This window comes from Bradyrhizobium yuanmingense, from assembly GCF_025200905.1.
Lineage (GTDB): Bacteria > Pseudomonadota > Alphaproteobacteria > Rhizobiales > Xanthobacteraceae > Bradyrhizobium > Bradyrhizobium yuanmingense.
This window is the reverse complement of record NZ_CP104173.1, coordinates 6,987,113-7,043,096: the sequence shown is the minus strand read 5'-3', so window position 1 is coordinate 7,043,096 and position 55,984 is coordinate 6,987,113. Positions and strand designations below refer to the sequence as shown.

55 protein-coding genes, 1 tRNA gene and 1 riboswitch (2 of these 57 cut by a window edge) are annotated in these 55,984 nt (G+C 65.2%); of the genes, 38 read left to right on the top strand and 18 right to left on the bottom strand.

Features of this window, described 5'->3' with window-relative positions:
- From N2605_RS32700 to N2605_RS32675, 6 genes are all read left to right on the top strand, one after another.
- A protein-coding gene (locus N2605_RS32700; RefSeq protein ID WP_036001780.1) for a branched-chain amino acid ABC transporter permease crosses the window boundary here: on the top strand, positions 1–566 show its 3' portion. The gene continues 352 nt to the left of window position 1, outside the view; the window shows 566 of its 918 coding nt (coding positions 353–918); the start codon falls outside the window, past its left edge; its stop codon occupies positions 564–566.
- Positions 563–1,507, top strand: a complete 945-nt coding sequence (locus tag N2605_RS32695; protein ID WP_260345025.1) for a branched-chain amino acid ABC transporter permease — start codon at positions 563–565, stop codon at positions 1,505–1,507. Before N2605_RS32700 ends, N2605_RS32695 begins: the two co-directional genes overlap by 4 nt.
- Positions 1,500–2,267: an ABC transporter ATP-binding protein gene (locus tag N2605_RS32690; protein WP_036001772.1), complete on the top strand. Its 768-nt coding sequence runs from the start codon at positions 1,500–1,502 to the stop codon at positions 2,265–2,267. Before N2605_RS32695 ends, N2605_RS32690 begins: the two co-directional genes overlap by 8 nt.
- Positions 2,260–2,973 (top strand): ABC transporter ATP-binding protein, encoded by a 714-nt coding sequence (locus tag N2605_RS32685; RefSeq protein ID WP_036001768.1) that lies wholly within the window; start codon positions 2,260–2,262, stop codon positions 2,971–2,973. The genes N2605_RS32690 and N2605_RS32685 overlap by 8 nt, the downstream gene beginning before the upstream one ends.
- Positions 2,974–3,205: 232 nt before the next feature.
- Entirely contained in the window at positions 3,206–3,973 is a 768-nt protein-coding gene (locus N2605_RS32680; protein WP_225128460.1) for a helix-turn-helix transcriptional regulator, read from the top strand.
- Between the two features lie 185 nt (positions 3,974–4,158).
- Positions 4,159–6,408, top strand: a complete 2,250-nt coding sequence (locus N2605_RS32675) for a TonB-dependent siderophore receptor (RefSeq protein ID WP_260345024.1) — start codon at positions 4,159–4,161, stop codon at positions 6,406–6,408.
- Positions 6,409–6,439: 31 nt separating this feature from the next.
- On the opposite strand, the gene N2605_RS32670 is transcribed toward N2605_RS32675, so the two are convergent.
- Positions 6,440–6,778 carry a hypothetical protein gene (locus N2605_RS32670; protein WP_036001763.1) on the bottom strand — a complete coding sequence of 113 codons (339 nt, stop codon included), beginning with the start codon at positions 6,776–6,778 and terminating at the stop codon, positions 6,440–6,442.
- Positions 6,779–7,446: 668 nt separating this feature from the next.
- Here N2605_RS32670 and N2605_RS32665 point away from each other — a divergent pair.
- The gene (locus tag N2605_RS32665) at positions 7,447–7,779 is read left to right on the top strand and encodes a PRC-barrel domain-containing protein (RefSeq protein WP_036001758.1); all 333 of its coding nucleotides are present in this window, start codon (positions 7,447–7,449) and stop codon (positions 7,777–7,779) included.
- A gap of 47 nt (positions 7,780–7,826) precedes the next feature.
- Here N2605_RS32665 and N2605_RS32660 read toward each other — a convergent pair whose 3' ends face one another.
- The 4 genes from N2605_RS32660 to N2605_RS32645 form a co-directional block, all read right to left on the bottom strand.
- Positions 7,827–8,261, bottom strand: a complete 435-nt coding sequence (locus N2605_RS32660) for a VOC family protein (protein WP_036042786.1) — start codon at positions 8,259–8,261, stop codon at positions 7,827–7,829.
- Positions 8,262–8,380: 119 nt separating this feature from the next.
- Positions 8,381–9,112 (bottom strand): AraC family transcriptional regulator, encoded by a 732-nt coding sequence (locus N2605_RS32655; protein WP_225113437.1) that lies wholly within the window; start codon positions 9,110–9,112, stop codon positions 8,381–8,383.
- A 243-nt stretch (positions 9,113–9,355) separates the two neighbouring features.
- The gene (locus tag N2605_RS32650) at positions 9,356–9,751 is read right to left on the bottom strand and encodes a group II truncated hemoglobin (RefSeq protein WP_057028463.1); all 396 of its coding nucleotides are present in this window, start codon (positions 9,749–9,751) and stop codon (positions 9,356–9,358) included.
- A 2-nt stretch (positions 9,752–9,753) separates the two neighbouring features.
- Entirely contained in the window at positions 9,754–10,662 is a 909-nt protein-coding gene (locus N2605_RS32645) for a helix-turn-helix transcriptional regulator (protein WP_260345023.1), read from the bottom strand.
- A 121-nt stretch (positions 10,663–10,783) separates the two neighbouring features.
- Here N2605_RS32645 and N2605_RS32640 point away from each other — a divergent pair, with 121 nt between their 5' ends.
- The 4 genes from N2605_RS32640 to boxB all read left to right on the top strand — a co-directional run bounded on the left by N2605_RS32640 (position 10,784) and on the right by boxB (position 16,758).
- Complete coding sequence (locus N2605_RS32640; RefSeq protein ID WP_225147460.1) at positions 10,784–12,325, top strand: benzoate-CoA ligase family protein; 1,542 nt, start codon at positions 10,784–10,786, stop codon at positions 12,323–12,325.
- Between the two features lie 255 nt (positions 12,326–12,580).
- On the top strand, positions 12,581–13,393 hold the full coding sequence (locus N2605_RS32635; protein WP_260345022.1) for an alpha/beta fold hydrolase: 813 nt from the start codon (positions 12,581–12,583) through the stop codon (positions 13,391–13,393).
- A 124-nt stretch (positions 13,394–13,517) separates the two neighbouring features.
- Positions 13,518–15,206: a 2,3-epoxybenzoyl-CoA dihydrolase gene (gene boxC, locus N2605_RS32630; RefSeq protein WP_260345021.1), complete on the top strand. Its 1,689-nt coding sequence runs from the start codon at positions 13,518–13,520 to the stop codon at positions 15,204–15,206.
- Positions 15,207–15,306: 100 nt separating this feature from the next.
- Positions 15,307–16,758 carry a benzoyl-CoA 2,3-epoxidase subunit BoxB gene (gene boxB / locus N2605_RS32625; protein WP_260345020.1) on the top strand — a complete coding sequence of 484 codons (1,452 nt, stop codon included), beginning with the start codon at positions 15,307–15,309 and terminating at the stop codon, positions 16,756–16,758.
- 158 nt (positions 16,759–16,916) lie between these two features.
- On the opposite strand, the gene N2605_RS32620 is transcribed toward boxB, so the two are convergent.
- A complete protein-coding gene (locus tag N2605_RS32620; RefSeq protein WP_260345019.1) occupies positions 16,917–18,488 on the bottom strand; it encodes a winged helix-turn-helix domain-containing protein in 1,572 nt (523 codons plus the stop codon).
- Positions 18,489–18,652: 164 nt separating this feature from the next.
- On the opposite strand from N2605_RS32620, the gene N2605_RS32615 reads away from it, so the two are divergent.
- On the top strand, positions 18,653–19,534 hold the full coding sequence (locus N2605_RS32615; protein ID WP_260345018.1) for an alpha/beta fold hydrolase: 882 nt from the start codon (positions 18,653–18,655) through the stop codon (positions 19,532–19,534).
- 120 nt (positions 19,535–19,654) lie between these two features.
- A complete protein-coding gene (locus N2605_RS32610) occupies positions 19,655–20,509 on the top strand; it encodes an SDR family NAD(P)-dependent oxidoreductase (RefSeq protein WP_260345017.1) in 855 nt (284 codons plus the stop codon).
- Positions 20,510–20,708: 199 nt separating this feature from the next.
- On the opposite strand, the gene N2605_RS32605 is transcribed toward N2605_RS32610, so the two are convergent.
- Both N2605_RS32605 and N2605_RS32600 read right to left on the bottom strand, forming a co-directional pair.
- A complete protein-coding gene (locus tag N2605_RS32605) occupies positions 20,709–21,521 on the bottom strand; it encodes an SDR family oxidoreductase (RefSeq protein ID WP_260345016.1) in 813 nt (270 codons plus the stop codon).
- Between the two features lie 91 nt (positions 21,522–21,612).
- Entirely contained in the window at positions 21,613–22,671 is a 1,059-nt protein-coding gene (locus N2605_RS32600) for a polysaccharide deacetylase family protein (protein ID WP_260345015.1), read from the bottom strand.
- Between the two features lie 164 nt (positions 22,672–22,835).
- Here N2605_RS32600 and N2605_RS32595 point away from each other — a divergent pair, with 164 nt between their 5' ends.
- The 10 genes from N2605_RS32595 to phoB all read left to right on the top strand — a co-directional run bounded on the left by N2605_RS32595 (position 22,836) and on the right by phoB (position 32,792).
- Positions 22,836–24,230: an OmpA family protein gene (locus N2605_RS32595; RefSeq protein WP_260345014.1), complete on the top strand. Its 1,395-nt coding sequence runs from the start codon at positions 22,836–22,838 to the stop codon at positions 24,228–24,230.
- Between the two features lie 2 nt (positions 24,231–24,232).
- Entirely contained in the window at positions 24,233–24,535 is a 303-nt protein-coding gene (locus N2605_RS32590; RefSeq protein WP_036001688.1) for a hypothetical protein, read from the top strand.
- Positions 24,536–24,983: 448 nt separating this feature from the next.
- Positions 24,984–26,039: a lysylphosphatidylglycerol synthase domain-containing protein gene (locus N2605_RS32585; RefSeq protein WP_036001683.1), complete on the top strand. Its 1,056-nt coding sequence runs from the start codon at positions 24,984–24,986 to the stop codon at positions 26,037–26,039.
- A 46-nt stretch (positions 26,040–26,085) separates the two neighbouring features.
- Positions 26,086–27,378 carry an ATP-binding protein gene (locus N2605_RS32580; protein WP_260345013.1) on the top strand — a complete coding sequence of 431 codons (1,293 nt, stop codon included), beginning with the start codon at positions 26,086–26,088 and terminating at the stop codon, positions 27,376–27,378.
- A gap of 149 nt (positions 27,379–27,527) precedes the next feature.
- Entirely contained in the window at positions 27,528–28,541 is a 1,014-nt protein-coding gene (gene pstS / locus N2605_RS32575; RefSeq protein ID WP_260345012.1) for a phosphate ABC transporter substrate-binding protein PstS, read from the top strand.
- A 135-nt stretch (positions 28,542–28,676) separates the two neighbouring features.
- A complete protein-coding gene (gene pstC, locus N2605_RS32570; RefSeq protein ID WP_036001678.1) occupies positions 28,677–29,666 on the top strand; it encodes a phosphate ABC transporter permease subunit PstC in 990 nt (329 codons plus the stop codon).
- A gap of 4 nt (positions 29,667–29,670) precedes the next feature.
- Positions 29,671–30,516 carry a phosphate ABC transporter permease PstA gene (pstA, locus tag N2605_RS32565; RefSeq protein WP_036001676.1) on the top strand — a complete coding sequence of 282 codons (846 nt, stop codon included), beginning with the start codon at positions 29,671–29,673 and terminating at the stop codon, positions 30,514–30,516.
- Positions 30,513–31,334, top strand: coding sequence for a phosphate ABC transporter ATP-binding protein PstB (gene pstB, locus N2605_RS32560; RefSeq protein ID WP_036020413.1), 822 nt, complete (start codon positions 30,513–30,515; stop codon positions 31,332–31,334). The genes pstA and pstB overlap by 4 nt, the downstream gene beginning before the upstream one ends.
- An 11-nt stretch (positions 31,335–31,345) precedes the next feature.
- Positions 31,346–32,062: a phosphate signaling complex protein PhoU gene (phoU, locus tag N2605_RS32555; RefSeq protein WP_036001670.1), complete on the top strand. Its 717-nt coding sequence runs from the start codon at positions 31,346–31,348 to the stop codon at positions 32,060–32,062.
- 22 nt (positions 32,063–32,084) lie between these two features.
- Positions 32,085–32,792: a phosphate regulon transcriptional regulator PhoB gene (phoB, locus tag N2605_RS32550; protein ID WP_008143479.1), complete on the top strand. Its 708-nt coding sequence runs from the start codon at positions 32,085–32,087 to the stop codon at positions 32,790–32,792.
- A 299-nt stretch (positions 32,793–33,091) separates the two neighbouring features.
- Here phoB and N2605_RS32545 read toward each other — a convergent pair whose 3' ends face one another.
- On the bottom strand, positions 33,092–33,604 hold the full coding sequence (locus N2605_RS32545) for a GcrA family cell cycle regulator (protein WP_036001664.1): 513 nt from the start codon (positions 33,602–33,604) through the stop codon (positions 33,092–33,094).
- A 459-nt stretch (positions 33,605–34,063) separates the two neighbouring features.
- On the opposite strand from N2605_RS32545, the gene N2605_RS32540 reads away from it, so the two are divergent.
- From N2605_RS32540 to N2605_RS32530, 3 genes are all read left to right on the top strand, one after another.
- Entirely contained in the window at positions 34,064–35,272 is a 1,209-nt protein-coding gene (locus N2605_RS32540; protein ID WP_057028453.1) for an aspartate aminotransferase family protein, read from the top strand.
- Positions 35,272–36,207 (top strand): ornithine carbamoyltransferase, encoded by a 936-nt coding sequence (gene argF / locus N2605_RS32535; RefSeq protein ID WP_036042744.1) that lies wholly within the window; start codon positions 35,272–35,274, stop codon positions 36,205–36,207. Before N2605_RS32540 ends, argF begins: the two co-directional genes overlap by 1 nt.
- A gap of 169 nt (positions 36,208–36,376) precedes the next feature.
- On the top strand, positions 36,377–37,384 hold the full coding sequence (locus tag N2605_RS32530; RefSeq protein WP_260344999.1) for an Hsp33 family molecular chaperone: 1,008 nt from the start codon (positions 36,377–36,379) through the stop codon (positions 37,382–37,384).
- 160 nt (positions 37,385–37,544) lie between these two features.
- Here the strand turns inward: N2605_RS32530 and apaG are convergent, their stop codons facing one another.
- Positions 37,545–37,937: a Co2+/Mg2+ efflux protein ApaG gene (gene apaG / locus N2605_RS32525; RefSeq protein ID WP_024337101.1), complete on the bottom strand. Its 393-nt coding sequence runs from the start codon at positions 37,935–37,937 to the stop codon at positions 37,545–37,547.
- 194 nt (positions 37,938–38,131) lie between these two features.
- Between apaG and N2605_RS32520 the strand changes: the two genes are divergently transcribed.
- Genes N2605_RS32520 through N2605_RS32510 form a run of 3 tightly spaced genes read left to right on the top strand, consistent with a single transcriptional unit; the run spans position 38,132 to position 41,169 of the window.
- Positions 38,132–39,388 carry an OpgC domain-containing protein gene (locus N2605_RS32520; RefSeq protein WP_057028451.1) on the top strand — a complete coding sequence of 419 codons (1,257 nt, stop codon included), beginning with the start codon at positions 38,132–38,134 and terminating at the stop codon, positions 39,386–39,388.
- Complete coding sequence (locus N2605_RS32515; protein ID WP_036020422.1) at positions 39,388–40,167, top strand: SGNH/GDSL hydrolase family protein; 780 nt, start codon at positions 39,388–39,390, stop codon at positions 40,165–40,167. Before N2605_RS32520 ends, N2605_RS32515 begins: the two co-directional genes overlap by 1 nt.
- A gap of 12 nt (positions 40,168–40,179) precedes the next feature.
- Complete coding sequence (locus tag N2605_RS32510; protein WP_260344995.1) at positions 40,180–41,169, top strand: SGNH/GDSL hydrolase family protein; 990 nt, start codon at positions 40,180–40,182, stop codon at positions 41,167–41,169.
- Between the two features lie 114 nt (positions 41,170–41,283).
- Here N2605_RS32510 and N2605_RS32505 read toward each other — a convergent pair whose 3' ends face one another.
- A complete protein-coding gene (locus tag N2605_RS32505; protein ID WP_036020428.1) occupies positions 41,284–42,471 on the bottom strand; it encodes an O-succinylhomoserine sulfhydrylase in 1,188 nt (395 codons plus the stop codon).
- 76 nt (positions 42,472–42,547) lie between these two features.
- A riboswitch (SAM riboswitch) is annotated at positions 42,548–42,627 on the bottom strand.
- A 96-nt stretch (positions 42,628–42,723) separates the two neighbouring features.
- On the opposite strand from N2605_RS32505, the gene N2605_RS32500 reads away from it, so the two are divergent.
- The 3 genes from N2605_RS32500 (at position 42,724) to N2605_RS32490 (ending at position 46,897) form a co-directional block, all read left to right on the top strand.
- Positions 42,724–43,845 carry a 2'-deoxycytidine 5'-triphosphate deaminase gene (locus N2605_RS32500; RefSeq protein ID WP_425248827.1) on the top strand — a complete coding sequence of 374 codons (1,122 nt, stop codon included), beginning with the start codon at positions 42,724–42,726 and terminating at the stop codon, positions 43,843–43,845.
- Positions 43,846–44,039: 194 nt separating this feature from the next.
- Positions 44,040–45,092: a hypothetical protein gene (locus N2605_RS32495; protein WP_260344991.1), complete on the top strand. Its 1,053-nt coding sequence runs from the start codon at positions 44,040–44,042 to the stop codon at positions 45,090–45,092.
- Positions 45,093–45,457: 365 nt separating this feature from the next.
- Positions 45,458–46,897, top strand: coding sequence for an MATE family efflux transporter (locus N2605_RS32490; RefSeq protein WP_260344989.1), 1,440 nt, complete (start codon positions 45,458–45,460; stop codon positions 46,895–46,897).
- On the opposite strand, the gene N2605_RS32485 is transcribed toward N2605_RS32490, so the two are convergent.
- The 5 genes from N2605_RS32485 to N2605_RS32465 form a co-directional block, all read right to left on the bottom strand.
- Positions 46,894–47,373: a hypothetical protein gene (locus N2605_RS32485; protein ID WP_225141122.1), complete on the bottom strand. Its 480-nt coding sequence runs from the start codon at positions 47,371–47,373 to the stop codon at positions 46,894–46,896. The two genes, N2605_RS32490 and N2605_RS32485, sit on opposite strands and share 4 nt — an antisense overlap.
- Positions 47,374–47,487: 114 nt before the next feature.
- Positions 47,488–47,889: an SRPBCC family protein gene (locus N2605_RS32480; RefSeq protein WP_225141120.1), complete on the bottom strand. Its 402-nt coding sequence runs from the start codon at positions 47,887–47,889 to the stop codon at positions 47,488–47,490.
- A gap of 147 nt (positions 47,890–48,036) precedes the next feature.
- Positions 48,037–48,396, bottom strand: a complete 360-nt coding sequence (locus tag N2605_RS32475) for a VOC family protein (RefSeq protein WP_192893047.1) — start codon at positions 48,394–48,396, stop codon at positions 48,037–48,039.
- A gap of 58 nt (positions 48,397–48,454) precedes the next feature.
- A complete protein-coding gene (locus N2605_RS32470; RefSeq protein ID WP_260344986.1) occupies positions 48,455–49,294 on the bottom strand; it encodes a helix-turn-helix domain-containing protein in 840 nt (279 codons plus the stop codon).
- Positions 49,295–49,303: 9 nt separating this feature from the next.
- Positions 49,304–49,882 (bottom strand): methylated-DNA--[protein]-cysteine S-methyltransferase, encoded by a 579-nt coding sequence (locus N2605_RS32465; RefSeq protein WP_260344985.1) that lies wholly within the window; start codon positions 49,880–49,882, stop codon positions 49,304–49,306.
- Between the two features lie 172 nt (positions 49,883–50,054).
- On the opposite strand from N2605_RS32465, the gene N2605_RS32460 reads away from it, so the two are divergent.
- Positions 50,055–50,128, top strand: a tRNA-Gly gene (locus N2605_RS32460).
- Positions 50,129–50,132: 4 nt separating this feature from the next.
- On the opposite strand, the gene N2605_RS32455 is transcribed toward N2605_RS32460, so the two are convergent.
- Positions 50,133–51,125 (bottom strand): alpha/beta fold hydrolase, encoded by a 993-nt coding sequence (locus tag N2605_RS32455; protein WP_260344984.1) that lies wholly within the window; start codon positions 51,123–51,125, stop codon positions 50,133–50,135.
- A 170-nt stretch (positions 51,126–51,295) separates the two neighbouring features.
- Between N2605_RS32455 and N2605_RS32450 the strand changes: the two genes are divergently transcribed.
- Positions 51,296–51,877: a helix-turn-helix domain-containing protein gene (locus N2605_RS32450; protein WP_074447667.1), complete on the top strand. Its 582-nt coding sequence runs from the start codon at positions 51,296–51,298 to the stop codon at positions 51,875–51,877.
- A 24-nt stretch (positions 51,878–51,901) separates the two neighbouring features.
- The gene (locus N2605_RS32445) at positions 51,902–52,375 is read left to right on the top strand and encodes a GNAT family N-acetyltransferase (protein ID WP_225128494.1); all 474 of its coding nucleotides are present in this window, start codon (positions 51,902–51,904) and stop codon (positions 52,373–52,375) included.
- 1 nt (position 52,376) lies between these two features.
- Here N2605_RS32445 and N2605_RS32440 read toward each other — a convergent pair whose 3' ends face one another.
- Entirely contained in the window at positions 52,377–52,904 is a 528-nt protein-coding gene (locus tag N2605_RS32440; RefSeq protein ID WP_109142190.1) for a DUF1003 domain-containing protein, read from the bottom strand.
- A 110-nt stretch (positions 52,905–53,014) separates the two neighbouring features.
- Between N2605_RS32440 and N2605_RS32435 the strand changes: the two genes are divergently transcribed.
- The 3 genes from N2605_RS32435 to xylA all read left to right on the top strand — a co-directional run.
- Complete coding sequence (locus N2605_RS32435) at positions 53,015–54,088, top strand: LacI family DNA-binding transcriptional regulator (RefSeq protein ID WP_260344978.1); 1,074 nt, start codon at positions 53,015–53,017, stop codon at positions 54,086–54,088.
- 85 nt (positions 54,089–54,173) lie between these two features.
- Positions 54,174–55,625, top strand: coding sequence for a xylulokinase (gene xylB / locus N2605_RS32430; RefSeq protein WP_260344976.1), 1,452 nt, complete (start codon positions 54,174–54,176; stop codon positions 55,623–55,625).
- Positions 55,626–55,984: the beginning of a xylose isomerase gene (gene xylA, locus N2605_RS32425; protein ID WP_260344975.1), read on the top strand. Its footprint extends 964 nt past the window's final position; the window shows 359 of its 1,323 coding nt (coding positions 1–359); it begins with the start codon at positions 55,626–55,628; the stop codon falls past the right edge of the window.

Sequence of the window (55,984 nt, the reverse complement as noted above, 5' to 3'; positions counted from 1 at the left end):
TGGCGCTGCCGCTGCCGGCCTGGCTCACCGTGCCGGTGCCGATCCTGCCCGGCATTCACTATCCCGCCTATCGCCTCGCCATCATTGGGGTAGCGCTGCTGGTCGCGCTGCTGCTCTATCTCGGCGTGATGCGCACCCGCATCGGCATGCTGATCCGGGCCGGCGCATCCAACCGCGAGATGATCGGCGCGCTCGGCATCAACATCAAGCTGCTCTACACGCTGGTGTTCGGCCTGGGCGCCGCACTCGCCGGCCTTGCCGGGCTGATGCAGGCGCCGATCCTGACCGTGCAGATCGGCATGGGCGAGAACATCCTGATCCTCGCTTTCGTCATCATCGTGATCGGCGGCATCGGTTCGATCCGCGGCGCTTTCCTCGCTGCGATCTTCGTCGGCATGATCGACACGCTCGGCCGCGCCTTCCTTCCGAACCTGCTCCGCCAGGTGCTGAGCGGCGCCGCCGCATCCACCGCCGCGCCCGCGCTGTCCTCCATGCTGATCTATCTGCTGATGGCGATCGTGCTGGTGGTGCGGCCGGAGGGGCTGTTTCCGGCCAACCGTCGATGAAGAGTTTGAGCGTGAGCAAGGCCGTCACGGCCCTGATGCTGGCGGGCCTCGTGCTGCTGCCGCTCTACTCGCATCTGACCGGCAACATCTTCATCCTGACGCTGTTCACCCGCATCATCATCCTGGCGCTGGCGGCTGCGAGCCTCAACCTCATCATGGGATTTGCGGGCCTGATGAGCTTTGGCCATGCCGCGTATCTCGGCATCGGCGGCTATGCCGTCGGCATGCTCGCGCAGGAAGGCGTTGGGTCCGGCTTCATCCAGTTTCCGGTCGCGATTGCGGCGTCGGCGATCTATGCGCTGGTGATCGGCGCGCTGTCGCTGCGCACCCGTGGCGTCTACTTCATCATGATCACGCTGGCCTTCGCCCAGATGGCCTACTATGTCGCCTCGGGCCTGGCCCGTTACGGCGGCGACGACGGCCTCACCATCTACACGCGCAGCGACTTCTCGGGCCTGATCGATCTCGGCAACCGCACGCAGTTCTATTATCTCTGCCTCGCCTGCCTTTTCGGCGTCATGCTCCTGATATGGCGCATCGTCAACTCGCGCTTCGGTCTTGTCGTGCAGGGCCTGCGTTCCAACGAGCAGCGCATGCAGGCCATCGGCTTCCCGGCCAAGCGTTACCAACTGGTCTGCTTCGCCATATCAGGCACGATGTGCGGCCTTGCCGGCGCGCTGCTCGCCAACAACACCGATTTCGTAAGCCCGGCCGTGATGTACTGGACCCGTTCCGGCGACCTCATGGTGATGGTGATCCTGGGCGGCATGGGCACGCTGTTCGGCCCGGTCATGGGTGCGGTGGTGTTCCTGCTGCTGGAAGAACTGCTGTCGCAGATCACCGAATATTGGGCGCTGATCCTGGGCCCGCTGCTGCTGCTCATCGTCCTGTTCGGCCGCGGCGGCATCATGGGCGCACTCGGGAGGGCTGGCCGTGGCTGAACCCTTGCTCCGCGTCGAAAAGCTGGTGCGCCGCTTCGGCGGAATCATCGCGACCGACAACGTCTCGCTCGACGTCGCATCCGGCGAGCTGCACGCCATCATCGGCCCGAACGGCGCCGGCAAGACCACGCTGATCAGCCAGCTCACCGGGCATCTCGAACCGCATTCCGGCAGCGTCTCGCTGGCGGGGCGCGACATCACCTATCTGCCGGCCTATCGCCGCTGCGCGTTGGGCCTGGCGCGTTCGTTCCAGATCACCTCGCTGCTGCTCGACTTCACCGCCGCGGACAATGTCGCGCTGGCGGCGCAGGCGCATGCCGGCACCTCGTTCCGATTCTTCGCCAATGCGCGGAAAGAGAAGGGTCTGCGCGATGCCGCCCAGGCGGCGCTCGATCGCGTCGGCCTCGGCCATCGCGCCGATATCGTGGTCTCCAGGCTCAGCCACGGCGAACGCCGCGAGCTGGAGCTCGCAGTCGCGCTCGCAAGTAAGCCGAAGCTGTTGCTACTCGACGAGCCGATGGCCGGCCTCGGCGTGACCGAATCCCAGCGCATGGTGAAGCTGCTCCAGGAGCTGCGGAAAGAGGTCTCGATCGTGCTGGTCGAGCACGACATGCCGGCGGTGTTCGCGCTGGCCGACCGCATCACGGTGCTGGTCTATGGCCGCGTCATCGCCTCCGGCGACCCGGCCGCGATCCGGGCCAATGAGGACGTCAAGCGCGCCTATCTCGGCGATCAGCATGTGGTGACGCATCATGGCTGACACGCTGCTCGAGGTCGACGGCATCGAGACCTGCTACGGCCTGTCCCAGGTGCTGTTCGGCCTGTCGCTGTCGATCAAGCCGGGCGAGATGGTCTCGCTGATGGGCCGCAACGGCATGGGCAAGACCACCACCATCCGCTCCATCATGGGCCTGACGCCGGCGCGCGCGGGCACCATTCGCTTCGCGGGCGCGGAGGTGCGGCAGCTTCCGTCCTACCGGATTGCGAAACTCGGTGTTGGTCTCGTGCCCGAGGGCCGGCAGATCTTTCCGAACCTCACCGTGCGCGAAAACCTGGTCGCGGCCGCGGCGGATCGCTTCAACAGCGATAATCCCTGGACGCTCGCCGCGATCTACGTGATGTTTCCGCGCCTCGCCGAACGCGCGTCCAACATGGGCAACCAGCTTTCCGGTGGCGAGCAGCAGATGCTCGCGATCGGCCGCGCGCTGATGACGAATCCGAAGCTCCTGATCCTGGACGAGGCGACCGAAGGCCTCGCGCCGCTGATCCGGCAGGAGATCTGGAATTGCCTGTCGCTACTCAAGAGCCGCGGACAGTCGATCCTGGTCGTCGACAAGAACGTCGACCATCTCGCCCGCATCTGCGATCGACACTACATCATCGAGCGCGGCAAGACGGTGTGGAGCGGCACCTCCGACGAGCTGATGGCCGCGCCGGACCTGCAGCACAAATATCTGGGAATTTAAACGCGTTCGTCCCCTTCGCCGCGGCAATGCGAGCTACTCTTCAAGCAAATCCAAATTCGAAATCCTCCAAACAGCGCGCTGAGCTCTTGAGCGTGCCGCCGTCAGCCGTCAAAGAAGACGCGGCGTTGTGGATTCGATGCGGGACTTTTACGAGCAAATTGTCGGGTTGCCTGAGGACGACGTCGGTTCCGCACAGCGAGGGGCAGCCCAATGGCTGGATTATCCGGGCTGCGTGGTCGTCCAAGGTGAGTTCCGAGCCGACGCCGAGGGGCCTGCAATCGCAGCGCCGGGCTTGTTCATCTCGGTGGCGTTCGATGAAGCCGGTGCTGGCCCCGGCACTCTGACGCGCTCGATCGGCGAGAGGCGGATGGGGGTGATCGCGGTGCGCGAGTCCCTCGCCGTGAAGCGCTCAATGCGGTGCGCCATCGGCCTTGCGTTGCCCGGAGCATCCATCGATCAGCTCGGACTTGGCGCCGCGTTTCGGGCGCTGTTCAAGGACGAAGGATCTGGCGCCGTCGTCCTCTCGCTGGCCGCATCAGCGCGCGTGCGGGCCGTCGCGGCGGAAATGTTCTCGCCGCCGGTCGCCGGAAACGCGGCGCGATTGCTGATGTCGGCGCATGCCGCCGAGATCGTCGTCCATGCCTTGTTCGGCGAGTGCAGCCGGATCGCGGTCGATCCGGCAACAGACCTCCAGCGCATGCGCCTGCAATCGGTCAAGGAGCGGATGGATGCCGACCTCGGCTATCCCTGGAGCATCGACGAGCTGGCGCGGAACGCAGGCCTGAGCCGGCGATCTTTCAATCAGAAATTCCAGATCGCCTATGGCGAGAGCGCCATCGACTATCTGAGGGCGCGCCGGCTCGATACTGCACGAGCCCTTCTGATTCACCAGCGCCTGTCGGTCACCGAGGCGGCCTATCGGGTCGGCTATACTCATCCGGCGAACTTCGCGACGGCCTTTCGCAGGCGCTTCGGTCATTCGCCCAGTCGCTGCGAGTAACGGCAGCAGGCGATGCGCCGCCTCACGCCTCAGTCTTGAAAGCCTCCACGTGGACTCAAAGGCGATTTGCGCAGTCGCAAAGGCGTCGTGCGTCTCGATCTGATTACTCCCGGGTGGTCCAAAGACGGAGCTTGGGGAAGACAATGAGGCGTGGCGACGGACAGACGTTCGGTTGGGAACGGTTGATGAAGGCTGGTCTGGGGGCGGCCGGTTTGGGCGTGGTTTTGCAGGTGACACCGACCCTTGCACAGGTCTCCGGGACCAATTCGGGATCGACGGCCGCGTCATTGCCGCCCGTCACCGTGGAGGCGCCGAATCAGGTGCGCCCGCGCGCCGTGTCTGCCCAGCGCAATTCACCGTCGCAACGCGGCCGTGTCGCGGCGCAACGCAATGCCGCCTCCAGGCAAGCCGCAAGCCAGGATGCGCGCGAGGCAGGTGGCGGTCGCGCCACGATATCGAGCGAGAACAGCTACGTTGCCAGCAGCAGCTCCGCCGGCACCAAGACGAACACGCCCCTGCTGGAGACGCCGCAGTCGATCTCGGTCGTGACGCGCAAGGAGCTCAACGACCGCGCCGTGCAGACGCTGACGCAGGCAGTCGGCTATGAGCCGGGCGTGCGCATCGATGCCTCGGGCTACGATCCGCGCTTCGACGCCATCTCGATCCGCGGCTTCGACATCACCTATAACGGCATCTATCTCGACGGCCTGCGTCTCGTCGGCGCTGGCCTTGGCGTGTTCAAGACGGAGCCCTATGGGGTCGACAGCATCACCGTGGTCCGCGGCCCGAGCTCGGCGCTCTACGGCCTCGGCTCGCCAGGCGGACTGATCGATCTGCAAAGCAAGCTGCCGACCAGCCAGCCTTTCCACGAGGTGCAGACGCTGTTCGGCGATCGCGAACGCGTTCAGGGCAATTTCGATTTTTCGGGGCCGATCGATCCCAACGGCCAATTCTCCTATCGGCTGACCGGCATGGTGCGAGACGCCGACGTGTTCGTACCGGGCGGCAAGGACAACCGCACCTATGTCGCTCCCGCCGTCACCTGGAGACCCGACCAATCGACAACCCTCACGCTTCTCGGCGCCTATCAGAAATCGAAGACGCCGGGCTCGATGTTCACCTATTCTTCGGGCATCGGGACGACGACGGACATCTTCACGGGCAGCCCGTCCTACAATTCGCTCGACCAGGAGCAGGGGCGCATCGGCTATCTGTTCGAGCACGCGTTCGACAACGCCGTGACCGTCCGCCAGAAATTCCGCTACGTCGATCTCGACGCTGTCACGCGCTATGTCGGCTTTCTCGGTGCTCCCGTCGGCAACGTCGTGTCGCGTTATACCGGCTACGTCCACGACACGCTGCAATCGGCCATCATGGACAACCAGGTCGAGGCGAAGCTCTCCACCGGCCCGGTGCAGCACACGCTTCTGGTCGGCACCGACTACACATCGTCGAAGTTCACCGACAAGCAGGGGTTCGGCTTCGGCGTGTCCGATCTCAATCTGGCTGCGCCGGTCTATGCGCCGGAATCCATTCCGGATCCCGCGATCTCCTCGTCCACGGCGCAGCGGCAAACCCAGTCCGGCGTCTACATTCAGGACCAGACCAAACTCGACCACTGGATCCTGACGCTGAGCGGCCGCAGCGACTGGGTCCGCACCACCGGCGAGGACCGGTTCGCGCTGACAAGACAGACGCAATCTGATCAGGCCTATAGTGGGCGGGCAGGCCTGACCTATGTGTTCGATTCCGGTGTGGCGCCCTACATCGCCTATTCGACGTCGTTTTTTCCCAATCTCGGCGTCGATCCCTCAGGCGCCTTCTTCAAGCCGACCACCGGCAAGCAGACCGAGATCGGCGTGAAGTATCAGCCGCCGGGGACGCGAAGCCTCATTACCGCTGCCGTGTTCGACCTGACGCAGGATGGCGGCCTGGTGACGACGGGCACCGGCGTGACGGTCCAGCGCGGCGAAATTCAAAGCCGCGGCTTCGAATTGCAGGGGCTTGCAAGCCTCGGCAATGGTTTCGACATCACCTCGTCCTACACCTATCTCGACATGGTCACCAAGCAGGCCGGCGACAGCGCGCTGGTCGGCAAGTTTCCGTCGGGCAATCCTCCGCACACCGTGACGCTGTGGGGCAATTACGCCCTGCCGCTGGCTGGTCCCTTCGCGGGCCTGAGCGTCGGTGCCGGCGCGCGCTACATGTCTTGGAGCTATGGCGACGACGCGAACACGTTCAAGAACAGCTCGGTGACCCTGGTCGATGCCGCGCTGAAATACGATTTCAGCCAGGCCGCAAAGGAGCTGAAGGGCCTCACGTTCCAGGTCAACGCCAAGAACCTGTTCAATGTGCACTACACGACGTGTCAGGTCGGTTACTGCTACCGGGGCGCGCCGCTGACCGTCATCGCCACGCTCGGCTATCGCTGGTGAGCGGAGCTGCCGGGCGGACGTCGCCGGACAATTACCAATAGATCCCGTGGCGGTGCAGTTCGCGGATCACGCGGGCTTCGACAGATGGCTGCCGGCGTTTCGGCTTTGGCGCTTCGGTCGTCTTTGCCGGCGTCGTGCTTGATTGCACCGGAGCTGCGGCGGTCGGTGCCGTTGCGGCGGGTGCGGTCGGCGTCTGGACGTTTGCCGGTGACGCTTGCGTCGCCTGCGGCGGCACGGCGGCCGGCGCGGCCGGCTGCTCGGTGGCCGGTTGCTTCGAATCGGCCGCCGCCAGGCTGAGGCTCCGCGAGCCTCCGGCATTGGCCTGGCTTGCGAGCAGCGACATCGCGGCGATCAGGATCAGCTTGCTCATGGCAATCCCCGTCATCTGGTCAATCGATCTTACCCAATTCCCTTGGGCTTCATGGACCTAACGCGCGAGGCGGTGCGTGCCGATCTCGATCAGGGTGGTCCGGCAGGACAGGCGATAGATCAGGCTGAAAAGTTGACCCCACATGACCGAACTCCGTTGTTGATCAATGCAGACAATTCTAGACCGCCTGCCTTTCCGGCGTTTTTCGCCGGGTGAGGAAAATGGCTTCGTCCGGGGGCCGCGCGATGTCGTCGCAACAGTCCGGAAGAAGTCGCCTCACGCGGGCGTGAAGCAGCGCGCCGAGCGGGGCCGATCGGATTCCGATCAAGGCCGGTAGTTCTCCCGGGATGAAGCGCCCGCAGCGCGGCAGTAACGTGCGGGCGCCTCAGCCCCGGTTATTGTATGAGTTCCGATCGCCAAGACGATCCGCCGATCCTCATCTGCTCAAAATGCAGGCGGCCAATGAAGTTCCTGGCGACACTACCTGGAATAGTCACGCTGCCTGCGGAGCACGTTTATCATTGCGTCCAGTGCCGTCGCGTCGACACGATTCGGCTGAAGTGACGCTCTGGTGGCCGGGGCGGGCCGCTTACAGCAGTTGTAGCTGCTCCCGCCGCCGCGAAACCGGTGCTATAATATCGTGAACAGACGAGAACAGGGAGGACACCATGAACCACACCATGGTTCCCAGTGATCGCGTGGAGCACGTCGCCGTCTACGGACGCGACGGCACGAAGCTCGGCACGATCGAGCGGTTGATGCTCGACAAGATGAGCGGAACGGTTGCCTATGCTGTGATCAAGACCGGCGGGCTGCTCGGTACGCGTCACCATTATCCGCTGCAGTGGAGCGCGCTGAAATACGATCCAGCACGGCAGGCGTTTCAGACCGAGCAGACGCTGGACGAACTCAGCAGCGGCCCGTGCGAGTTCGATGGCGACGCGTTCGACTGGGGCGACCGCTCGCGGCCCTACCCGCATCCGCATTACTGGTCGGTCTAGCGAGCAAGACGGTTCGGCCGCGGAGCAGTATTTGACGCGAGCGCCCGCTATCCCGCGAGCGGCTGCTCGCCGACCTTGGGCCAATAGGTGCCGAAGCTCCAGAGCCCGCCCTCCGGATCGCGTGCGGCGAAATCGCGGCTGCCATAATCGGTCGTGTAGGGCTCCATCTCGATCTGCGCCCCGGCGGCTTTCACCTTTTGAAAGAGCGCGTCGGGATCCTCCACGGCCAGATAGACGGCATCCGTCCGCCGGCCGCCGATGTCGCCAACCAATTTGCCGTAGGCGTCGTCGCGATGCGCGCCCAGCATGAGGATCGACGATCCGAACGCCAGCTCGGCGTGAACGACCGTGCCCTCCTTGCGGTACACCACCCGTTCGGTGAAGCCGAGAACGTTCTTCAGCCAGGCGATCATCGCCTCGGCATCCTTGCAGCGCATGGTGTGGTAGAGGCGCGGCGCTTCGTAGCCGTTCGGCTGGTTCATGACACTCTCCAGGTTCGGTGCAAGCTTGTTGCGAAGCCGACCCTAGTTCGGATCATGGCGGCCGGCTTGAACAAATGGGACCTGACCGTGCCTCGCGCCGTCTTGCCGCTGTTTTGGCGCTAGCCCCCGCCGTCCCGCATCAGGCGTGAATCGACGACATCGAGCCGCGCGGCCCATCCGGTCGGCGTCTCTCCGCTGAACATCCGGAAATCGCGAGCAAGATGTGCCTGGTCGGCATAGCCGGCGTCCGCGGCAATGGCCGCCCAGCCGCCTGCGCCATCCGTCCGGGCCAGGACGCAAGCGCGATGAAAGCGCAGCATCTGGGCCAGCGTCTTTGGCGGAGCGCCGATCTCGCGGTGGAAGCGGCGTGTGAGATGCTTGCGGCTCCAGCCGATGTCGGAGGCAATGTCGGCGATCCTGACCGCGCCCGCGCCTCGCCACAGCGTCTCCAGCGCGAAGGCGACCTCAGGCGAGGGCTCGTGTACGGCGCGGCGAAGCACGAAGTCTTCGACGATCTCGAATCGTCGCTGCCAGCCGGCCGCCTCGGCCACCCTGGCGCGGAGCTCCCTGCCGTGCCGTCCCAGAATGTCGTCGAGCCCGACGATCCGCGCGGTCAGATCGGGCACGGCGCCTCCGAAGAAGCGATACGCCCCGAGCGGCGTGAAATCGACCTGAACGCATTCGGCGCGCCCGTCGGATTCGATCACGACCGGCCCAGGAAACAGACCCGCTGCGAAACTCGGCCGCGCATCGGCGGTGTCCGGTCGGTGTCCGAGCGCAATGCGGAAGGGCGTTCCCAAATTCACCAGCAGAGGCAGTGCAAGCGGCGCGGCGTGGCGGAAGGCGGCCAAGCCGATCCCGCGCTCGCGGTAGAAGGAAATGCTGGAGATCAGCCGCGCAAGACGCGGCGAGGGCGGTCGACGGATGACATCGGGAGGTGCGTCCATCACGCGCTAACGCTCCGTCACTTCGCGCTCCATGCGTATGGTGTCGCAGAGCATGTCGGTCATGCCTGGAGCTTAGCAGGCGATCGCAGCGGAACTCAAATGACCCGGTGCGTGGCCGTCGAATTGCGCCGAAGCGCTGCCGCCCCGTCACGGCCGGTTGCGCATCCAGTCGGCCAGGCCCGCTATCGCCTTGTCGAGATCCTGGCGCGCGGCGGCGTCGGTGATCGTCTCCTCCAGCGCGCCGCGCATGCAGAGCATCCAGGCGTCGCGCTCGGCGTCCCCAATGGCGAAGCCGAAATGGCGCTGGCGCAGCCGCGGATGACCTTTCTCGGGTGTATAGAGCCGCGGGCCACCGGTCCATTCGGTGAGATAGCGCTTCAGCACGTCCCTGATCAGGCCAAGGTCGTCCGCATGCATGGCGCGGATGATCTTCGCCTCCGGCAGCGTGTCCATGCGGTCGTAGAAGCGGTCGACGAGGGCGTCGATCGTGGCGCTGCCGCCGATCCGCTCGAACATGGAGGTGGCGACGTCGGTGGACGTCATCGCTACAGCGCCACGCTGCGCAGGCCGAAGCTGCGGGCTTGGTTCTGCAGCACCGGCCGCACCGCATCGATCAGGCGTGCGGCGGCGGCATCGACGGAGAGGCCGGCGGTATCCACCACCGCGGTCGCGCGCGAATACAACGGCTCGCGGCTGAGCAGGATGTTGCGCAGCTCCGTCATCGCCGAGCGATCATCAGCCATCGGGCGTAGATCGCCCTGGCGACGCACGCGCGCCATGTGCTCCTCGGGCTCGGCCTTCAGCCAGATCGTGTAGAACGAGGAGAGGACCTGATCGAAGGTCAGGGGCTCGGAGACGATGCCGCCGCCGGTTGCCAGCACCATCAGCTCGTTGCGCGCGAGCAGCTGTTGCAGTGCCGCCTGCTCCATGCGTCGAAAGCCTTCCTGGCCGTACAGCGCGATGATCTCGGCGACCGAGAGCCCGTTCTGCTGCTCGACCTCCTTGTTGAGTTCGACGAAACTCCAGCCGATCTTCTTCGCCAGCATCCGCCCAAGTGTGGACTTGCCCGCGCCGCGAAGGCCGATCAGCGCGATCCCGCAGAACGGCGCGCGGCGGGGCGCGCTTGCGCTGCCGCCGGAGAGCAGATCCTTGGCCTGAGCAATCTGCGCGGGCGTCGCCTTGCGCAGGAGGTCGCGAAACATCTGCCAGTCCGGCGTCGGATCGGCGCTGGGCAGCAAATCTTCGAGATGGGCGCCCATCGCGTCGGAGACGCGGCGCAGCAGCACGATCGAGACATTGCCCTTGCCGCTCTCGAGCTGCGCGATGTAGCGCTCCGAGATCCCCGACACCTTGGCGAGCACTTTGCGCGACATGCCGCGCAGCGCGCGCATGGTGCGCACACGCTGGCCGAGTTGTTCGAGGAAGCGGGATTCGGCGTCGGGACTTTCGGTCATGAGTCTTCTTTACAGGGGTCCTGCGGCGCGTTTTAATGAAACATAGTGCCTGCTGGCATTGACAGCAAGCCGCCGTGGTGTCTTTCTATGAATTATAATTCTAAATTCCGGGGAGATGTCCGTGAGCGAGGGATCCTATAACGCGGTGACCTGGCTGCTCGACCGTAACGTCGACGAAGGCAGGGGCAGCAAGCTCGCCTTCGACGACACCGTCTCGCGGCTCACCTATGGCGAGCTCCAGCAACAGACCCGGCGCGCGGCCAACATGCTGCGCCGGCTCGGCGTCCGCCGCGAGGAGCGCGTGGCGATGATCATGCTGGATACAATCGATTTCCCGATCGTGTTCCTGGGCGCGATCCGCGCCGGCATCGTGCCGGTGCCGCTCAACACGCTGCTGACCGCGGACCAATACGCCTACATCCTCGCCGACTGCCGCGCGCGCGTGCTGTTCGTGTCCGAACCGCTCTATCCCGTCATCAAGGACGTTGTCGGCCGCATGCCGGATCTCGAGCATGTCGTGGTCTCCGGCGCCAAGCAGAACGGCCACAAGCAGCTTGCCGAAGAGCTCGCTGGCGAGAACGATCAGTTCACCACCGCCGTGACGCATCCGGACGAGCCGGCGTTCTGGCTGTACTCGTCGGGCTCGACGGGCATGCCGAAGGGCGTGCGCCATTTGCATTCCAATTTGCAGGCCACTGCCGACACCTATGCCAAGCAGGTGCTCGGCATCCGTGAGAGCGATGTGTGTCTCTCCGCGGCGAAATTGTTTTTCGCCTATGGCCTCGGCAATGCGCTGACCTTCCCGATGTCGGTCGGCGCCAGCGTGATCCTCAACAGCGAGCGGCCGACGCCGGCGCGCATGTTCGACCTGATGAATCGCTACAATCCCTCGATCTTCTATGGCGTGCCGACCTTGTTCGCCGCGATGCTCAACGACGAGACCATGAAGAGCGAGCGCGGCGGCAAGGCTTTGCGCATCTGCACCTCCGCCGGCGAGGCGCTGCCGGAATCCGTCGGCCACAGCTGGAAGGCACGGTTCGGTGTCGACATTCTCGACGGCGTCGGCTCGACCGAGCTGTTGCACATTTTTCTGTCGAACGCGCCCGGCGACATCAAATACGGCTCGTCCGGCAAGCCGGTGCCCGGCTATGCGGTGCGGCTCGTCAACGAGGCCGGGCAGGACGTCGCCGACGGCGAGGTCGGCGAGCTCCTGGTCGATGCGCCCTCGGCCGGCGAGGGCTACTGGAACCAGCGCCACAAGAGCCGCCGCACCTTCGAGGGGCCGTGGACCCGCACCGGCGACAAATACATTCGTGACGCCGAGGGCCGCTATACCTTCTGCGGCCGCGCCGACGACATGTTCAAGGTCTCCGGCATCTGGGTCTCGCCGTTCGAGGTCGAAAGCGCGCTGATCACGCATCCGGCCGTGCTGGAAGCTGCCGTCGTGCCCGAGGCCGATCCAGAAGGACTCCTAAAGCCGAAAGCCTTCGTCGTGCTGCGCCCCGGCGCCAAGACGACGGATTTGCAGGAGATGCTCAAGGAGCACGTCAAGCAGAAGATCGGCCCCTGGAAATATCCGCGCTGGATCGATGTGGTGGAGTCCTTGCCGAAGACGGCGACGGGCAAGATCCAGCGCTTCAAGTTGCGCGAGGGCGCGCATTGATGGTGCAGGCGGCGAACTGGCTTCCTTACCCTCCCCTGGAGGGGTCCGGGACGAGCGTAGCTCGCCCGTGGGTCGGCACGCGATCGAGCGTAGCGAGACGCGTGACGGGTTGGGTGATCTTTCCACGGGCACCGCATCCGTGGAGAACCTGTCACCCCACCCCGCTTCACATCTCGCTGCGCTCGCTGTGAATCGATCCTCCCGCTCCAGGGGAGGGTGGGCATCTCGGCATTGGCTAGGAATGGGAATTCGACCATGACCAACCTCACCCCCAGCGGCTTCCTCAGCATCGATGGCGCCAGCCTCGAATACAGATGGTTCGCGCCGCTAGTCCCCGACGCGCCCACCATCGTGATGCTGCACGAAGGCCTCGGCTCCGTCGGCCTCTGGGGTGATTTCCCAGAGAAGCTGCAGCAGGCCACGGGCGCGGGCATCTTCGCCTATTCGCGCGCAGGCTACGGCCAGTCCAGCCCGGTCGCGCTGCCGCGGCCGCTCGACTACATGCATCGCGAGGCGCTGGACGTGTTGCCGAAGCTGCTCGACATGATCGGCTTCAAGCGCGGCCTCCTGCTCGGCCATTCCGATGGTGCCTCGATCGCCACCATCTATGCCGGGGCGCATCAGGATCATCGCCTCAATGGGCTCGTGCTGATCGCGCCGCATTTCATCGTCGAGGACATCTCGATCAAATCCATCGCCGCGATCAAGACCACGTTCGAGACCACGGACCTCAAGACAAAGCTCGCGCGCTGGCACAAGGACGTCGACAACGCCTTCTACGGCTGGAACGGCGCCTGGCTCGATCCGGATTTCCGCGATTGGGATATCTCCGAATACCTCGCATACATCCGCGTGCCCGTCATGATCGTGCAGGGCACAGATGATCAATACGGCACGCTGCGCCAGGCCGAGATCGCGCAGGAGGAATGTTACTGCCCGGTCGACCTGAAGATCATGGCTGGCGCGGCGCATTCCCCGCATCGCGAGGCCGCGGGGCCGACCCTCGATGCCATCATGCAGTTCGCAAAAGCCGCCTTGCGGGACGATCCGGGGCTTCAGGCTGCATGAAACCCATGCGCGCCGAGATGAAGCAAAGTGCATATGAGGTCGCGATTCGGGCTAGACTAACCCAGTAAGATGCACTATTGTGCATCTAACGCTCCAGATGCATAACCAAGCTTAAGGGTGGCTCATGGCCGGGGAAGATCGGCGCCTCGCAGGCGGCGCGACATTCATCGATTTCCAGACCGAACCGTCCCGCTACAAGCATTGGAAGCTCGCGGTCGATGGCGACGTCGCGACGTTGACGATGGACGTCGACGAGAATGGCGGCCTGTTCGAGGGCTACCAGCTCAAGCTCAATTCCTACGATCTCGGCGTTGACATCGAGCTGGCCGATGCGATCCAGCGCCTGCGCTTCGAGCATCCGCAAGTGAAGGTCGTGGTGCTGCGCTCGGCCAAGAACCGCGTGTTCTGCGCCGGCGCCAACATCCGCATGCTCGCGGGCTCGACCCATGCCCACAAGGTGAACTTCTGCAAGTTCACCAACGAGACCCGCAACGGCATGGAGGATTCGTCGGAGAATTCCGGCCAGCGCTTCATCACGGTCGTGAACGGCTCCGCTGCCGGCGGCGGCTATGAGCTGGCGCTCGCGACCGATCACATCATCCTCGCCGACGACGGCTCGTCCGCCGTCGCGCTGCCCGAAGTGCCGCTGCTCGCGGTGCTGCCGGGCACCGGCGGTCTGACGCGGGTGGTCGACAAGCGCAAGGTGCGGCGCGACCACGCCGATGTCTTCTGCACCATCGAGGAAGGCGTGAAGGGCAAGCGCGCCGTGCAATGGCGCCTCGTCGACGAGATCGCGCCGAACTCCAAGCTCGAGGCCAAGATCGCCGAGCGCGCCAAGGAATTCGCAGGCCAATCGAAGCGCAAGGGCAGCGGCAAGGGCATCGCGCTGACGCCGCTCAGGCGCCTGATCGACGAGAACAGCATCCGCTACGGCTTCGTCACCGTAGATATCGATCGCACAGCGCGCATCGCCACCATCTCGATCAAGGCGCCGGAGACCGCGCCGCCCGCCGACATCGACGGCATGATGGCGCAAGGCGCCTCGTTCTGGCCGCTGCAAGTGGCGCGCGAGCTCGACGACGCCATCCTTCACTTACGCATCAACGAGCTCGAGATCGCGATGCTCGTCTTCAAGAGCCACGGCGACCGCGCCCATGTGCTCGCCAGCGATGCTTTCCTCGAAGCTAACAAGGCGCATTGGCTGGTCAACGAGATCAGGCATTACTGGAAGCGCGTGCTCAAGCGCGTCGACGTCACCTCGCGCACGCTGGTGACGCTGGTCGAGCCCGGCTCCTGCTTTGCCGGCACGCTCGCCGAGTTCGTCTTTGCCGCCGACCGCTCCTACATGCTGATCGGCACCCGCCAGGGCGACAATCGTCCGCCGCCGTCGATCGAGCTGTCCGCCATGAATTTCGGCCCCTATCCGATGAGCCACGGCCTGACGCGGCTGGAATCGCGCTTCCAGGCCGATCCGTCCGATCTGGAGCGCGCGGAAGCAACGCTCGGCACCAGCCTCGATGCGGAGCAGGCCGAAGAGCTCGGCCTCGTTACCTTCGCGCTCGACGACATCGACTGGGACGACGAGGTCCGCGTGTTCCTCGAGGAGCGCGCCAGCTTCTCGCCCGACAGCCTCACCGGCATGGAAGCCAGCCTGCGCTTCGTTGGCCCGGAAACGATGGAATCGAAGATCTTCGCGCGCCTCACCGCCTGGCAGAACTGGATCTTCCAGCGCCCGAACGCCGTCGGCGAAGAAGGCGCACTGCGCCGCTACGGCAGCGGCCAGAAACCGAAATTCGATATGACGAGAGTCTAGCGAGTAGGGAGTGGCGAATGGCGAATAGGGAATGCCCATTCGCTATTCGCCATTCGCCATTCGCCCCTTCAAACGAGCTAGTCCCACACGGGAGGTCCCCATGAACATGAACATCATGAACGTCGACTACTCGACCAAGATTCCCAATAACGTCAACCTCGCCGAAGACCGCCAGGTGCTCAAAGCGCTGGAGGGCTGGCACCCCGGCTACATGGACTGGTGGAGCGACATGGGCCCCGAGGGCTTCCAGGAATCCCTGGTCTATTTGCGCACCGCCTACTCCGTCGATCCGCGCGGCTGGGCCAAGTTCGACTATGTCCGCATGCCCGAGTATCGCTGGGGCATTCTGCTTGCGCCGCAGGAAGAGAACCGCGTCGTGCCGTTCGGCGAGCATTATGGCGAGCCGGCCTGGCAGGAAGTGCCGGGCGAGCACCGCGCCATGCTGCGCCGCCTGATCGTGATCCAGGGCGACACCGAGCCGGCCTCGGTCGAGCAGCAGCGCCATCTCGGCAAGACCGCGCCCTCGCTGTACGACATGCGCAATCTGTTCCAGGTCAACGTCGAGGAAGGCCGTCACCTCTGGGCGATGGTCTACCTGCTGCAGAAATATTTCGGCCGCGACGGCCGTGAGGAGGCCGACGATCTCTTGCGCCGCCGCTCCGGCGATGCCGACGCGCCGCGCATGCTGGGCGCGTTCAACGAGGCGACGCCGGACTGGCTGTCCTTCTTCATGTTCACCTATTTCACCGACCGCGACGGCAAGATGCAGCTGCACTCGCTCGCGCAGTCCGGCTTCGATCCCTTGTCGCGCACCTGCCGCTTCATGCTGACGGAGGAAGCGCACCACATGTTCGTCGGCGAGACCGGCATCACCCGCGTCGTGCAGCGCACCTGCGATGCGATGAAGGCGGCCGGCATCACCGACCCCACCGACATCGCGAAAGTCCGCGCGCTCGGCGTCATCGATCTTCCGACCATCCAGAAGAAGCTGAACCTGCACTACACGCTGTCGCTCGACCTGTTCGGCTCGGAAGTCTCGACCAACGCGGCCAACGCCTTCAACGCCGGCATCAAGGGCCGCTATCACGAGACCCAGATCGAGGACGATCACCAGCTCAAGAACTCCACCTATCCGGTGCTCAAGCTGATCAACGGCGAGATCAAGCTGGTCGACGAACCGGCGCTGACCGCGCTCAACATGCGCCTGCGCGACGATTACAGCCAGGATTGCGTCAAGGGCATGCTGCGCTGGAACAAGGTGATCTCGACCGCCGGCTACGACTTCAAGCTGACGCTGCCCAACGTCGCCTTCCACCGCCACATCGGCGAGTTCAAGGACGTTCACGCGACGCCCGACGGCATCCTGATCGATGATGCCACCTGGGCCAGGCGCAAGGACGAATGGCTGCCGTCGGCCAGCGACGGTGACTTCATCACCTCTTTGATGCAGCCCGTGACCGAAACCGGCAAGTTCGCCTCCTGGATCTCGCCGCCCAAGGTCGGCATCGACAACAAGCCGGGCGATTTCGAGTATGTGAAGATCGAGTCGTGAGGGCGCTTGCGACGCACCACGACCGTTCCACACCCACAGCGTCATCGCCCGGCTTGACCGGGCGATCCAGTATTCCAGAGGCGGCTGTGATAGACGCGAGGCGCCGTGGCGTACTCACACGCCAGCCTGCCCACCGCCTGCTTGCCCCAAGAACAAAGCTATTCGGGTAGTCCTGCCTTGATCATCGCTTCCAAGAGTTCCGCTCTAAGCTTGGGCGAATAGTGCGGGGCAGCCACAGTTGATCGTCGAGAGCCAGAAGATCGGCGGAGAATTTCTGCCATCAGCCTTTGAGCGTCGTCCAATCGTCCAGCGCCCACGTAGCAGAGGATGGCCTGAGCCATTCCTACATTAAACGCCGGGGGGAAGGCTCGAACGGCTTTGTCAGCCCACTCACCCGCTTCGGCATGTCTGCCGGCGTTGTGATGCGCTAGAGCAAGTCCCAGCATTGCGTTGTAGTTGAAAGGATCGCGCGGACTTAGGTGCAGAGCCAGCTCAAGGTCCGCAACGGCGGCATCGGATTCGCCTTGCCAACCTCGAATGAGGCCCCGCGCGTGAAGTGCGGGTCCATAGGTTGGATTGAAATGGATGGCGCGCTCGACCAATTCAACCCCGCGATTGAGGTCGAGCGCGAACCAGAACAGGAGAAAGCCCACAACGGTTAAGGCCATTGCGTCGTCTGCCCCGAGCTCCTTTAAACGTTCGGCAATCTGCAAGACCTGAGCGTTGTCTTCGACAAAGTCTCCAGGCCAATTGTTGGCCCTTCGCCACGCTATGCAAGTTGCAGCGCCGCCATACGCAGGCGCAAAACTGGGATCAAGAGCAATCGCTTGCTCGAAATGCCTAGAGGCAGCTTCATTATTCTGTGGAGTGGTCGGGAAACGAATATGAGGCAAACCGCGATAATACGCTGTCACCGCATCGATGTTACCGGTCCTTTTTCGACTGGCTCTGTCGATCTCGGCACGATCGACTTCTGGAGCGATGGCCCCGACCACGTGTAGCGCGACCTGGTCCTGTAAATCGAAAACGTTTCCCAAAGCACCTTCAAACCGATCGGCCCAAAGGTGCGCGCCAGTTGCAACATCGATCAATTGTGCATTGATTCTTAGCTGCGACCCTCCCTTGCGCACACTGCCTTCGAGCACGTATCGCACGCCAAGCTCCTGTCCGACGCGCTTGATGTCGACAGCCTTACCTTTGTAGGTGAACGAGGAGTTGCGAGCGATGACAGAGAGCGTCCTGAAGCGCGAGAGAGCAGTAATGATATCGTCAACCAACCCATCGGCGAAGTATTCTTGTTCTGGACGGGCCGGCATGGACTGGAACGGCAACACGGCAATCGCGGGTTTGTCGGACGGCCCGGGAGCTGGTGTCGGGGGTTGAAGTGCGTCATTTGGGACCGCAGCGTCATCCTGTCCGCCGATTTCCTGCACGCTGCCAATGAAGCGAAAACCCTTCCTCTGTAGCGTCTTAATGAGGCGCTGCTGATCGCCGGCATCATGGATTGCGGCGCGCGCTGCATTGAGGCGGGTCGCAAGCGCGGCATCCGAGATGGCGCGGCCGCCCCAAATGGCGGAAATCAGATCGTCCTTGCTAACCACACGCTGGCGGTTGCGGATCAAGTAGAGAAGCACGTCGAAGGCCTGCGGCGTCACCGAAACCGCATCGATCCCCCTGCGCAGCTCCCGCTTGTCGGCGTCGAGCGCAAAGTCTTCAAACAGATAGCGCATCAGCTCGTCCGTTCCTCCAGCAGCGCGAGCGTAGCACAGCCCAGCAAGCGGGGGAGCGCGCGAAATCAGCCGTCGGTAATGAAAATGTAAGCGGTCTGTAAAGTGTTGCCGTCGCGCTTCGCGCATTCTTGCCAGGCGAAACCCTCAAGACCGGAGTGATGGCGATGAACGCAGCCTCAACAATGCTGCAGGATAGGCACGGCCACATCGACTATGACGAGGAGGGCACGGGACCCACCATCGTGTTCGTGCCGGGATCGTGGGCGACCGCGTCAAGCTGGCGGGGCGTGATCGAGGCGCTCGCCGGTCGTTTCCGGACGGTGACGACGAGCCTTCCGGGTTATGGCGGCACGAGGGACCGACGGACGGCTGCCGATACATCGATCGATCGGCAGGCGGAGATCATCGAAGCCGTGATCCGCCGGGCCGGCGGTCCCGTGCATCTCGTCGGACATTCCCTCGGCGCGCTCGCGTGTCTGGACGTCGCGCTGTGCGGGATGCTGCCGCTCATGAGCCTGACCCTGATAGAGCCGGTGGCTTTCGGCCTGCTGCGCCGGGAGAGCCAGCTTGCGCTGTATGAGCAGTTCACGGCGATGCGCGATGCATACTTCCAGGCGTTCGAAAACGGCGAGAGGGAAGCCGCGCTCCGGGTGATCGATTATCTCGGCGGTGAGGGCAGCTTCGATGCCCTGCCGTCCCGGATGCGACAATACATCGTTAGGACGACCGCGACCCAGGTTCTGGACATGCGTTCGGCATTCGATCCACCATTATCGGCTTTCGCCAACATCCTGCTCCCAACCCGCCTCATCTGCGGTGAGCGTAGCCCGCAAGCGTTGCAGCGAAGCGCGGAAATCCTGACCCGTGCGTTGGCGAACGCGTCGCTATGCACGATAGCGGGCGCAACCCACTTTATGCCGGGCACGCACGCTGCGGAAGTAGCCCAGCGCATTGGTGACCATGTGTCTACGACCGAAGCGCTTGCTTGGGACAGCCTGTCCATCGCCTCTCCGTTCAGTTCACGATCGCTCGGCCATGCGGTCTAGATCACCAACTGCTTCCGCAGCGCCCTCGCCGGCTGCCTCGGTCATCGCAGGCGCGGAGCCAGCGCCCCGCGGCGCAATTTCGCGGGCGAACTGGTTGAGTGAAAGCAAGGTGGAACGCGCATGAGAGACTTGATTGGACAGACCGCATTCGTGACTGGCGCTGCCTCGGGCATCGGACTGGGGATCGCGACCGTGCTGTCGCGGGCGGGCGTGAGGGTCATGCTCTGCGATATCGAGGAGGAGGCGCTGAAAAAAGTGGTCGCGGACCTGAAGACACGAACCAAAGCCGATGTCGATGGCGTGAAAGCGGACGTTTCGCTCAAGGGCGAACTTCAGGCGGCAGCGGACGCGACCGTCGCGCGGTACGGCAGAATCCACATATTGGTCAACAATGCGGGCGTGGGTGGCGGCGGCACCTTTGGTGAGTGGACTGATTCAGACTGGAACTGGGTCCTCGGCGTCAACCTGATGTCGGTGATCTGGGGCTTTGAGATATTCGGTCCGCTGATCGAAGCGCACGGCGAAGGAGGGCAGGTTGTTTCCACGGCGTCCGTCTCCGGACTGATTACGGGACCAAGTCCGGCATACGATGTAAGCAAATATGGAGTGGTCGCGCTCTCCGAGGGGATGCGTAACGTGCTCGCGCCGAGGAAGATTGGGGTCTCCGTTCTGTGTCCGGGCTTTATCCGCACGCAGATCATGAACTCTCGGCGCAACGTGCCGCACCGATTTGCCGGGGCTGTCGGCAACCCTCCGCCGACAGAAGGACCACGCGCGGAGATCATCAAGGCATTGCATGAACGGATCAACAACGGCGTTGATCCGCTCTACGTAGGCGAGCTGGTTCGCGAGGCCATCGAAAACGACTGGCCCTACATTTTCACCGATACTGAGCACGAACCATTCATCGAGCAGCGCTTCGCAGCGATCAAGCAAGGATTCGACCGGATACGCGGACGAACGCCGCGACGCTAGCTCTCGCATCCATAGATTTTGAGTACACGCGCCAGCTCGACGCGTGTTTTGCCCGACGTGTCAACTGCATGGCGGCTGCAAATGTTGTCTCCAGGCCGCTCGAAAGATCCCTTATCGATCAAGGGGCCCGCTACTGTGCATGGGGTTGTTTTCGACGTTTTGGTTTTAAGCCCGATGCACGTGACGGGAGACCGCCGGATCAATCGCTATCCCACCCGCTGCCCTTGATCCCCGGGTTCGCATAGACGATGCCGCCGTCCACCGCGATGGTCGCGCCGACCACGTAATCGCCGGCGCGGGAGGCGAGGTAGATCGCAGCGCCCGCCATGTCCTCGTCGGTGCCGATGCGGCCCACGGGGACGCGCGTTGCAACCTCGTCAGCGTGGTCGCGCGCGGCGCGGTTCATGTCTGACTTGAACGGGCCCGGCGCGATTGCGGTGACCACGATGTGGTCCGGGATGAGCTTCACCGCCATGCGCCGCGTCAGATGAATCAGCCCGGCCTTGCTCGCCGCATAGGAATAGGTCTCGCCGGGATTGACGAAGATGCCGTCGATCGAGGCGATGTTGATCACCTTCGCCGGCCGTTCCGCGCTTGCCGAGGCGCGCAACGTCGGCGCCAGTGCCTTGGTCAGGAAGAACGGCGCCTTGACGTTGAGGTTCATCACCTTGTCCCAGCCGTTCTCCGGAAATTCGTCGAACTCCGCGCCCCAGGCGGCGCCCGCATTGTTGATGAGGATGTCCAGCCGGGACTCGCGTTTCCCGAACTCGCTGGCCAGCAGCTCGGCGCCGGCAACGGTCGAGATGTCGATCGGCAGCGCGATGCATTCCCCGTCATATTGCGCGCTGAGCTCCTTCGCGGTGGCCTCGCACGGTCCGGCCTTGCGCGCGGTGATGTAGACCTTTGCCGCGCCGGCGCTGAGAAATCCCGCCGCGATCATCTTGCCGATGCCGCGCGAGCCGCCGGTCACCAGCGCGATGCGGCCTTTGAGCGAGAACAGATCGTTGAACATGCGTCCCTCCCTTGGTTGCCGCCGGTTGTGGGCGGAGCGGGGAGGGGTGTCAAGGAAGGCACGCTTGTCCTCGACCAGTGCAGATTGAGGCCTACGCCGCCGCGATGCGGCGGAAGCCGTTCCACATCGCGGTCGCGGCACCCGAGGTCAGCACCGGCAGGATCCGCGCGTCCTGATAATTGCCGTTGAGCGAGACGCGGGGCAGCGCGGTCATGTGGCCGGCGTTCTCCGCGAACAGCATGCCGGGCCGCGTCGTCACCGCGGTCTTGAAACCGGCGGATGCGGCAAGGGCGAATTCGCGCGCGCCCGCGGCGTCGCGGTCGCCATAGGGATAGGCGAGGTGCAGCACGGGGCGCTCCAGCGCCTGCTCGATCCGCGCGCGGCTCGCGGCCATCTCCTGGGCGGCGATGCCTTCCGTCTGCTTGGCGAGGTTGCAATGGCTGACGCTGTGCGCGCCGATCGTGACCAGCGGATCGGCGGCAAAGGACTTGAGCTCGGCCCAGGACAGGCAGAGGCCGCGGCACAGCGCTTCCATGTCGACGCCGTAAGTCCTGCACAGCGCCCCGATCTCGCGCGCAAGATCCTGCTCGCCCGGCAGCGCGCGCAGCCAGTCGTGCAGGCGGTCGAATGCCGCCTGCTTCGCCGCGACACTGGTCGCATCGAGCCGCAGGGCGGAATTGCCGATCTGAATGTCGATCTGCTCGGCCTTGGCGATCACGGCCTCCAGCGCCGTCCACCACAACCGCCCGGTGCCGTCGGCAAAATCGCTCGTGACGTAGACTGCCAGCGGCGCGTCAAATTCGCGCAGCACCGGCAGCGCGTAATCCAGATTGTCGCGGTAACCGTCGTCGAGGGTGAAGGCGGCGAAGCGACGGTCGAACCGGCCCTGCACCAGCCGCTCATGCAGCTCGTCCATGCTGACGATGTCGATGTCGCGCGAGCGCAAATGGCACAGCGTGGCGCGCAGGAAGTCGGGGGTGACCTCGAGATGCCGGTTCGGCTGGAACGCAGCCTCGCGCGCCGGCCGCACGTGGTGCAGCATGAAAATGGCGCCGACGCCCGACAAGAGCGGGCGCAACAGGTGGTGCGCCCCGCTGAGATAGAGTGCTCCCAGCCCGGCGCGGATGACGTTGTTACGCAGTTGTTTCATGACCGGGTGGGGGACTTTGGCATTCCGGCCTCAACTTACGGAAGAACCCTTGAAGAAAAAGTTATTCCGATTGTCCCACCCGGGCCTTGGGACCAGGGCCATTTCCGGTTTGACAGCCTGCCAAGGGTTTGTTTTGTCTCCGTTTCCAGAGGTCGGGTCGTCGAATGCAGAAGCTTTTCTCGTGGGCCAGCAAATGGTGGCCGGGGTTGATCCCCCTTGCCGTCATGTGGGGATTTGCGGCCTGGAATAATACCTTACCGGTCGAGGCTGATCTGTCGGCCCGCAGCTCGGCTGCGCTCAAGGACACCGTTCTGGACAAGACCCGGATCGCGGTCGACGGCCGCGACGTCAGCCTGGCCGCGGACGCCTTCTCCGAGGAGGGGCGCCGCGACGCAGTGATGGCGGTCGAAACCGTGCCCGGCGTGCGGCTGGTCGACGACCGGACCCGCCTCGTTGCCGAGGCCAAGCCCTTCGTCTGGAATGCCGAGCGCGACGTGGTGCGGGTGACGCTGTCGGGCTCCGCGCCTCTGCCATCGATGAGGGCCCGGCTGACCGAGGCGGCTCGCAAGGAAGTCGGCGGCGTCGAGGTCGCCGACCAGATGGGGCTGGCGCGCGGGGCGCCGCCCCGGTTCGAAGCCGCCGCGATGCTGCTGCTGGATCAGATCGGCAAGCTGAAGGACGGCAAGATCACGATCACCGACACCAAGGTCAATCTGTCGGGCATGGCGCGTGAGCTCGGCGGCCGTGAGGCGATCGCGGCTGCGCTGAAGAACCTGCCCGAGGGTTTTTCGATTGCGGCCAACGAGATCAAGGCGCCGCCCTACATCTTCCAGGCCTACAAGGATCCGGTGGCTGCGACGGTGACGCTGACCGGCTATGTTCCGGACAACAACGTCCACGCCGCGATCGGCACCAGCGCCTCGCGAAAGTTCTTCACCGAAAAGGTCGTCGACAATCTCAAGGCCAGTATCGGCGCCCCCGGCTCCTTCAGCACGGCTGTTATCGCCGCGCTCGGCGCGCTGTCGCGGCTGTCGACCGGCACGCTGGTCGTCTCCGACCGCGAGGTGAAGCTCTCGGGCGATGCGCTCTACGAGGGCGCCGCCAACGAGATGCGCGCAGGCCTCGGCAAGGACTTCCCGAAGAACTGGCAGTACAAGCCGGAGATCACGGTGAAGCCCGCCGCAGGCCCGGTCGACGGCACCGTGTGCCAGCAATTGTTCTCGGAGCTTCTGACCAAGGGCAAGATCCGCTTCGCGAACAGGCGCGCGGACATCGATCCTGACTCGGCCGGCATTCTCGATCGCCTCATCGAGACCGCGCTGCGCTGCCCCACCACCAATATCGAGGTCGTCGGACATACCGACGCCGATGGCGAGGATGTCTTCAACCAGGCCCTTTCGGAAAAGCGCGCGCAGGCGGTGATCGACTATCTGGTCAAGGCGGGCCTTCCTGCTAGCCGCTTCACCGCGGTCGGCCATGGCAGCACGCAGCCCGTCGCCGGCAACGACACCGATGAAGGCAGGGCGCAGAACCGCCGCATCGAATTTCTGGTGAGGTGACGATGCCCTATCTCGTCTCGTTCCATCTGGGCTGGCTGATCGGCTCGCTGCTGCTGGGCTTCTGCATGGGCTGGATCTCGGTGGTCCAGCGCGGCAACGGCACCTCGAAGGTGATTGCGCGGTGGCTCGCAGTGCTTGCCGCCGCCCTGGTCGCGGCCTCTCTCACCCATGTGGTCCCCGGTCGCTTCGGCTACTGGCTCGACCTCGGCCTGATCATGTTCGCCTGCTATCTCGTCGGCGGCACGATCGGAGCGTGGCTGCGCGATCGGGTGGTCTCGCGTACCGCGCCGCCAGCCGCTGTGTGATGTTGCTATGCACCCTCACGCGCGGGGCGGGGTGTGCTCCGCCGCGGCCTTTCGGCGCATTGGAAAACCGGGACCTGGCCGCTCCAGTCACCCCTCTTTCAACAGGCAGGCCGGCTCCATAGATTGACGTTGGCTTAAGGCGTGACGGAACATTGTGCGGCCGAAATCATCAAAACTTCATGGCCCCTGCGCAGGATCGCCTGGAGATTCGCGCCAAGCCTTGCCGACGAAAGCGCCAAATTCTGCACTGGGAGCTGCGACCCTGCCTAAAATATTGAAGGCACGTGTTTTTGTTCGAATTGGCGAATTCCACTTCGGCCGAAAACGCGCTAGTGGAGGGGCAGGGGGCATGCGCGATTCCGGCGCCGGCGGCGAGGGTTCGTTGAATGCCTGCGCGTCCGCCTGTCCGCCGGCCACCCTGGCCGCTGAAGCGTTGTTCGAGGTCTAGATGCTGGAAGCCATACGCAGGGCGACGACGTTTCTGCGCCAGAAGCAAGTCCTGCATAAGCTTGGAGTCGTGATCAGCATCGCGGTCATCGGCATCGCTTGCTACGTGCTCTACCACATGCTGCGCGGCATCGATTTCAACGAGGTCCTCGAAGCGATCAAGAGCACTGAGCCGAGCCAGATTGCGATGGCGGCGCTATTCGTCACTGCGGGCTATTTCACGCTGACCTTCTACGACCTCTTCGCCACGCGCGCGATCGGCCATGCCCATGTGCCCTATCGCATCAACGCGCTCGCGGCCTTCACCAGCTATTCGATCGGCCACAATGTCGGCGCCTCCGTCTTCACCGGCGGGGCGGTGCGCTACCGCATCTATTCGGCCTATGGGCTCAACGCGATCGACGTCGCAAAAATCTGCTTTCTCGCCGGCCTGACCTTCTGGCTGGGCAATGCCGCGGTGCTCGGCCTCGGCATCGCCTACCATCCGGAGGCGGCAGCCTCGATCGACCAGCTGCCGGTCTGGCTGAACCGGACACTGGCGCTGATGATCATCGTGGCGCTGATCGGTTACGTGATCTGGGTCTGGAGCCAGCCGCGGGTGGTCGGCCGCGGCCCTTGGACGGTGGTGCTGCCGGGCGGCCCGCTGACGCTGCTCCAGATCGCGATCGGCATCGTCGATCTCGGTTTCTGCGCGCTGGCGATGTATGTGCTGGTCCCCGACGAGCCCAATCTCGGCTTCGTGATGGTCGCGGTGATCTTCGTCTCGGCGACCCTGCTCGGCTTCGCCAGCCATTCACCCGGAGGCCTGGGGGTGTTCGATGCCGCCATGCTGGTTGGGCTCTGGCAGATGGACCGCGAGGAGCTGCTGGGCGGCATGCTCCTGTTCCGCGTCCTCTATTATCTGTCTCCGTTCGTCTTATCTGTAATCTTGCTGACGTTTCGAGAGGTTATAATCGGCGCCCGATCGAAGCGCTTGCAACAGGCGGCGCTCAAGCTGGACCCCGGCCCGGCGCCTGAAGCCGCCTATGTGAGAGAGCGCAGCGACAGCGGCGCCTGACCGGTGTCAGGTCCTTAAGGACAGTCCCCAGGAGAAGTCCGCCCCGATGGCGATCGACGCCCCCTCTTCTCCCTCCGCCCACCCCTGGTCCGATCGGCTGCGGCACTCGACCATCATCCTGATCGCCGCGGCGCTGGCGCTGTCCGTCGTGGTCTCGCTCGGCGAATTGTCGGCGCTGCACGCTGCAATCGTGTTCCTCTGCATCGCGGCGGCTGCCTTGATCCCGTGGCGGCTGCACGATCCCGCCACCTCCCGCGACGACGTCAGACGCATCAACCCGGTCGAGAGCGCGGCGGTGGCCGCGGTGGTCGCCGGCATGCCGGATCCGGCGGTGCTGCTCGACCGGGCCGGCCGCGTCATCCACCTCAACGCCGCCGCCGCCCAGCTCGCGCCGGCGCTGCGCAAGAACGAGCTCGCCCAGTTCGCGCTGCGCTCGCCGGAGATCATCACCGCGCTGCGCGAGGCCATCGCGACCACCGAGCCGCGGCGCGCGACCTATCTCGATCATGTTCCGGTTGATCGCTGGATGGAGCTGATCATCACGCCGGTACCGGTGCCGACCAGCTTCGGCGGCGCCGACAAATGCATGCTGATGACCTTCCACGACCAGACGCCGCTGCGCCGGGTCGAGGAGATGCGCGCCGACTTCGTCGCCAATGCCAGCCACGAGCTGCGCACGCCGCTGGCGGCGCTGTCGGGCTTCATCGATACGCTCCAGGGCCAGGCCAAGGACGATCCCAAGGCGCGCGAGCGCTTCCTCGGCATCATGCACAACCAGGCCACGCGCATGGCGCGCCTGATCGACGATCTCTTGTCGCTGTCGCGGGTCGAGCTGTCGGCCCATGTCCGGCCCGACACCCTGGTCGATCTCGTCCCGATCATCCGTCAGGTCGCCGACGGGCTCGAGCCGCTGGCGCGCGAGCGTCAGGTCGAGGTGGACATCCACCTGCCGGAGCCGCCGGTGATGATCGCGGGGGACCGCGAGGAGCTGCTCCGCCTGTTCGAGAACCTGATCGAGAACGCGCTCAAATACGGCGCCTCCGGCGGGCGCGTCATCGTGTCGCTGACCTCGAGCGCCGCCGCTGACGGAACTCAGGAAATCCGGGTCATGGTCCGCGATTTCGGCCCGGGCATCGCGCCGGAGCACCTGCCGCGTCTGACGGAGCGCTTCTACCGGGTCGACGTCGGCGACAGCCGCTCGCAAGGCGGCACCGGGCTCGGGTTATCGCTGGTGAAACATATCCTTAACCGTCATCGCGGCCGCCTTTTGATCGAAAGCGTGCCCAGGCAGGGCGCCACCTTCACCGCCTGTTTTCCCCAGATCAAGACTCCGGCTTGATCGGAAACGCAAGCAATTTCAATTGCTTGGTGTCGTCATCCAACTGTCACGAAACCTTCGTAAAAGCACAGCCGACCGCCCCTAAAGCGGCGGCGCGGGGAGCGCGATCGGGCGCGGATGGCGCTTCGCTCCCCTGTATGGAGACCAGCATGAATTTCCTCAAAACCATGGTCGCTGCCGGCTTGGTCGCCGCATCGACGACGGTAGCCTTTGCGGCCGACATCACCGGTGCCGGCGCGACGTTCCCGTTCCCGATCTATTCGAAGTGGGCTGACGCCTACAAAAAGGAGACCGGCAACGGTCTGAACTACCAGTCGATCGGCTCGGGTGGTGGCATCAAGCAGATCCAGGCCAAGACCGTGACCTTCGGCGCCACCGACGCGCCGCTCAAGGCCGAGCAGCTCGAGAAGGACGGCCTCGTCCAGTGGCCGATGGTGATGGGTGCCATCGTCCCCGTCGTCAATATCGAGGGCGTGAAGCCGGGCGAGCTGGTTTTCGACGGCGAGACCCTGGCCAACATCTATCTCGGCAAGATCACCAAGTGGGACGATGCCGCGATCAAGAAGCTCAATCCCAACGCGAAGCTGCCGTCAGAGGCCATCACCGTGGTCCGTCGTTCGGACGGCTCAGGCACCACCTTCAACTTCACCAACTATCTCTCCAAGGCCAGCGCGGACTGGAAGAGCAAGGTCGGCGAGGGCACCGCGGTCGAGTGGCCGGTCGGCGTCGGCGCCAAGGGCAACGAGGGTGTGTCGGGCAACATCAGCCAGACCAAGAACTCGATCGGCTATGTCGAATACGCCTATGCCAAGCAGAACAAGCTCACCCACACCGGTCTCGTCAACAAGGCCGGCAACCCGGTGCAGCCGACCGTCGAGGCCTTCCAGGCGGCCGCCTCCAACGCCGATTGGTCCAAGGCTCCCGGCTATTACGTCATCCTGACCGAGCAGCCCGGCGAGAAGTCCTGGCCGATCACGGCGGCGACCTTCATCCTCATGCACAAGTCCGCCACCGACAAGGCGGCCGCGCAGGAAGCGATCAAGTTCTTCCGCTGGGCCTTCAAGAACGGCGGCAAGATGGCCGAGGAGCTCGACTACATTCCGATGCCGGACAGCGTCGTCCAGCAGATCGAGAAGACCTGGGCTGCCGAGATCAAGAGCTAAGGCGCTATATGTGTCCCGGACACGGTTCCGGGGCGCTGCAAGATCTCCGCTCCGGATCGGCCTCCTGCCGCATCCGGAGCGCGCCACCAACAACAAGCGTACATAAAACGGGTATAGGGGATCGGCGTGGCTGAGATGGCTGTTGAGAGCAATGTGATTGATGCTGCCGGTCCATATGATCGCGCCAAGGCCTTGAGCGCGTTCAAGCTCGGCGACGTCACCTTCTACTGGATCACGCGGTTGTCCGCGATCTCGGTGCTGCTGATTCTCGGCGGCATCATCATCTCGCTGATCGTCGGCGCCTTCCCGGCGATCCAGGAGTTCGGCATCTCCTTCCTGTGGACGCAGCGCTGGGCGCCCTCGGCCGATCCGCCGGTGCTCGGCGCGCTCGGGCCGATCTACGGCACGCTCGTCACCTCCTTCATCGCGATGCTGATCGCCATTCCCGTCGGTCTCGGCATTGCGATCTTCCTCACCGAGCTCTGCCCGCAATGGCTGCGGCGCCCGATCGGCATGGCGGTTGAGCTGCTCGCCGGCATCCCCTCGATCATCTACGGCATGTGGGGCTTCTTCGTGCTCGGCCCGTTCCTGGCCAACACCTTCCAGCCTTTCATGATCAGGGTGTTCGACGGCGTCCCCGTGCTGGGCGCGATCTTCGCAGGGCCCCCGTCCTATCTCAGCCTGTTCAACGCCGCGCTGATCCTCGCCATCATGGTGCTGCCCTTCATCACCTCGATTTCGGTCGACGTGTTCAAGACGGTGCCGCCGGTGCTGAAGGAAGCCGCCTACGGCGTCGGCTGCACCACCTGGGAGGTCGTCCGCAGCGTGGTGATCCCCTACACCCGCGTCGGCATCATCGGAGGCGTCATGCTGGCGCTGGGCCGGGCGCTCGGCGAGACCATGGCGGTGACCTTCATCATCGGCAACTCGTTCCGGATCTCCTCGTCGATCTTCGCGCCGGGCACGACGATTTCGGCGGCGATCGCCTCCGAATTTGCCGAGAGCGACGGCCTGCACCAGTCCGGCCTGATCCTGCTCGGCCTCCTGCTGTTCGTGCTGACGTTCTTCGTGCTCGCTGCCGCCCGTTTGATGCTGCTGCGCCTCGAAACCAAGGCCGGGAAGTGAAGCCATGAACCCGATCTATTCGCGCCGCCGCCGCTGGGACATCGTCATTCGCGGCCTCTGCATCGCAGCCGCCGCCTTCGGCGTCACCTGGCTCGCGCTCATCCTGGTCACGCTGCTCTACAACGGCCTGGCCGGGCTCAACCTCCAGGTCTTCACAGCTGACACGCCGCCGCCCGGATCGACCGAGGGCGGCCTGCGCAACGCCATCGTCGGCTCGTTGATCATGACCGTGATCGGCGTCGGAATCGGCGCGCCGCTCGGCCTGTTCGCCGGCACCTATCTCGCCGAGTACGGCCGCAACGACAAGCTGACCTCGGTGATCCGCTTCATCAACGACATTCTCCTGTCGGCACCCTCGATCATCATCGGCCTCTTCATCTATGGCGCGGTGGTGGTGCCGATGCGCGGCTTCTCGGCGATTGCGGGCGCGCTGGCGCTTGCCGTCATCGTGATCCCGGTCGTCGTGCGCACCACCGAAGACATGCTACTGCTGGTGCCGAATCCGTTGCGCGAAGCTGCCAGCGCGCTCGGCCTGCCGCGCTCGCTGGTGATCAAGCGCATCGCCTATCGTGCCGCGCGCTCCGGCCTCATCACCGGCGTGCTGCTGGCGACCGCCCGCGTCGCCGGCGAGACCGCGCCGCTGTTGTTCACGGCGCTGTCGAACCAGTTCTTCAGCCTCGGCCTGAACAAGACGATGGCGAACCTGCCTGTCACCATCAACAACTTCGTGCAGAGCCCCTACGAGTATTGGAAGCAACTCGCCTGGAGCGGCGCGCTGTTGATCACCCTGACCGTGCTTGCCCTTAACATTGGCGCGCGCATCCTTGGCGCCGAGAGGACTGCAAAATGAGTGAAATGTCTGTTTCCGTCAGCGCACCGTCCGTTCATCCCGGCTCGCAGCCCCTGCCCGAGGCGCCCGCCAAGGTCACGGCGCGCAACCTCAACTTCTACTACGGCGACCACCACGCGCTGAAGAACATCAACCTGGCGCTCGGCACCAACCGCGTCACGGCGTTCATCGGCCCGTCCGGCTGCGGCAAGTCCACCCTGCTGCGCATCTTCAACCGGATGTACGATCTCTATCCGGGCCAGCGCGCCGACGGTCAGCTGTTGCTCGACCATACCAACATCCTCGACCCCAAGCTCGACCTCAACCTACTCCGCGCCCGGGTCGGCATGGTGTTCCAGAAGCCGACGCCGTTCCCGATGACGATCTACGAGAACATCGCCTTCGGCATTCGTCTCTACGAGAAGATCTCCAAGTCCGAGATGGACGACCGCGTCGAGAAGGCGCTGCGCGGTGGCGCGCTGTGGAACGAGGTCAAGGACAAGCTCAATGCCTCCGGCCTGTCGCTCTCCGGCGGCCAGCAGCAGCGCCTCTGCATCGCCCGCACCGTCGCGGTGCGGCCCGAGGTGATCCTGTTTGACGAGCCCTGCTCGGCGCTCGACCCGATCTCGACCGCCAAGGTCGAGGAGCTGATCCAGGAATTGTCCGAGAACTACACGATCGCGATCGTCACCCACAACATGCAGCAGGCGGCGCGCGTTTCCGACAAGACCGCCTTCATGTATCTCGGCGAGTTGATCGAGTTCGACGACACCAGCAAGATCTTCACGTCGCCGAGCGATCGGCGCACGCAGGATTACATCACCGGCCGGTTCGGCTGAGGAGACGGAACATGGGTTCTGAACATACCGTAAAGGCTTTCGACAGCGACCTTCAGGAGCTCACCCGCCTGGTCGCCGAGATGGGCGGCATCGCCGAGCGCATGATCGTCGATTCCGTCGACGCGCTGATCCGCCGCGACGTCGCGCTCGGCCAGCGCGTCGTCGCCACCGACGTCGAGCTCGACGCGCTGCAGAAGCGCATCGAGGAGCGCGCCGTGCTCACCATCGCCCGCCGCCAGCCGATGGCCGTCGACCTGCGCGAGATCGTCGGCGCGATGCGCGTTGCGACCGATCTCGAGCGCATCGGCGATCTCGCCAAGAACATGGGCAAGCGCGTCGCGGCGCTGGAGACGGATTTCCATCCGCTCAAGCTGTTCCGCGGCCTGGAGCACATGACCGACCTCGTGCAGCAGCAGGTCAAGTCGGTACTGGACGCCTATGCCGCGCACGACCTGCCGGCGGCGATGGCGGTGTGGAAGGGCGACGAAGAAGTCGACGCCATCTGCACCTCGCTGTTCCGCGAGCTCCTCACCTACATGATGGAGGATCCGCGCAACATCTCGTTCTGCATCCACCTGATGTTCTGTGCCAAGAACATCGAGCGGATCGGCGACCACGCCACCAACATCGCCGAGACCGTGTTCTACATGATCGAGGGCCAGGCGATCACCGACAAGCGGCCGAAGGGCGACATGACGACCTTCGCCACGACGGTGCCGAACACCTGACGACTTAAGGAGCTACGACCACATGGGCGCACGCATTATGGTGGTTGAGGACGAGGAAGCTCTCACCGAGCTTCTTCGCTACAACCTCGAAGGCGACGGCTATGACGTCGAGACGGTGATGCGCGGCGATGACGCCGACACCCGCCTCAAGGAGCACATTCCCGATCTGATCGTGCTCGACTGGATGCTGCCGGGCCTGTCAGGCATCGAGCTGTGCCGGCGGCTTCGGACCCGCCCCGAGACCAAGCAGCTGCCGATCATCATGCTCACCGCGCGCGGCGAGGAGAGCGAACGGGTGCGCGGGCTCGCGACCGGCGCGGATGATTATATCGTCAAGCCGTTCTCGGTGCCGGAGCTGCTTGCGCGCGTGAAGGGCCTGCTCAGGCGTGCGAGTCCCGAGCGCCTCGCCACCGTGCTCGCCTATGGCGATATCGAGCTCGACCGCGACAAGCGCCGCGTGGCGCGCTCGGGCCGGCCGATCGATCTCGGTCCGACCGAATATCGCCTGCTGGAGTTCTTCCTGGAGCATCCCGGCCGCGTGTTCTCGCGCGAGCAGCTGCTCGACAGCGTCTGGGGCCGCGACATCTACATCGACGAGCGCACCGTCGACGTGCATATCGGCCGCCTGCGCAAGCTGCTCAATCTCGGCCGCGAGCAGGACCCGATCCGCACCGTCCGCGGCGCCGGCTACGCGCTGGACGATCGCTTCGCGAAGGCTGAGCAGACGTAAGGCGCCAGCGACAGCTGGTTTGGCGAACTGCGGCGCCGATCTCGGCCGTCATCCCGGGGCGCGCGCAGCGTGAGCCCGGGATCTCAGCGCGAGCGCTTGCGCTCTTCGCGATTAGCCACAGGACGTGGTTTGGCGAAGACTCGGAGTGACCATCTCGCGCAACGATTGCGCCCCGCGGTTACGGATCCCGCATTCGCGGGGATGACACCGGGCGATTGGGAGCCGTCATCGTATGACGGCTGCAGTCTTGGCGATCAAGCTTGGCGATCAAAGCTTGGCGATCAGGGAATTCCGCAAGCTCACCGCGTGCCCGGTTTCGGTGCTGCGCGACGGCGATCCGCTGCGGGCTGATAGGCCACGCGCGAATGCTGGGCACAATAGGGCAGGCCGGAGAGCGCCTTGCCGCCGCAGAAGAAGAAATCCGGGCTCGAGGGATCGCCGACCGGCCAGTGGCAGGTCGCCTCGTTCAATTCCAGCAGCGACAGCCGCTGGCTCATCGGCACCACGTTGTCGTAGGTAACCGGCTCGGCTTCCAACTCGACCTCGAAGGCCTGCGCCAACGCGGTGTTGCCGCGCGCGACGGGGCGGGTCACCCGCATCATATGCTGCGCGGGCCGTGCCTTGCGCGGCCGCGGCGCTGCCGATGAAGGGCTCTTGGCGCGGCCGGACAGGCCGAGCCGGTGCACCTTGCCGATCACGGCATTGCGGGTCACATTGCCGAGCTCCGCCGCGATCTGGCTGGCCGAAAGTCCGGCCTCCCAGAGCTTCTTCAGCTGCTCGACGCGATCATCGGACCAGGTCAAAACCGTCATTGCACCCTTTCCCTCGCTGCGCGCCTGCCATCCTGGGGCCTTCGCAGCGAATGCTTTAGCCTTGAAAAACCCGTGCCGTCAGAATCCCTTAAGGCTCGCCGGGCGCGCTCAAGACGCCCGAACGTTTACGCCGGTACATGAGGACTTCTGGGATCAGAACTGCTGCACGAGATGTCGTATCTGACAGTCCAAACGCTACAATATGGCGTGACTCCCGCGCAAGAGTCCGCCGACTCGCTTCCACATGTTCCGTGGTGAAAAACCCGCAAAATCGGCACCGCAAGACTACGGAATCAGCGTTTCGCGAGGCTTTCCGGGCGGCATTGACACCCGTCTTGCCAGGCATAAGATAGTGCCACGTGCCGCCCTTAAAAGGCGGCACGTTTCGTTTTCCGGGGCCGGTCGATGGTGCGTCGCGCAATGCATGCCTCACACCGTCCGCAACATTCAAGTGACGTCATGACTAACAGCGCAGCGCCGCATTTGCTCCCCGTTTTCGCCAGGGCCGACCTCGGTTTCGAGCGCGGCGAAGGCTGCTGGCTGATCGCGACCAACGGCGATCGCTATCTCGATTTCACCTCGGGTGTCGCGGTGAATGCGCTCGGCCATGTCCATCCCGCGCTGGTCAAGGCGTTGCAGGAGCAGGCGACCAAGCTCTGGCACATGTCGAACCTGTTCCAGAGCCCTGACGGCGAGAAGCTCGCAAGCCGCCTCTGCAATGAGAGCTTTGCGGACTTCGTGTTCTTCTGCAATTCCGGCGCCGAGGCGCTGGAAGGCGTGATCAAGCTGGTGCGCCACCATCACTTCTCCAAGGGGCATCCGGAGCGTTACCGCATGATCACCTTCGAGGGTGCCTTCCATGGCCGCACGCTGGCGACGCTCGCCGCCACCGGCTCTGCGAAATATCTCGAGGGCTTCGGTCCGCCGATGGACGGCTTCGATCAGGTGCCGCACGGCGACCTCGACGCCGTGAAGAAGGCGATTGGTCCGCACACCGCCGGCATTCTCATCGAGCCGATCCAGGGCGAGGGTGGCGTTCGTTCTGCACCTCACGCCTTCCTGAGGGCGCTGCGCGAACTCTGTAACGAGCGCGGCCTGTTGCTCGCCTTCGACGAGGTGCAGACCGGCATGGGCCGCACCGGCGAGCTCTTTGCCTACAAGCGCACCGGCGTCACACCGGATGTGATGTCGCTCGCCAAGGCGCTCGGCGGCGGCTTTCCGATCGGTGCGGTGCTGGCGACCGCGGACGCGGCGGCCGGCATGGGGCCCGGCTCGCACGGCTCCACCTTCGGCGGCAATCCGCTCGCGATCTCGGCTGCCAACGCCGTGCTCGATGTCATGCTCAAGCCCGGCTTCTTCGACCACGTGCAGAAGATGTCGCTGCTGCTCAAGCAGAAGCTCGCCTCCGTGATCGATCGTCATCCCGAAATCGTCAGCGAGGTGCGCGGCGAGGGCCTGCTGATCGGTATCAAGGCGGTGGTGCCCTCGGGCGATCTCGTCGCGGCGCTGCGCGCCGAAAAGCTGCTCACCGTCGGGGCCGGCGACAATGTCGTGCGCTTCCTGCCGCCCCTGATCGTCACGGAAGCGGAGATCGAGGACAGCGTCGGCCGGTTAGAGCGCGCCTGCGCTGCGATCTCCTCCAGCCAGACCAAGCGGGCGGCAAGCTGATGAGCACGACGCCCAACAAAGCTCCCAAGCACTTCCTGGACATCAACGAGCTGCCGCTCTCGGAGCTCAAGAGCATGCTCGCCGCCTCTTCCGCCATGAAGGCGAAGCAGAAGGCGCAGCAGCCGGTCAGGCCGCTCGAGGGCAAGACGCTGGCGATGATCTTCGAGCGTCCCTCGACCCGCACCCGCGTCTCGTTCGACGTCGGCATGCGCCAGCTCGGCGGCGAGGCGATCATGCTCACCGGCGCCGAGATGCAGCTCGGCCGCGGCGAGACCATCGCCGACACCGCGCGGGTTCTGTCGCGCTATGTCGACGCCATCATGATCCGCATCCTCAACCATGATGCGCTGCTGGAGCTTGCGGCCAACGCCACCGTGCCCGTCATCAACGGCCTGACGCGGCGTTCGCATCCCTGCCAGGTGATGGCCGACCTCATGACCTATGAGGAACATCGCGGCCCGATCGAGGGCAAGACGGTGGCCTGGACCGGCGACGACAACAACGTGCTGGCGTCCTGGGCCCATGCCGCCGAGCGCTTCAAATTCCAGCTCAATGTCGCAACGCCGCCGGAGCTCGCACCGAAAAAGGCCATGCGCGACTGGATCAAGGCGACGGGCGCGCCGATCGTGCTCGGCACCGATCCGGAAGCCGCCGTGCGCGGCGCCGATTGCGTCGTCACCGACACCTGGGTGTCGATGGGCGACAAGGAGGGCGAGCACCGCCACAACGTGCTCAAGCCCTACCAGGTCAATGCCAAGCTGATGTCGCTGGCCAAGGCGGACGCATTGTTCATGCATTGCCTGCCGGCCCATCGCGGCGAGGAGGTCACCGACGAGGTGATCGACGGGCCGCAATCGGTCGTGTTCGACGAGGCCGAAAACCGCCTGCACGCGCAGAAGGGCATCTTGGCCTGGTGCTTCGACGCGGTGAAGTAGCCTTCTTGTAGCCCGGATGAAGCGCAGCGAAATCCGGGGTTCTCAACGCGTGGAAAGACCCCCCGGATTGCGCTGCGCTCCATCCGGGCTACGCACTCGTCGTTCCGCGGACGACGGAATGCGGGCGTGCCTCTTTCAATTTGCATCGAACGACCCCAGATAAAGCGCCATGGTTTCCCAGTCTCCTGACATGAACACCGGGCCTGAAGGCCCGGTTCGCGTGCCATCATCGGTTCCGATCGATGACGCCGTGCTGCCTTACGAGGTCGACGCGCTTGACGTGCGCGGGCGCCTGGTGCGGCTTGGCCCCGCGCTCGACGACATCCTCACCAAGCACGATTATCCCGCAGCCGTGGGCAAGCTGCTCGGCGAGGCCATCGTGCTGACGACGCTGCTCGGATCGGCGCTGAAATTCGAGGGCCGCTTCATTCTTCAGGCCCAGACCGACGGTCCGGTGTCGTTCCTGGTGGTCGACTACAAGGCCCCGGACCGCCTGCGCGCCTATGCGCGCTTCGATGCCTCGCGCCTGGGCACGGCCAAGGATTCCGGCACGCTGCTCGGCCGCGGCCATCTCGCCATGACCATCGACCAGGGCCCCGACATGAGCCGTTACCAGGGCCTGGTTGCGCTCGACGGCGGCAGCCTGGAAGACGCCGCCCACGAATATTTCCTGCGCTCCGAGCAGATCCCGACGCGCGTGCGCCTCGCGGTCGGCGAGGAGTGGCGCTCGAGCGACGGCGGCAAGCATCGCTGGCGCGCCGGCGGCATGCTGATGCAATTTCTGCCGAAGGCGCCGGAGCGCGCGCGGCAGGCGGACTTGCATCCCGGCGATGCGCCCGACGGCACCGAGGTGCACAGCGTCGCGGAAGACGATGCATGGGTCGAGGCACGCTCGCTGATCGAGACGGTCGAAGACGTCGAGCTGATCGATCCCGAGCTCTCCGGCGAGCGGCTGCTCTACCGCCTCTTCCACGAGCGCGGCGTGCGCGTGTTCAATCCGCAGGTGCTCGAGGCGCGGTGCTCCTGCTCGCGCGATGCGGTCGCCGCGATGCTCAAGAGCTTCTCGCACGACGACCGCGCCGCCATGGTCAAGGACGACAAGGTCGTCGTCACCTGCGAGTTCTGCTCGTCGGTGTATCAGTTCACGCCGCACGAGGCGGGCGTCGAGGACGCCTGAGCCTACCCGCGTCGCTGCACTCGCAATGTCGAGTGGAGCAGTGCCACACGCGCGGTGTCATCGCCCGACTTGATCGGGCGATCCAGTACTCCGAGACGATGCTGATCGCAACGAGAGGCCGCGGCGTACTGGATGCCCCGGTTACGGCGAACTCGCCTCTCTAATTCAACACCCGCTTGTTGTCGGGGCTGTCCAGCGAAAACGTCGGCACGTCGATCTCGAAACGCTCGCCGGTTTCGCTGACCATCTGGTAGCGGCCGGTCATGAAGCCCGAGGCGGTCGAGAGCGGCACGCCGGAGGTGTATTCGAAGCGTTCGCCGGGGGCGAGGATCGGCTGCTCGCCGACCACGCCTTCGCCCTTCACCTCCTGCTGGCGGCCGGAGGCATCGGTGATGATCCAGTGCCGCGTCTTGAGCTGCACGGTCTCCTCGCCCGAATTGGTGATGACGATGGTGTAGGACCAGAAGTAGCGCGAGCGGTCGGCCGACGATTGCTCCGGAACAAAGTTCGGCTCGACGGTCACTTCGATCTGGCGGGTCACGGCGCGGTACATGGCTGTCATCATACCGAATCCGCCTCGGGAACCAAACCCCGCCGGCGGCTTTGGCGACATCGTCCCGCCAGAATTGGAGGAAAAGCACACCACCGAGGGAGACACCCTGATGTGATCCGGACGCTTTGCGAGACGACAGCCGGACCATTACACTGCTTCGACGTCGCGATTTGCGGAACGGTTTCCAGGCCCCGATGACCATTGCCGACCAAGTGACGGGATCGACCATCGCAGGAACCGCGGGCGCCAAGCCTGCGGGGACCAAGGCGCGCGCCGCAGCGCCGGCCATCACGCTGCCCGCCATCGGCGAGCGCGAGCTCCGGCTCGATCTGTTCCGCGGCCTCGCGCTTTGGCTGATCTTCATCGACCATCTGCCGCCCAGTCTGCTGACCTGGTTCACGATCCGCAATTACGGCCTCAGCGACGCCACCGAGATCTTCATCTTCATCTCCGGCTACACCGCGGCCTTCGTCTATGGCCGGGCCATGCTGGAGAGTGGCGTTCTCATCGCCACCGCGCGCATCCTGCGCCGGGTCTGGCAGATCTACGTCGCCCACGTCTTCCTGTTCACGATCTTCCTCGCCGAGATCTCCTATGTCGCGACCAGGTTCGAGAACCCGCTCTACACCGAAGAGATGGGCATCATGGACTTCCTCAAGCAGCCCGACGTCGTCATCGTGCAGGCGCTGCTGCTGCGCTTCCGTCCCGTCAACATGGACGTGCTGCCGCTCTACATCGTGCTGATGCTGGCGCTGCCTCTGATCCTGTGGTCGATGAAATGGCGGCCGGACGTCACGCTCGGGCTGTCGGTCCTGCTCTACGCGGTGACCTGGGAGTACGACCTTTACCTGTCGGCCTATCCGAACGGCTTCTGGGCCTTCAATCCGTTCGCCTGGCAATTGCTGTTCGTGTTTGGTGCCTGGTGCGCGCTCGGAGGTGCGCGTCGCATGTCGGGCATCCTGGCCTCGCCCGTGACGATGTGGATCTCGATCGCCTATCTCATCGCGGCGTTCTACGTGACCTTGACCTGGTACGTGCCCCAGCTCTCCCAGTTCATGCCGAAGCAGATCGAACAATGGATGTATCCGATCGACAAGACCGACCTCGACGTGCTGCGCTTCGCGCACTTCCTGGCGCTGGCGGCGCTGACCGTACGCTTCCTGCCCCGCGATTGGCCGGGCTTGAAATCGCGCTGGCTACGACCATTGATTCTATGTGGTCAGCATTCGCTCGAGATCTTCTGCCTCGGCGTCTTCCTGGCCTTTGCCGGCCATTTCGTCCTCGCCGAAATCTCCGGCGGGCCGGTCATGCATGCGTTGATTAGCCTCTCCGGAATCCTGATCATGTGGGGGGTGGCCTGGGTCATTTCGTGGTACAAGCGTGTGGCTGACAAGAGCGGTGCGAAAACCAAAAACGCCGTCGGCAACGCCGATCTGGCGGGAGGGGGCTGATGAAGGCGAAGGTTCTCCTGAGCCTGGTCCTGCTATGCGGTAACCTCGCCGCGCCCACGGCGCGCGCGGGCGATGCCGCGTCTGCCGCATCCCCTATGCCTGCGGCCTGCGAACTGCCGTCCTATCTGCTGACCAGCGAAAGCCAGCTGCCCAAGGTCGCCGAGGCGATCAAGGCCGGCAAACCGCTCGACATCCTGGTGATCGGCAGCCGCTCGACCACGATTCCGTCGTCGGAGAGCAGCTCCTATCCGGCGCGCATGGAGGCGATCCTCAAGGAGAAACTGCCGCCCTCCGAGCCGGTGCACGTCTCCGTAGAAATACAGAGCAAGAAAACGGCAGAGGAGACCGCGTCCACCTTCGTTAAGCTGATGGAAGCAAAAACGCCTACTTTGGTCATCTGGCAGACCGGGACCGTGGATGCTATCCGATCCATCGATCCCGACGAATTTCGTAGCGCGGTGACCGACGGGGTTGTTGCGCTGCAAAAGGCAGGGGCGGACGTCGTCTTGATGAATTTGCAATATAGCCCGCGCACCGAGACCATGATCTCGGCGCAGCCTTTTCTCGATAATATGCGCGTCGTGGCACAGGAGCACGACATCCCGCTGTTCGATCGGTTCGCGATCATGCGGCAGTGGAATGAACAGGGCCAGTTCGACCTGTTCAACCCGTCCCGCGGGCCTGAGCTGGCGAAGCAGGTCCATGATTGCCTTGGCCGGGCGTTGGCACAGTTCGTGATTGACGCTGCCCATCTGGAGCCGGCCCAGCAGCAAAATTGAGGTCTAGCGTTAATGAGTTCTCTCCGCCCTTTTTGCCTGACGTCATGGCTGGCCGTGCCTGCAACAGCAGTGCTGTTGTTGCTGACGCCCGCCGCGCATGCGCAGACGCCGGCCGCTCAGCCGGCGACCCCCGCACCCGCCCAGTCGCCTGATCCCGCGCCCGCTGCGCCGTCCCAGACCACCGTCGCCGCGAGGTCGCCCGAGCAGCGCGGCGTCACCTCGCGCGCCATCGACAAGGTGAAGGAGGTCGCGAAGTCCGCCGCCGACATCTTCAGCCGGGTGCCCTGCCTGCCGCCGAAGGGCGGCTCCAAGGCGATGGGCTCGCTGCCGCATGTCGCGAGCAAGCTGGCCGCCGGCCAGCCCGTCGTCATCGTCGCGTTCGGCTCCTCGTCGACTCAAGGGTTCGGCGCGAGCTCGCCGGAGTTCAATTACCCCAATCGTCTCGCCGCGCAGCTGCGCCGGCACTATCCGACTGCCGACATCAGCGTCATCAATGCCGGCGTCGGCGGCGAGGACGCCCCCGAGATGATGAAGCGTCTGCAGACGCAGGTGATCGACAGGCATCCGGATCTCGTGATCTGGCAGGTCGGCACCAACGCCGTGCTGCGCAATCTCGATCCCGGCGAGACCGTCAAGCTGGTGGAGGACGGCATCAACCGCATTCAGGCCGCCGGCGGCACCGACATCGTGCTGGTCGATCCGCAATATTCGCCGGCCGTCAACCAGCGCAAGGAGAGCGCCGGCAAGATGATCAAGCTGCTCGGCAACGTCGCCGAGCTCCGCAAGGTCGGCATTTTCCCGCGCTTCGAGGTGATGCGCGACTGGCACGAGAACCAGTCGATCCCGGTCGAGGGCTTCGTCATCGCCGACGGCCTGCACATGAACGATTGGGGCTATGCCTGCTTCGCCCAGTTGCTCGGCGACGACATCATCCGCTCCGTCGGCCAGATCAAGCTCGGTGTGAGCGTGCCCGCGGATGTGAGAACGTACCGGCCGATGTGAGAGGGTGCGTAGGGTGGGTTAGGCGAAGCCGTAACCCACCACTGTCTATCTCCGCGGATGCAGCAGAGGTGGATTACGCCTTCGGCTAATCCACCCTACGAGACCTCGCTTCCCTCACGCCTTCTCCAGCGCCGCGGTGAGATCCTCGATCAGGTCATCCGCGTGCTCCAGCCCCGCCGAGAAGCGGATGAAGCCCTCGCTGATGCCGAGCGCGGCGCGGTCTTCCGGCTTGAGGCGCTGATGCGTCGTGGTCGCCGGATGCGTGACGAGGCTTTTGGCGTCGCCGAGATTGTTGGAGATCTTGGCGAGCTTCAATTCGTTGAGCACACGGAAGGCCGCCGCCTTGCCGCCCTTCACCTCGAAGCCGACCAGCGTCGAGCCGCCGCGCATCTGCTTCTTCACCAGCGCCGCCTGCGGATGATCGGCGCGGCCGGGATAGACCAGTCGCGAGATCTTGGGATGGCTCGCCAGCACCTCGGCGATGCGCGCGGCATTGTCGGTCTGCGCGCGCACGCGCACGCCCAGCGTCTCCAGGCCCTTGAGCAGGACCCAGGCATTGAATGGCGAAATCGACGGGCCGGTCTGGCGCATGAAATTGTGGATGTGCTCGGCGATGAAGGCTTCGGAGGACAGGATGATGCCCCCGAGACAGCGGCCCTGGCCGTCGATGTGCTTGGTTGCGGAGTAGACGACGACGTCGGCGCCGAGCGCGAGCGGGCTCTGCCAGATCGGGGTTGCAAACACGTTGTCGACGACGAGCCGCGCGCCGCCCTTGTGCGCGATCTCGGCAATCGAGGGAATGTCGAGCACGTCCAGCGTCGGGTTGGTCGGGCTCTCCAGGAAGAACGTCTTGGTGTTGGGCCTCAGCGCGCGTTGCCACTGGTCGAGATCGAGCCCGTCGACCAGCGTGGCCTCGATGCCGTAGCGCGGCAACAGGTCCTGGATGACGTAGAGGCAGGAGCCGAACAGCGCACGGGAGGCGACCACGTGATCGCCGGCCTTGAGCGGCGCCAGGATCGCAGTCGTCACCGCCGCCATGCCGGTTGCCGCCGAGCGCGCGGCCTCGGCGCCTTCGAGCTCGATCATGCGGCGCTCGAACATTGCAATCGTCGGGTTGGAATAGCGCGAATAGATGAAGCCGGGATCCTCGCCCTTGAAGCGCGCCTCGCACTCCTCCGCGCTGGCGTAGACATAGCCTTGCGTCAGGAACAGCGCCTCCGAGGTCTCGCCATATTGCGAGCGCAGGGTGCCGGAATGGACCAGGCGGGTTTCGGGGCGATAGGCAGCAGACGACTTCGACATAGGACCCTCTCCGACATGACCGTCGAGGCGAAAACGGTCACAAAAAAACCGGCCTGGATATCTCCACGGGCCGGGATCACAGAGGTCCCCGGCCTGTTTAGCGACTTATTTAACGTGGCTGCAAGCCGGCCGGCTCAAATCACCACGGGATAAGTGATGCTCATATTCCGCAATGCCCTTTCCGTCAAGGCGTCCATCGGATAGCCGTAAAAGACTTGTATTTCCGGCATGTCCGGATGCATTCGGCCCCTGATGAGGACCCCCCGGTTGACGTTCACGGTCGCCGCCGACGCCAATGGTATCCTGCCCGACCGCATGATAGCGGCGATGGCGGAAGAAGGTCTCATCCTGCCCGCCTACGACTTCGTCGAGAGCCAGATCCAGCCGGCGAGCCTCGATCTGCGCCTCGGCGACATCGCCTATCGCGTCCGTGCCAGCTTCCTCCCCGGGCCCGGTGCCACCGTGGCCGAGCGCATCGACGAGCTGAAGCTGCACGAGTTCAGCCTCGCCGACGGCGCGGTGCTCGAGACCAACTGCGTCTACATCGTGCCGTTGCTCGAGAGCCTCGCGCTGCCGCCGGAGATCGTCGCTGCCGCCAATCCGAAGAGCTCGACCGGCCGGCTCGACGTCTTCACCCGCGTGATCGCCGACGGCACCCGTCGCTTCGACATGATCGGCGCCGGCTATCACGGCCCGCTCTATGCCGAGATCAGCCCGAAGACGTTCCCGGTGCTGGTGCGCGAGGGCTCGCGTCTCAGCCAGGTGCGCTTCCGCACCGGCGATGCCATCCTCAATGCCGACGAGCTCGATGCGCTGCACGCCAGCGAGCGTCTCGTCGACATCGACGATGCCGATCTCTCGGGCGGCGTTGCCGTCTCGGTCGATCTCTCCGGCGAGAAGGCGAGCGGCTTCGTCGGCTATCGCGCCAAGCGCCACACCGGCGTCGTCGATGTCGACCGCCGCGCCGGCTACGCGGTGGAGGATTTCTGGGAGCCGATCTCGGCGCGCCCCGACGGCAGCCTGATCCTCGACCCCGGCGAGTTCTATATCCTCGCCTCCAAGGAAGCGGTGCAGGTGCCGCCCGACTACGCCGCTGAGATGGTGCCGTTCGACCCCCTGGTCGGCGAATTCCGCGTGCACTATGCCGGCTTTTTTGATCCCGGCTTCGGCTATGCCGGCGCTGGCGGGCTGGGATCGCGCGCCGTGCTGGAGGTGCGCTCGCGCGAGGTGCCGTTCATCCTCGAGCACGGCCAGATCGTCGGCCGCCTCGTCTACGAGAAGATGCTGGCCCGCCCCGACGCGATGTACGGCCAGCGCATCGGCTCGAATTACCAGGCGCAAGGCCTGAAGCTCAGCAAGCATTTCAGGGTGTAGTGCCAACCTCACCCACCGCTGTCATTCCCCGCGGAGGCGGGGAATCCAGTACGCCGCGGCCTCTCGATTCAAGCATGACCATCTCGGAGTACTGGATCGCCCGCCTTCGCGGGCGATAACACCGAGAGCGCGTCCGGTTGCGTCACCCGATCCGCGATGACACACTCCCGCAAAACAACAAGCCGGGAGCGAACATGACCACCGCACCAGACCTCGCGCAGGAAGCGCAATGGAAGCGCTGGCGTGCGATCGCCGATCTCTATCACGCCTGTTTCACCGGGCTGATCCTCACCGTCGTCACGCGCCGCGGCACGGCGGATGCCGCAGAGTTCGTCTTCCGCGTGTTTCGTCGCCAGCAGCAGGAGCGTTTCCTGCCGGGGCTCAGCAAGCTCGGGATCGACCATCTGCCGCCGGCGGTCGCGGCTGCGCAATACCACTATCTCTCCAACTGGATCGGCGGCGTTCATGTCGAATACATGTACGAGAGCGACACCAAGGCTTGGATCCGCTATCCGCCGCCGCGCTGGATCTGGAAGGGCACTGCGATCTGTGGCGTGCCGGGCGAAGTCTCACGCGCCATGCTGCGCGGCTGGCACGCCAACAATGGCGCGGCCCTCGGCGACCTCAGGCTCGGCTTCGTCTGCACCAAGCAGAGCGTCGACGGCCAGGACGGGCTCGAAGGCTATTACCATCTCTACGACCATCCGCTCGAGCTCGACCAGCGCCTCGTGTTCGCGCGCCACCTCGAAGCACCTTTGTTCGATGCGAAGACGGCGCCCGCCTTGCCGGTCGCGAGCTGGCCAAGACCGCGGCTGGAAAAGGCCTATCGCAATTACGCGATGGAATATGTCCGCACCGCCGCGCCCGTGATGGTGCAGCTGTTCGGCCCGGAGGATGCCGGCTATCTGCTGCACCTCACCGGCAAGCTGATCGGCATGCAATATTTCGACGAGGTCGCCGCGGCGCTGGCGACGACCCGCGGCGGAGCGCGAGAATTCGCATCGTTCCTGAACGCGCTGCTCGCCGCGCAGGATGATGCGGCCGAGATGACGCAATCGGAAGGCACGTTCGAGATCCGGCAGCAGAGCTGGAAGCTGATGGACGACGTCGCCGATTATCATCGCGCCTGCGCCAAGGTGCTGGAGGGATTGTTCGAAGGGCTCGCCGCAGGCTGCGGCCGGCACATCGGCGTGCAGATGCGCACCGCGGTAGGCGGGCGCCCACCGCTGGTGTGGACCATCGGTTAGGCGACGGCCGCAGCGGGCCTCACCTCGCCCCGCTTGCGGGGAGAGGTCGGATTGCATCGAAGATGCAATCCGGATGAGGGGGAGTCTCCGCGAGTCCAGCTCTCGCCGTCTTCGCGAATAGAGCCCCTCACCCCGACGCTCTCGGCGCGAGCAAGGCTCGTCGCGGCCCCGTAAGAACGGGGAGAGGGAGAAGAACGAATTCCACCGCTTGAAATGCGCTGCCGCAGGGCACGCCTGCATCGGGCGCAGGCAGAATCGGAGCACGCCGTGCTAACACGCCTCAGCCGCGCCATTCGCGCGAACGACGCCATTGGCACACCAAGTGATTGCTGCGCTGCAAACGGCGCCTGCGCCCGGGAGAGGACATGTCCGACATCGCCGAAATCCCGGTCGATGAGCAAGAGCGCCCACTGCCGCCGCCTCCGCCGCCGATCAGAAGCGCCCTGACCGAGGGGCCGATTCTGCGCACGCTGCTGTCGCTCGCCTGGCCGAACGCGATCGGTCTGTCGGCCGGCATTTGCGTGGTGATCGCCGAGACCTCCTATGTCGGCCGGCTCGGCGTCGAGGCGCTGGCGGCGATGGCGCTGGTGTTTCCGACGATCATTCTGACCATGACGATGTCCGGCGGCGCCATGGGCGGCGCGGTGGCTTCGGCCATTGCGCGTGCGCTCGGCGCCGGGAATCGCGAGCGCGCCGGCACATTGGCCGTGCACGCGATGCTCATCGGCATCAGCTTCGGATTCGTCTTCATGCTGGGCATGTTGATCTTCGGGCCGAGGCTGCTCGAGATGCTCGGCGGCCGCGGCGATGTGCTGACGCATGCGATCGCCTACACGCAGGTGTTCTTCGGCGGCGCCGTGCTGCCCTGGCTGCTTAACACCATGGCGGGCATCTTGCGCGGTACCGGCAACATGAAGCTGCCGTCGTTCCTGATCCTCAACTCCGCGGCCTGGCAGATCGTGCTCGGCGGCACGCTCGGTCTCGGGCTCGGGCCAGTGCCGCAGTTCGGCATGCGCGGCGTCGCCGCTGGCGCGCTGATCGCCTACACTATGAACATCGGCATCATGAGCTGGTACCTGTTCTCCGGCCGCGCGCGGATCACGCTGAAGCTGCGCGGCCTGCGCATCCAATGGGCGATGTTCTTCGACATCCTCAAGGTCGGCGCCATCGCCTGCTTCTCGCCGCTGCAATCGGTGCTGACGATCTCGATCTTCACGCACATGCTGGCGCAGTTCGGCACTGCGATCCTCGCCGGCTACGGCGTCGGCGCGTGGCTCGAATTCCTGCTGACCTCGATCGCATTCTCGTTCGGCATCGCCTGCGTGCCGATGGTCGGGATGGCGATCGGCGCCGGCCGCATCGCGCGGGCCCGGCGCATCGCCTGGACCGCCAGCGTTGCTGCTTTCGTGGCGGTCGGCGTGCCGGCGTGCCTCGTTGCGATCTTCCCCGATCTCTGGGTCAACATGTTCACCGGCAGTGTGGCGGTGCGCGCGGCGAGCCATCAATATCTTTCGACGGTCGGGCCGTTCTACGCCTTCTTCGGCCTGGCAACGACGATGTATTTCTCCTCGCAAGGCGCGGCCAAGGTGATCGGGCCCGTGCTGGCGCAGACCGCGCGGCTGATCTACATCGCCGGAATCGGCTGGTGGCTGTCGAGGCACGGCGCCAGCGCGCAGAGCTTCTTCTGGCTCGCCGCGAGCTCGATGGTCGTGCTCGGCCTCTTGTCGTGCTCCAGCGTCGTGCTGACACGCTGGGGACCGCGCGAGGGCAAGCCTGCAATCGCGCCTGCTCTTGTTGTCGACTAGCGACGCTTGTGGCGGCGATGGCCGCCACCGCCGGTATTGGCGAGCCGCATCAATTGCGGGATCATCGCCATCATGTCGCTGCCACCGGTGCCGCCGAGCATGCCCATGATGTCGCCGCCGCCCATGCTACCGATCCCGACCGGCATGGTGCCGCCGCCCATCGGGGTGTAGCCGCCATAGCTCGGTGCACCGAATCCGCCGCCGAAATTGCCGCCGCCCATCAAGCCGCCGAGCCCGCCGCCGCCGTTCTCCATCATGCGGCTCATCATCGGCCCCATGGTCTGCATCAGCATGGCGAAGCGGCGTTTGCCCATCTTCGCCTTCATCATCTCCAGCATCGGCGCCATCTGGGTCATCATGTCCTCGCCGCCAGCTCCTCCGCCGCCGAGGAGTTGCGCCTTTGCCGGCACGCTCGAGATCGAAAACAGCAGCAGCACCGCGGCCGCCTGACAGATCACCTTGTCCGCACCTCTCATGGCATGCTCCTCGCGTGCGTGGCGCCGCCGGGAGAGCAGAGCCGACCGGACGCACGAGGGGCATGGTTACGGCCGGCGAGGACGCGCTTCTGTGAGACAACTCACAGTGAATGATCAGGCCGAAGCGGGCGGAAACGCCTTGTGCATGGCGGCCACCGCCTCCTTGGTTTGCCCCTGAACGTAGGGCGCGAGCTCGTTCGGCAGCATGTCGATGATCCAGACGAGGCGGCAGCTCGTCTCGCCCTCGGCAATGACCTGCACCGAGGCGCTGTAATGCCTTAGCCGCTCGTTGTTGATGGCATAGACGAGGCGTCGCCGCGTATCGTCGCAATCGACCAGCACCTCGCGCGCCACCGAGCCGTTGGCAAAGGTGACGATGCGTGCATCGCCGTCGAGCGTGCACGCGGTGACGAAGCCCGGCACCAGCCGCCGATGCAGCGCGCCGAAATCACGCACCGCGTCCCAGACGTCGCGCGCGGAGGCGGGGAGGGAGATGTCGTTGTGGATGGAGGCCATGAATATTCCCCTTTTTTCGGAGTTCGTAGGGTGGGCAAAGGCGCGCTCTTCGCGCGCCGTGCCCACCATTCATCGGCGTTGTCGCGAGCAATTGGTGGGCACGCTACGCTTTGCCCACCCTACAAGTGCTCGTGCGCGGCGGCGCCTCTACGGACAAACCGCCTCGACATTGTTGCCATCAGGGTCGATCAGGAACGCGGCGTAGTAGGTCGGGCTGTAATCCCTGCGTGGGCCGGCGCCGCCATTGTCGCGACCGCCGCTCTTCAGCCCTTCGCTATGGAACGCCTTGACTGCGTCGTGATCCTTGGCGCGAAACGCGATATGCGCACCATCTGCCTTGCGGCCCTTGTTCAGGTGCAGCCACAGCGCCGGCTCGCCCTTCGGCCCGAAGCCGGCATAACCGTCGCCGCTCGAGCACAGGACAAAGCCGAGTGGCGCCAGCACCGCGCTGTAGAAGCGCGTGGCGGCGTCGAGGTCGGCAACGCGCAATCCGATGTGGTCGTACATGTTCGTCTCCATTGCGAAGAAGCGTGCCGCGAAGGGCACGCGCCGGAGACGACCCTAGTCAGTTGAGGGCAAGCTGCTCTTGGAGAATCTTGCGCTCCCCCTTCGACGCCTGCCGGAACTTGGTCGGCGACACGCCGGCGGCGCGATGGAAGGTGCGGACGAAATTGGAGAGATCGCCGAAGCCGACGTCATAGGCGATATCGGTGACGGCGATGTCCTCGTCAGCGAGCAGCCGTGCCGCGTGGCGCAGCCGGGAGCGCACCAGATATTGATGCGGGGTGACACCGAGCACGGCCGCGAACAGCCGCAGGAAATGAAACGGGCTCAATCCCGCCTGCTTGGCTGCTTGCTCGAGGTCGAGCTCGGCATGCGAGTTATCGTCGATCCACAGCGCCGCCTCCACCGCGCGGCGGCGGTCGCGTGCGGTGGGAGTGGCCGGCTTGCGCGCTTTGCCCGAGACGGCGTCGACAAAACGGCCGGCCAGGATCTGGCCGATCTCGTCGAGGCCGAGATCGCTGTTGCCTTCTGCTGCCGTCTGGGCCAGCTCGCCCAGCACCATCAGCTCGGGCAGCGGCGGCGTTGCGCCGATCTGCCAGACCTCGCGCCGCCCGCCGAGGGCGTCGACCAAATCCTCGCTGAAGAAGAAGCCGAGGCAGACGTCGCCGGACACGTGCTCATGCGTGCAGGTGTATTCCTCGCCGGGGGCGCCGATCAGCATCGAGCCCGCCACCAGCTCGAAGAAGCCGGCGCGGCAATGGCAGCCGAAGCTGCCGGAGCGCACATAGGCGATGGAATGGCCGGTGCGGCATTCCGCAAACGGCCTGTCGTCCGGTCCCGCATCGCAGCGAAACTCGGAAGCCGTGATCGAGGGCGTCGTCAGCAACGTGGTGGCGTGCATGCCGCCTATTTAGGTAGGGGCGCGGGGCGGAGCAACCGGCAGCAGCACTTCGAACAAGGTCTTGCTGGCGACGGGATGGGCGCCTTCGAGCGCCAGCAGCCGCCGCTTCGAGATCACGCCGCCATAGGGCGAGAGCCGGTCGGTGTAATTGCCAGCCTCCAGCACCCGGTGACAGGGCACGATCAGCATGAAGGGATTCTTCGCGATCGCCTGCGCCACGGAATAGGACGCGCCGGAGGCGCCCAGCGCTCGGGCGACCTCGTGATAGGTGCGCGTCTCCCCGCGCGGAATGCTGCAGGCGTACTCGTAGACGCGCCGGTCGAAGCCGGGCACGCCGCCAGCGTCCAGGCTGACCTCGGAGAAATCGGGATCGTGGCCTTGCAGCAGGCCCGTGATGCCCTCGATCGCAAGCTCGGCATTCTCGGACGGGCGCTGCTCCCGCGCCTCGGGATGGACCTGGAAAATCCGGCGGCGGGTGTCGATCTCTCGCGCCTCCGGCAATTGCACGGCGACCACGCCGGTGCCGCTCCAGATGATGCCGCAACGGCCGATGGCCGTGTCGAATATCGCGTAAGCCCGCCCCACCATGCACACGCCCCACTCAGTGCACGTTTCTCCCCGGAGCAGCGATCATAACACCGCCACAATCCGGCGCACCTGGAATCTTATCAGGACGTTAACAAGCGCCCGGCCGGCCGCGCCAAACCGCTTGGCGGCAGGCGCCGTCTCGGCTAATCAGGAGGGCGCGGCTTGCGCATCCGCGGGCGTAGTTCAATGGTAGAACGGCAGCTTCCCAAGCTGCATACGAGGGTTCGATTCCCTTCGCCCGCTCCAGCCCTTAGTTCGGCAGGCTTCTCAGAAACTGGACGATCGCCGCGTTCACCTCCGCCGGCCGCTCCTGCTGCGTCCAATGTCCGCAGCCGGGCAGCATCTTGATTTCGCGCAGCTGCGGCACCCATTGCTTCATGTTGGCGAGATGTTCGGCGGCACCGGGGAAGGCGATGACCATGTCATGGTCGCCGGCGATGAAGAGCGAGGGCACCACCACCTGCATGCCCTCGAATGCTGCCATCAGCTCCCAATTGCGATCGATGTTTCGGTAGTAATTGAGCGGCCCGCGAAAGCCGCTGCGCGCAAATTCGGCAGCGTAGTGGTCGAGCTCGGCGGCACTCAGCCACGACGGAAGCGGCACCGGCACCTTCGGCAGCATGCCGTCCTTTCGGGAGACCATGCCGGCGGCGACCGTCCGCCCTTGACGCTCGGCATTGGCGCGGATCGCGGTCGCCCCTTCGCCGGAACCGCCGAAGAGCATGGCGCCGAGCGTTGCGCGAGGATCCCGCTCGAACTCCGCTTCGGCGATACCTGGCTCCTGGAAGTACAGCTGATAGAACTGCGCATCCGCCGTCTGCGGCATGACGCTCGTCGGCCGCACGGGACTGCGCGGCCGATACGGTACGCTGAGGATAGCGGCGGCCCGGAAGCGATCGGGCCGCAGGCGCGCCGTGTGCCAAGCGATTGTCGCGCCCCAGTCATGTCCAACGATGACGGCGTCCTTTGCCTCGAACGCGTCGAGCACGCCGACGAGATCGCCGACCATATGGGGGATCGTGTATTGATCGATCGCTTCGGGCCGGTCGCTCTTTCCGTAGCCGCGCATATCCGGTGCGACCGCGTGGTAGCCAGCCGCCGCCAGCGCCTCGAGTTGATGCCGCCAGGAGTACCAGCCTTCCGGAAAGCCATGGCAGAGCAGCACCATAGGCCCGTCGCCCTGCTCGGCGACATTGAGGCTGATGCCGTTGGCTTTGATCCTCCGCTGCGTCGGGCCATCCATTCGTCGCCTCCGATTTTTTGTGGTTGGGGTGCATCCTAATCGGGCGTACGGCCTGCGCAAAATTTCTAATATATTGGACTGCCGCTCCCGGCGTGTGCCTCCCCGCGCGCTAAGCTTCTCTCACCCCGGCGGATGCGGTCCTCGTATCGGGCGATGTTCGGATGAAACCCATGGACCAGCAAAAACTCGATCGCGCCATCGGTCGGCGCCTGAAGACGCTGCGGACGCAGGCGGGCATGACGTTGAACGAGCTTGCAGGCCGCTCCGGCGTCAGCCGGGCCATGATCGGGCGGGTGGAGCGGGCGCAGAGCAGTGCGACGGCGGCGCTGCTGAACAAGCTCTGCGCGGCGCTCGACGTCACGCTCAGCGATGTCGTCGCGCTCGCCGAGAAGCCGCCGGAGCGCCTGGTGCGGCTGGCGGACCAGCCGCTCTGGCGCGATCCCGACAGCGGCTATCGCCGGCGTCACGCCTCGCCGCCGGATGCGGCCAGCGGCATCGAGATCATCGTGGTCGACCTTCCCGCCGGCGCGCGCGTCTCCTACAGCCCCTGGGGCCGCAACGCCTTCACCCAGCAGCTCCTGATGCTGGAGGGCGCTATCGCCGTGCATATCGACGCCAAGGCGGTGCGGCTGCGCGAGGGCGATTGTCTGGATTTCGACGTGATGCGCGCGGTGATCTTCGAGAACGAAACCAAGCAGGACGCGCGCTACGTCATCATCGTCAGGCGCGGCGCGTCCTACGGCAAGATGTGAGGGCAAAGCGTGGAGACGAGCACGATGCAGATCCGGACCGGCGACACCTATGATCCGCGCGTCGTCGCGCTGCTCGATCACCACGTTGCTGCTGCGCGGGCGCAGACGGCGCCGGGCAGTGCCCATGCGCTCGATCTCGCGGGCCTGCGTGCACCCGACGTCGCATTCTGGACCGGCTGGGACGGCGAGACGCTGGTCGCGACCGGCGCGCTGAAGACGCTTTCGGCTGGCCATGGCGAGGTCAAGTCGATGCACACGCTGCAGACCGCGCGCCGGCGCGGCTATGGCGGCCAGATGCTGCGCCACATCATCGCGGAAGCCCGCGCGCGCGACATGACGCGGCTCAGCCTCGAGACCGGCTCGTGGGACTATTTCAAGCCGGCACACGCACTCTATCTGGCGCACGGTTTCGTCGCATGCGGCCCGTTCGAAGGTTATGTCGAGGATCCCAACAGCCTGTACCTGACGCTCGACTTGTCGGCGCCAGAGCGCGAATAGCTCAAGAGCGCGTCTCCTCGATCTTGTCGAGCACGCGCTCGGGGGCGATGTCCCGGGCCGCCTCCTGCAGGTCGCGCTCCGCGTCCGGCTTGACGTCGAGCCGCTCGGCGACCTGAGTGAGCAGGCGGGCCACCTTGGTCAGCTCGTGCTCGGCGAGCAGGCTGATCTGGAGATCGAGATCGGCGCGCTTGTCGGCCGCCGCGGTCATGCGGTTCTGCGAGATCAGCACGAAGGTGGAGAGGAAGATCGCCTCCACCGAGGCGATCATCGCCAGCATGACGAAGCTCTCGTCCCAGGCCGGAATTCCCGGAATCCAATGCAGGTTGGCGATGATCCAGAACCCGAACAAGGCGAGGTGCAGGTAGACGAAGATCATGCTGCCGGTGAAGGCCGTGATCGCGTCCGCGACCTTGTCCTGGCCGCGTGCCGCCTGCTGCTCACGGCGCCGCCGCGCCACCAGCGCCTGGATGTTGCGCTCGAGCGTCGGGCTCAGCCCCTCGCCGGAATCATGTGTGATGTCGTTATGCACGCCCCGGCAACGGTCCGCTCGCGGAGCCGTTCCTGGAAGGGGAAGCAAAAAGACCGATCCCCTCATCAAATGAGTTGCGTACCTCAAAACACCTCTGCTAGCCTTCAGCCATGGCCGAGACCTTGACCCCGACTGTGCTGACGCTGAAGGACATCGCCCGCGAGGCCGGTGTCAGCCTCGCCACGGTCGATCGCGTGCTGCACAACCGGCCGGGGGTCCGCCCTGACACGGTCCGGCGCGTCAAGGACGCCATCGCGCGCAATTCGTTCCAGCCGCATGTGGCCGCCGCCGAGCTCGCGCGCGGCCGGGCCCGCCGCTTCGCCTTCGTGATGCCGTCGGGCTCGAACCCGTTCATGCAGCAGATCGAGGCCTATCTCGGCGAGATGGCGGCCTGGCTGTCGGCCCGCCGCCTCAATGTCGAGATGATCGCCACCGACGTGTTCGAGCCCGCCGCGCTCGCGGCCTCGCTCGAGGCGCTGTCGGGCGACTATGACGGCGTCGCCGTGGTGGCGCTGGACCATCCGAGCGTCCGCGCCGCCATCAATGACCTCGTCGATGCCGGCGCCAAGGTCGTGACGCTGGTCTCGGATGTGCCGTCCTCGCGCCGCCACCATTATGTCGGCATCGACAACATCGCCGCGGGCCGCACCGCCGGCGCGCTGGTCGGACGCCTGGTCGGCCAGAGGTCCGGCAAGGTCGCGATCATCGCGGGCTCGCAGGGCCTGCGCGACCATGCCGAGCGCATCTTCGGCTTCAACCAGGTGATGGCGACGGAATTCCCCGATCTCAGCGTGCTGCCGGTGCTGGAAGGGCGCGATGAAGATGATCGTTCGGAGCAGCTGCTGGCGCGGCTGCTCGGCAAGCATGGCGACATCGTCGGTCTCTACAACGTCGGCGCCGGCACGCAGGGCGTCGCCAAAGCGCTGAACAGCAAGGCGTTGAACGACAAGGCCTCTGGCGCGGCCGGGCGTGACAAGCAGGTGGTGTTCGTCGGACACGACGTCACCGCGCTGACGCGCCGCTTGCTACTGCAGGGCGTGATGGATGCCGCGATCTCGCAGAACCCCGGACATGAAGCGCGCGCGGCCGTCCGCGTGCTGCTCGCGCTCGCCCGCGGCGAGCCGATCTTGAGTGAACAGGAGAAGATCCGGATCGACATCGTGATGCGGGACAATCTGCCCTAGCGGCAGGTGAACTTGGAAACGGGACCGCCAGCGGGGAAAAGCGACGCAAGATCGCTCTCCCGCGGCAGGCGAAAGGGAGGACGATTTGTATCTCGGGATCGACATCGGCACGTCCGGTGTGAAAGCGGTGCTCGTGAGCGAAGCCGGCGCGGTTGTCGCGACGGCGGCGCGCGAGCTTGCGCTGTCGCACCCGGCGCCGCTGTGGTCCGAGCAGGATCCCGACGCCTGGGTCGATGCGGCCGTCGGCGCCGTCGACGATCTCGCCGCGCGCCATCCGCGCGAGGTTGCGCAGGTGCGCGGCATCGGGCTGTCGGGTCAGATGCACGGTGCGACGCTGCTTGGCGAGGACGGCCGGCCGCTGCGTCCGGCCATTCTCTGGAACGACGGCCGCTCGCAGGCCGAATGCGCCGCGCTGGAGCGGCGCTGTCCCTCGCTGCACGCGATTGCCGGCAATCTCGCGATGCCGGGCTTCACCGCGCCGAAGCTACTCTGGGTGGCACGGCACGAGCCGAAGATCTTCGACCGCGTGGCAAAGGTGCTGCTGCCGAAAGCCTATGTCCGCTATCGCCTCACCGGCGAGATGGTCGAGGACATGTCGGACGCGTCAGGCACGCTGTGGCTCGACGTCGGCCTGCGGCGCTGGTCCGCGCTGCTGCTACATGCCACCGGGCTCGATCTGCACCACATGCCGCGCCTCGTCGAGGGCAGTGCGGTGAGCGCGGTGCTCGCGCCTGAATACGCGCAGCGCTGGGGCATGGCGAAAAATGTCGTGGTCGCGGGCGGCGCCGGCGACAATGCGGCCAGCGCGATCGGGCTCGGCGCCATCGCGCCGGGCGATGCCTTCCTGTCGCTGGGAACGTCGGGTGTCCTGTTCCGCGTCACCGATCGCTTCGCTCCGGCGCCGGCTTCGGCCGTGCATGCCTTCTGCCACGCGCTGCCCGGCCTCTGGCACCAGATGGGCGTGATGCTGTCGGCCGCAGCCTCGCTCGCCTGGCTCGCCGGGGTGATGGAGACACCCGCCGCAGCGCTCCTGGCGCCGCTCGGCGAGCGCGTCGATGCACCTGGCACGGTCCAGTTCCTGCCTTATCTCGACGGCGAGCGCACGCCGCACAACGATGCCGCCGCCAGCGGTGCCTTCGTCGGTCTGCGCGGCGCGACCGGGCGCTCAGAAATCGTGCAGGCCGTGCTCGAAGGCGTCGCCTTTGCCGCGCGCGACAATCTGGCGGCGCTGAGCACAGCCAGCGGGCCGATCGGCGAGGTCGATCTCGTCGGCGGCGGCTCGCGCTCGCCGCTATGGGCGCAGATCTGCGCCGACGTGCTCGGCATGCCCGTCCACCGCGTCGAGGAAGGCGAGGTCGGCGCCGCGCTCGGCGCTGCGCGGCTCGGCCGGCTCGCCGCGACCGGCGAGAACCCCGCGGACGTCTGCACGCGCCCGCGCAGGCTCGCAAGCTTCACACCCCGCCCGTCCGTCGCTGCGGCCTATGGCGAGGCCTATCGGCGATGGCGCGCGCTTTATCCCGCATTGAAGGAGCCTTAAGTGAACGCGCCAGCCAAATTCTTCGATGCAAGTGCACCCGTCGCCTTCGGCGGCAAGGAGGCCGAAGGCGCGCCCGCCTTCCGCTGGTACGACAAGGACCGCCTGGTGCATGGCCGCCGGCTCGAGGATCACTTGCGCTTTGCGGTCTGCTATTGGCATTCGTTCTGCTGGCCAGGTGGCGATCCCTTCGGCGGCGAGACCTTCCTGCGGCCTTGGCACCACGGCACCGACGCGATGACGATGGCGCGCGCCAAGGCCGATGCCGCCTTCGAGCTGTTCCGCCTGCTGGACGTCCCCTTCTTCAGCTTCCACGACGTCGATGCGGCGCCGGAGGGCGCTTCGCTCGCCGAGTCCGTCGC

Coding starts and splice junctions, on each gene's coding strand:
- N2605_RS32540 (WP_057028453.1), top strand. CDS start 34,064: ATGACTAACAGCGCAGCGCCGCATTTGCTCCCCGTTTTCGCCAGGGCC.
- N2605_RS32495 (WP_260344991.1), top strand. CDS start 44,040: ATGACCACCGCACCAGACCTCGCGCAGGAAGCGCAATGGAAGCGCTGG.
- N2605_RS32620 (WP_260345019.1), bottom strand. CDS start 18,488: ATGCGCTATCTGTTTGAAGACTTTGCGCTCGACGCCGACAAGCGGGAG.
- boxB (WP_260345020.1), top strand. CDS start 15,307: ATGAACATGAACATCATGAACGTCGACTACTCGACCAAGATTCCCAAT.
- pstC (WP_036001678.1), top strand. CDS start 28,677: ATGGCTGTTGAGAGCAATGTGATTGATGCTGCCGGTCCATATGATCGC.
- N2605_RS32485 (WP_225141122.1), bottom strand. CDS start 47,373: ATGAGAGGTGCGGACAAGGTGATCTGTCAGGCGGCCGCGGTGCTGCTG.
- N2605_RS32445 (WP_225128494.1), top strand. CDS start 51,902: ATGCAGATCCGGACCGGCGACACCTATGATCCGCGCGTCGTCGCGCTG.
- N2605_RS32450 (WP_074447667.1), top strand. CDS start 51,296: ATGGACCAGCAAAAACTCGATCGCGCCATCGGTCGGCGCCTGAAGACG.
- apaG (WP_024337101.1), bottom strand. CDS start 37,937: ATGTACCGCGCCGTGACCCGCCAGATCGAAGTGACCGTCGAGCCGAAC.
- N2605_RS32505 (WP_036020428.1), bottom strand. CDS start 42,471: ATGTCGAAGTCGTCTGCTGCCTATCGCCCCGAAACCCGCCTGGTCCAT.
- N2605_RS32675 (WP_260345024.1), top strand. CDS start 4,159: ATGAAGGCTGGTCTGGGGGCGGCCGGTTTGGGCGTGGTTTTGCAGGTG.
- N2605_RS32605 (WP_260345016.1), bottom strand. CDS start 21,521: ATGTTCAACGATCTGTTCTCGCTCAAAGGCCGCATCGCGCTGGTGACC.
- N2605_RS32610 (WP_260345017.1), top strand. CDS start 19,655: ATGAGAGACTTGATTGGACAGACCGCATTCGTGACTGGCGCTGCCTCG.
- N2605_RS32435 (WP_260344978.1), top strand. CDS start 53,015: ATGGCCGAGACCTTGACCCCGACTGTGCTGACGCTGAAGGACATCGCC.
- N2605_RS32635 (WP_260345022.1), top strand. CDS start 12,581: ATGACCAACCTCACCCCCAGCGGCTTCCTCAGCATCGATGGCGCCAGC.
- phoB (WP_008143479.1), top strand. CDS start 32,085: ATGGGCGCACGCATTATGGTGGTTGAGGACGAGGAAGCTCTCACCGAG.
- N2605_RS32465 (WP_260344985.1), bottom strand. CDS start 49,882: ATGGTGGGGCGGGCTTACGCGATATTCGACACGGCCATCGGCCGTTGC.
- pstS (WP_260345012.1), top strand. CDS start 27,528: ATGAATTTCCTCAAAACCATGGTCGCTGCCGGCTTGGTCGCCGCATCG.
- N2605_RS32500 (WP_425248827.1), top strand. CDS start 42,724: ATGAGGACCCCCCGGTTGACGTTCACGGTCGCCGCCGACGCCAATGGT.
- N2605_RS32580 (WP_260345013.1), top strand. CDS start 26,086: ATGGCGATCGACGCCCCCTCTTCTCCCTCCGCCCACCCCTGGTCCGAT.
- N2605_RS32650 (WP_057028463.1), bottom strand. CDS start 9,751: ATGACGTCCACCGACGTCGCCACCTCCATGTTCGAGCGGATCGGCGGC.
- N2605_RS32615 (WP_260345018.1), top strand. CDS start 18,653: ATGAACGCAGCCTCAACAATGCTGCAGGATAGGCACGGCCACATCGAC.
- N2605_RS32545 (WP_036001664.1), bottom strand. CDS start 33,604: ATGACGGTTTTGACCTGGTCCGATGATCGCGTCGAGCAGCTGAAGAAG.
- N2605_RS32590 (WP_036001688.1), top strand. CDS start 24,233: ATGCCCTATCTCGTCTCGTTCCATCTGGGCTGGCTGATCGGCTCGCTG.
- N2605_RS32470 (WP_260344986.1), bottom strand. CDS start 49,294: ATGCACGCCACCACGTTGCTGACGACGCCCTCGATCACGGCTTCCGAG.
- N2605_RS32695 (WP_260345025.1), top strand. CDS start 563: ATGAAGAGTTTGAGCGTGAGCAAGGCCGTCACGGCCCTGATGCTGGCG.
- N2605_RS32515 (WP_036020422.1), top strand. CDS start 39,388: ATGAAGGCGAAGGTTCTCCTGAGCCTGGTCCTGCTATGCGGTAACCTC.
- N2605_RS32645 (WP_260345023.1), bottom strand. CDS start 10,662: ATGACCGAAAGTCCCGACGCCGAATCCCGCTTCCTCGAACAACTCGGC.
- N2605_RS32595 (WP_260345014.1), top strand. CDS start 22,836: ATGCAGAAGCTTTTCTCGTGGGCCAGCAAATGGTGGCCGGGGTTGATC.
- phoU (WP_036001670.1), top strand. CDS start 31,346: ATGGGTTCTGAACATACCGTAAAGGCTTTCGACAGCGACCTTCAGGAG.
- pstB (WP_036020413.1), top strand. CDS start 30,513: ATGAGTGAAATGTCTGTTTCCGTCAGCGCACCGTCCGTTCATCCCGGC.
- N2605_RS32475 (WP_192893047.1), bottom strand. CDS start 48,396: ATGTACGACCACATCGGATTGCGCGTTGCCGACCTCGACGCCGCCACG.
- N2605_RS32455 (WP_260344984.1), bottom strand. CDS start 51,125: ATGGATGGCCCGACGCAGCGGAGGATCAAAGCCAACGGCATCAGCCTC.
- N2605_RS32685 (WP_036001768.1), top strand. CDS start 2,260: ATGGCTGACACGCTGCTCGAGGTCGACGGCATCGAGACCTGCTACGGC.
- N2605_RS32490 (WP_260344989.1), top strand. CDS start 45,458: ATGTCCGACATCGCCGAAATCCCGGTCGATGAGCAAGAGCGCCCACTG.
- N2605_RS32510 (WP_260344995.1), top strand. CDS start 40,180: ATGAGTTCTCTCCGCCCTTTTTGCCTGACGTCATGGCTGGCCGTGCCT.
- N2605_RS32585 (WP_036001683.1), top strand. CDS start 24,984: ATGCTGGAAGCCATACGCAGGGCGACGACGTTTCTGCGCCAGAAGCAA.
- N2605_RS32665 (WP_036001758.1), top strand. CDS start 7,447: ATGAACCACACCATGGTTCCCAGTGATCGCGTGGAGCACGTCGCCGTC.
- N2605_RS32520 (WP_057028451.1), top strand. CDS start 38,132: ATGACCATTGCCGACCAAGTGACGGGATCGACCATCGCAGGAACCGCG.
- pstA (WP_036001676.1), top strand. CDS start 29,671: ATGAACCCGATCTATTCGCGCCGCCGCCGCTGGGACATCGTCATTCGC.
- N2605_RS32600 (WP_260345015.1), bottom strand. CDS start 22,671: ATGAAACAACTGCGTAACAACGTCATCCGCGCCGGGCTGGGAGCACTC.
- N2605_RS32670 (WP_036001763.1), bottom strand. CDS start 6,778: ATGAGCAAGCTGATCCTGATCGCCGCGATGTCGCTGCTCGCAAGCCAG.
- N2605_RS32530 (WP_260344999.1), top strand. CDS start 36,377: ATGGTTTCCCAGTCTCCTGACATGAACACCGGGCCTGAAGGCCCGGTT.
- argF (WP_036042744.1), top strand. CDS start 35,272: ATGAGCACGACGCCCAACAAAGCTCCCAAGCACTTCCTGGACATCAAC.
- boxC (WP_260345021.1), top strand. CDS start 13,518: ATGGCCGGGGAAGATCGGCGCCTCGCAGGCGGCGCGACATTCATCGAT.
- N2605_RS32660 (WP_036042786.1), bottom strand. CDS start 8,261: ATGAACCAGCCGAACGGCTACGAAGCGCCGCGCCTCTACCACACCATG.
- N2605_RS32480 (WP_225141120.1), bottom strand. CDS start 47,889: ATGGCCTCCATCCACAACGACATCTCCCTCCCCGCCTCCGCGCGCGAC.